Origin of the sequence: Agrobacterium sp. CCNWLW32, assembly GCF_037083425.1 — a bacterium.
GTDB lineage: Bacteria > Pseudomonadota > Alphaproteobacteria > Rhizobiales > Rhizobiaceae > Agrobacterium > Agrobacterium radiobacter.
Genome location: NZ_JBAOJM010000021.1, coordinates 1 through 48162, shown reverse-complemented (window position 1 = coordinate 48162; position 48162 = coordinate 1). Strand labels below are relative to the sequence as shown.

44 protein-coding genes and 7 pseudogenes are annotated in these 48162 nt (G+C 57.4%); 28 read left to right on the top strand and 23 right to left on the bottom strand.

The window, feature by feature from the left end:
* Positions 1–157: 157 nt before the first annotated feature.
* The 4 genes from V6R85_RS25040 to V6R85_RS25025 all read right to left on the bottom strand — a co-directional run bounded on the left by V6R85_RS25040 (position 158) and on the right by V6R85_RS25025 (position 4601).
* Complete coding sequence (locus V6R85_RS25040) at positions 158–946, bottom strand: SDR family oxidoreductase (RefSeq protein WP_060726654.1); 789 nt, start codon at positions 944–946, stop codon at positions 158–160.
* A 14-nt stretch (positions 947–960) separates the two neighbouring features.
* Complete coding sequence (locus V6R85_RS25035) at positions 961–2439, bottom strand: sugar ABC transporter ATP-binding protein (protein WP_087744378.1); 1479 nt, start codon at positions 2437–2439, stop codon at positions 961–963.
* 119 nt (positions 2440–2558) lie between these two features.
* The gene (locus V6R85_RS25030; RefSeq protein WP_060726652.1) at positions 2559–3488 is read right to left on the bottom strand and encodes a sugar ABC transporter substrate-binding protein; all 930 of its coding nucleotides are present in this window, start codon (positions 3486–3488) and stop codon (positions 2559–2561) included.
* 132 nt (positions 3489–3620) lie between these two features.
* Positions 3621–4601: an ABC transporter permease gene (locus V6R85_RS25025; protein ID WP_060726651.1), complete on the bottom strand. Its 981-nt coding sequence runs from the start codon at positions 4599–4601 to the stop codon at positions 3621–3623.
* A gap of 438 nt (positions 4602–5039) precedes the next feature.
* On the opposite strand from V6R85_RS25025, the gene V6R85_RS25020 reads away from it, so the two are divergent.
* From V6R85_RS25020 to V6R85_RS24995, 6 genes are all read left to right on the top strand, one after another.
* Positions 5040–5849, top strand: coding sequence for a transketolase (locus tag V6R85_RS25020; protein WP_087744380.1), 810 nt, complete (start codon positions 5040–5042; stop codon positions 5847–5849).
* The gene (locus tag V6R85_RS25015; protein WP_087744382.1) at positions 5849–6805 is read left to right on the top strand and encodes a transketolase family protein; all 957 of its coding nucleotides are present in this window, start codon (positions 5849–5851) and stop codon (positions 6803–6805) included. The genes V6R85_RS25020 and V6R85_RS25015 overlap by 1 nt, the downstream gene beginning before the upstream one ends.
* A 115-nt stretch (positions 6806–6920) precedes the next feature.
* Positions 6921–8390, top strand: coding sequence for an FGGY family carbohydrate kinase (locus V6R85_RS25010; RefSeq protein WP_336377333.1), 1470 nt, complete (start codon positions 6921–6923; stop codon positions 8388–8390).
* Between the two features lie 20 nt (positions 8391–8410).
* Complete coding sequence (locus V6R85_RS25005; RefSeq protein ID WP_060726648.1) at positions 8411–9370, top strand: sugar-binding transcriptional regulator; 960 nt, start codon at positions 8411–8413, stop codon at positions 9368–9370.
* A 24-nt stretch (positions 9371–9394) separates the two neighbouring features.
* Positions 9395–10180 (top strand): SDR family oxidoreductase, encoded by a 786-nt coding sequence (locus tag V6R85_RS25000; RefSeq protein WP_060726647.1) that lies wholly within the window; start codon positions 9395–9397, stop codon positions 10178–10180.
* 9 nt (positions 10181–10189) lie between these two features.
* Positions 10190–10444: a hypothetical protein gene (locus V6R85_RS24995; RefSeq protein WP_162686303.1), complete on the top strand. Its 255-nt coding sequence runs from the start codon at positions 10190–10192 to the stop codon at positions 10442–10444.
* Positions 10445–10624: 180 nt separating this feature from the next.
* On the opposite strand, the gene V6R85_RS24990 is transcribed toward V6R85_RS24995, so the two are convergent.
* Entirely contained in the window at positions 10625–11728 is a 1104-nt protein-coding gene (locus V6R85_RS24990) for a nucleotidyltransferase family protein (protein WP_060726646.1), read from the bottom strand.
* A 56-nt stretch (positions 11729–11784) separates the two neighbouring features.
* Here V6R85_RS24990 and V6R85_RS24985 point away from each other — a divergent pair.
* Positions 11785–12328, top strand: a pseudogene (locus tag V6R85_RS24985) (gamma-glutamyltransferase); the annotation flags it as partial.
* Positions 12329–12803: 475 nt separating this feature from the next.
* On the opposite strand, the gene V6R85_RS24975 reads toward V6R85_RS24985, so the two are convergent.
* The gene (locus V6R85_RS24975) at positions 12804–13733 is read right to left on the bottom strand and encodes a prohibitin family protein (protein ID WP_077998846.1); all 930 of its coding nucleotides are present in this window, start codon (positions 13731–13733) and stop codon (positions 12804–12806) included.
* A gap of 1246 nt (positions 13734–14979) precedes the next feature.
* Between V6R85_RS24975 and V6R85_RS24970 the strand changes: the two genes are divergently transcribed.
* Positions 14980–15945 (top strand): mechanosensitive ion channel family protein, encoded by a 966-nt coding sequence (locus tag V6R85_RS24970; protein ID WP_236760646.1) that lies wholly within the window; start codon positions 14980–14982, stop codon positions 15943–15945.
* 120 nt (positions 15946–16065) lie between these two features.
* Here V6R85_RS24970 and V6R85_RS24965 read toward each other — a convergent pair.
* A pseudogene (locus V6R85_RS24965) lies at positions 16066–16251 on the bottom strand (type II toxin-antitoxin system RelE/ParE family toxin); the annotation flags it as partial.
* Between the two features lie 27 nt (positions 16252–16278).
* Complete coding sequence (locus V6R85_RS24960; protein ID WP_112356401.1) at positions 16279–16656, bottom strand: hypothetical protein; 378 nt, start codon at positions 16654–16656, stop codon at positions 16279–16281.
* A 97-nt stretch (positions 16657–16753) separates the two neighbouring features.
* Here V6R85_RS24960 and V6R85_RS24955 point away from each other — a divergent pair, with 97 nt between their 5' ends.
* Both V6R85_RS24955 and V6R85_RS24950 read left to right on the top strand, forming a co-directional pair.
* Positions 16754–17050, top strand: coding sequence for a type II toxin-antitoxin system HigB family toxin (locus V6R85_RS24955; protein ID WP_060726613.1), 297 nt, complete (start codon positions 16754–16756; stop codon positions 17048–17050).
* Positions 17050–17445 carry a helix-turn-helix domain-containing protein gene (locus tag V6R85_RS24950; protein WP_087744390.1) on the top strand — a complete coding sequence of 132 codons (396 nt, stop codon included), beginning with the start codon at positions 17050–17052 and terminating at the stop codon, positions 17443–17445. The genes V6R85_RS24955 and V6R85_RS24950 overlap by 1 nt, the downstream gene beginning before the upstream one ends.
* A 582-nt stretch (positions 17446–18027) precedes the next feature.
* Here the strand turns inward: V6R85_RS24950 and V6R85_RS26090 are convergent.
* The 4 genes and pseudogenes from V6R85_RS26090 to V6R85_RS24935 all read right to left on the bottom strand — a co-directional run.
* Positions 18028–18294, bottom strand: coding sequence for a DUF982 domain-containing protein (locus V6R85_RS26090; RefSeq protein ID WP_060726611.1), 267 nt, complete (start codon positions 18292–18294; stop codon positions 18028–18030).
* 206 nt (positions 18295–18500) lie between these two features.
* Complete coding sequence (locus V6R85_RS24945; RefSeq protein ID WP_087744392.1) at positions 18501–18767, bottom strand: DUF1488 domain-containing protein; 267 nt, start codon at positions 18765–18767, stop codon at positions 18501–18503.
* A gap of 634 nt (positions 18768–19401) precedes the next feature.
* Complete coding sequence (locus V6R85_RS24940) at positions 19402–20475, bottom strand: AI-2E family transporter (protein ID WP_060726608.1); 1074 nt, start codon at positions 20473–20475, stop codon at positions 19402–19404.
* Positions 20476–20584: 109 nt separating this feature from the next.
* Positions 20585–21082 (bottom strand): annotated as a pseudogene (locus V6R85_RS24935) (transglutaminase-like domain-containing protein); the annotation flags it as partial.
* A gap of 613 nt (positions 21083–21695) precedes the next feature.
* Here V6R85_RS24935 and V6R85_RS24930 point away from each other — a divergent pair.
* The 3 genes from V6R85_RS24930 (at position 21696) to V6R85_RS24920 (ending at position 26971) form a co-directional block, all read left to right on the top strand.
* Positions 21696–25286, top strand: coding sequence for an autotransporter outer membrane beta-barrel domain-containing protein (locus V6R85_RS24930; protein WP_111785325.1), 3591 nt, complete (start codon positions 21696–21698; stop codon positions 25284–25286).
* Positions 25287–25381: 95 nt separating this feature from the next.
* On the top strand, positions 25382–25753 hold the full coding sequence (locus V6R85_RS24925; RefSeq protein ID WP_236761794.1) for a helix-turn-helix domain-containing protein: 372 nt from the start codon (positions 25382–25384) through the stop codon (positions 25751–25753).
* A 957-nt stretch (positions 25754–26710) separates the two neighbouring features.
* Positions 26711–26971 carry a hypothetical protein gene (locus V6R85_RS24920; protein WP_087744399.1) on the top strand — a complete coding sequence of 87 codons (261 nt, stop codon included), beginning with the start codon at positions 26711–26713 and terminating at the stop codon, positions 26969–26971.
* A 369-nt stretch (positions 26972–27340) separates the two neighbouring features.
* On the opposite strand, the gene V6R85_RS24915 is transcribed toward V6R85_RS24920, so the two are convergent.
* Positions 27341–27586 carry a hypothetical protein gene (locus V6R85_RS24915; protein ID WP_060726604.1) on the bottom strand — a complete coding sequence of 82 codons (246 nt, stop codon included), beginning with the start codon at positions 27584–27586 and terminating at the stop codon, positions 27341–27343.
* A complete protein-coding gene (locus tag V6R85_RS24910; protein ID WP_111785323.1) occupies positions 27586–27807 on the bottom strand; it encodes a hypothetical protein in 222 nt (73 codons plus the stop codon). Before V6R85_RS24910 ends, V6R85_RS24915 begins: the two co-directional genes overlap by 1 nt.
* Positions 27808–27979: 172 nt before the next feature.
* Between V6R85_RS24910 and V6R85_RS24905 the strand changes: the two genes are divergently transcribed.
* Both V6R85_RS24905 and V6R85_RS24900 read left to right on the top strand, forming a co-directional pair.
* Positions 27980–29629, top strand: a complete 1650-nt coding sequence (locus V6R85_RS24905; protein WP_111785333.1) for a tannase/feruloyl esterase family alpha/beta hydrolase — start codon at positions 27980–27982, stop codon at positions 29627–29629.
* Between the two features lie 49 nt (positions 29630–29678).
* A pseudogene (locus V6R85_RS24900) lies at positions 29679–30560 on the top strand (serine hydrolase domain-containing protein); the annotation flags it as partial.
* A 381-nt stretch (positions 30561–30941) separates the two neighbouring features.
* Here the strand turns inward: V6R85_RS24900 and V6R85_RS24895 are convergent.
* Positions 30942–31901, bottom strand: a complete 960-nt coding sequence (locus V6R85_RS24895) for a quinone oxidoreductase family protein (protein ID WP_060726594.1) — start codon at positions 31899–31901, stop codon at positions 30942–30944.
* A gap of 130 nt (positions 31902–32031) precedes the next feature.
* Here V6R85_RS24895 and V6R85_RS24890 point away from each other — a divergent pair, with 130 nt between their 5' ends.
* Positions 32032–32988: a LysR family transcriptional regulator gene (locus V6R85_RS24890; protein WP_087744404.1), complete on the top strand. Its 957-nt coding sequence runs from the start codon at positions 32032–32034 to the stop codon at positions 32986–32988.
* A 917-nt stretch (positions 32989–33905) separates the two neighbouring features.
* Here the strand turns inward: V6R85_RS24890 and V6R85_RS24885 are convergent.
* Positions 33906–34196 carry a hypothetical protein gene (locus tag V6R85_RS24885; RefSeq protein ID WP_060726592.1) on the bottom strand — a complete coding sequence of 97 codons (291 nt, stop codon included), beginning with the start codon at positions 34194–34196 and terminating at the stop codon, positions 33906–33908.
* A gap of 93 nt (positions 34197–34289) precedes the next feature.
* Positions 34290–34562 carry an usg protein gene (locus V6R85_RS24880; RefSeq protein WP_060726591.1) on the bottom strand — a complete coding sequence of 91 codons (273 nt, stop codon included), beginning with the start codon at positions 34560–34562 and terminating at the stop codon, positions 34290–34292.
* A 275-nt stretch (positions 34563–34837) separates the two neighbouring features.
* On the opposite strand from V6R85_RS24880, the gene groES reads away from it, so the two are divergent.
* The 3 genes from groES to V6R85_RS24865 all read left to right on the top strand — a co-directional run bounded on the left by groES (position 34838) and on the right by V6R85_RS24865 (position 37693).
* Positions 34838–35152 carry a co-chaperone GroES gene (groES, locus tag V6R85_RS24875; RefSeq protein WP_080865210.1) on the top strand — a complete coding sequence of 105 codons (315 nt, stop codon included), beginning with the start codon at positions 34838–34840 and terminating at the stop codon, positions 35150–35152.
* A 52-nt stretch (positions 35153–35204) separates the two neighbouring features.
* Positions 35205–36833, top strand: coding sequence for a chaperonin GroEL (groL, locus tag V6R85_RS24870; protein WP_080865211.1), 1629 nt, complete (start codon positions 35205–35207; stop codon positions 36831–36833).
* 269 nt (positions 36834–37102) lie between these two features.
* Positions 37103–37693, top strand: coding sequence for a hypothetical protein (locus tag V6R85_RS24865; RefSeq protein ID WP_087744407.1), 591 nt, complete (start codon positions 37103–37105; stop codon positions 37691–37693).
* 31 nt (positions 37694–37724) lie between these two features.
* Here the strand turns inward: V6R85_RS24865 and V6R85_RS24860 are convergent, their stop codons facing one another.
* On the bottom strand, positions 37725–38609 hold the full coding sequence (locus V6R85_RS24860) for a LysR family transcriptional regulator (protein WP_060726587.1): 885 nt from the start codon (positions 38607–38609) through the stop codon (positions 37725–37727).
* Between the two features lie 117 nt (positions 38610–38726).
* On the opposite strand from V6R85_RS24860, the gene V6R85_RS24855 reads away from it, so the two are divergent.
* The 4 genes from V6R85_RS24855 (at position 38727) to V6R85_RS24840 (ending at position 41103) form a co-directional block, all read left to right on the top strand.
* Complete coding sequence (locus V6R85_RS24855) at positions 38727–39188, top strand: VOC family protein (RefSeq protein ID WP_060726586.1); 462 nt, start codon at positions 38727–38729, stop codon at positions 39186–39188.
* Positions 39189–39249: 61 nt separating this feature from the next.
* Positions 39250–39915, top strand: a complete 666-nt coding sequence (locus V6R85_RS24850; RefSeq protein WP_060726585.1) for an SDR family NAD(P)-dependent oxidoreductase — start codon at positions 39250–39252, stop codon at positions 39913–39915.
* 1 nt (position 39916) lies between these two features.
* Positions 39917–40222: a putative quinol monooxygenase gene (locus V6R85_RS24845; protein ID WP_087744410.1), complete on the top strand. Its 306-nt coding sequence runs from the start codon at positions 39917–39919 to the stop codon at positions 40220–40222.
* A gap of 47 nt (positions 40223–40269) precedes the next feature.
* Positions 40270–41103, top strand: coding sequence for an oxidoreductase (locus V6R85_RS24840; protein ID WP_087744412.1), 834 nt, complete (start codon positions 40270–40272; stop codon positions 41101–41103).
* 153 nt (positions 41104–41256) lie between these two features.
* On the opposite strand, the gene V6R85_RS24835 is transcribed toward V6R85_RS24840, so the two are convergent.
* The gene (locus tag V6R85_RS24835; protein WP_111829609.1) at positions 41257–42171 is read right to left on the bottom strand and encodes a LysR family transcriptional regulator; all 915 of its coding nucleotides are present in this window, start codon (positions 42169–42171) and stop codon (positions 41257–41259) included.
* A 118-nt stretch (positions 42172–42289) separates the two neighbouring features.
* Here V6R85_RS24835 and V6R85_RS24830 point away from each other — a divergent pair, with 118 nt between their 5' ends.
* Both V6R85_RS24830 and V6R85_RS24825 read left to right on the top strand, forming a co-directional pair.
* Complete coding sequence (locus V6R85_RS24830; protein ID WP_087744414.1) at positions 42290–42826, top strand: hypothetical protein; 537 nt, start codon at positions 42290–42292, stop codon at positions 42824–42826.
* A 14-nt stretch (positions 42827–42840) separates the two neighbouring features.
* Complete coding sequence (locus tag V6R85_RS24825; RefSeq protein ID WP_111829610.1) at positions 42841–43827, top strand: NAD(P)H-quinone oxidoreductase; 987 nt, start codon at positions 42841–42843, stop codon at positions 43825–43827.
* A gap of 14 nt (positions 43828–43841) precedes the next feature.
* On the opposite strand, the pseudogene V6R85_RS24820 reads toward V6R85_RS24825, so the two are convergent.
* Positions 43842–44054 (bottom strand): annotated as a pseudogene (locus tag V6R85_RS24820) (damage-inducible mutagenesis protein); the annotation flags it as partial.
* 268 nt (positions 44055–44322) lie between these two features.
* On the opposite strand from V6R85_RS24820, the pseudogene ligD reads away from it, so the two are divergent.
* Both ligD and V6R85_RS24810 read left to right on the top strand, forming a co-directional pair.
* Positions 44323–45373, top strand: a pseudogene (gene ligD, locus V6R85_RS24815) (non-homologous end-joining DNA ligase).
* Between the two features lie 58 nt (positions 45374–45431).
* Entirely contained in the window at positions 45432–46205 is a 774-nt protein-coding gene (locus V6R85_RS24810; protein WP_087744416.1) for an SOS response-associated peptidase family protein, read from the top strand.
* A 284-nt stretch (positions 46206–46489) separates the two neighbouring features.
* Here the strand turns inward: V6R85_RS24810 and V6R85_RS24805 are convergent, their stop codons facing one another.
* The gene (locus tag V6R85_RS24805) at positions 46490–46831 is read right to left on the bottom strand and encodes a hypothetical protein (RefSeq protein WP_080865217.1); all 342 of its coding nucleotides are present in this window, start codon (positions 46829–46831) and stop codon (positions 46490–46492) included.
* A 290-nt stretch (positions 46832–47121) separates the two neighbouring features.
* Here V6R85_RS24805 and V6R85_RS24800 point away from each other — a divergent pair.
* A pseudogene (locus V6R85_RS24800) lies at positions 47122–47340 on the top strand (IS1096 element passenger TnpR family protein); the annotation flags it as partial.
* Between the two features lie 12 nt (positions 47341–47352).
* On the opposite strand, the gene vapC reads toward V6R85_RS24800, so the two are convergent.
* Positions 47353–47754, bottom strand: coding sequence for a type II toxin-antitoxin system tRNA(fMet)-specific endonuclease VapC (gene vapC, locus V6R85_RS24795; RefSeq protein WP_112978088.1), 402 nt, complete (start codon positions 47752–47754; stop codon positions 47353–47355).
* Complete coding sequence (gene vapB, locus V6R85_RS24790; RefSeq protein WP_060726577.1) at positions 47754–47984, bottom strand: type II toxin-antitoxin system VapB family antitoxin; 231 nt, start codon at positions 47982–47984, stop codon at positions 47754–47756. The genes vapC and vapB overlap by 1 nt, the downstream gene beginning before the upstream one ends.
* Positions 47985–48162 lie beyond the last annotated feature (178 nt).

Genomic DNA, 48162 nt, shown 5'->3' with positions numbered 1-48162 from the left:
CAAGGATCTCGTTTCTTACCTCAAGGGCGAGGTTGTCGAGGACGTGGTGCAGAAGCAGGTCGCCTGATCTGCGCTTCTTTGTTGTGAATACGAAAACGCCCGGTGCAAACCGGGCGTTTTTCATTCCGTGAGAGAACTCCAGCGCCGAGACCAAAACCTACCAGCAGCAGAAACCGCCATCCACCAGCAGGTCCACGCCCGTCACGAAGCTCGCCGCATCTGACAGCAAGAAGATCGCCGGGCCGACCATTTCATCCACGCCCGCCATGCGCTGCATCGGCGTCTGCTCTTCAAAGAGCTTGGTCTGGTGCACCATCTCCGGCCGCGTGTTCATCGGCGTCGCCGTGTAACCCGGCGAGATGGTATTGACGCGAATGCCGCGCCCCACCCACTCCATCGCCATGGATTTCGACATATGGATGACGCCCGCCTTCGAGGCGTTGTAATGGCACTGCATCAGCCCGCGATTGACAATGACGCCGGACATGGAAGCGATATTGACGATCGCGCCGCGGCCGTTCTTCAGCATGGCATTGGCTTCCGCCTGGCAGGACAGGAAAACGCCCTTCAGGTTGATATCCATCATCGTCTGGAACTGGCTTTCCTCCATCTCCTCGGCCGGATTGGCATTGGCGATACCGGCCGCATTGACGGCGAGCGAGAGCGCACCAAGCTCGGCTTCAGTGCGCGCAACCGCATCGGTCAGCGCCTGCTTGCTGGTGACGTCGGCAGCAATCTGGATCGACTTGCGTCCAGCCTTGGCGATGAAATCCGCCGTCTGCGCCAGACCATCATCGGTGCGGCGGTCGAGCAGCGCTACATTGGCGCCGGACTGGGCAAGGCCCATGGCGATCCGCTGGCCGATGCCGGAACCGGCACCGGTGACGAGCGCCACCTGCCCAGAAAGATCAAACAGTTTCGGCGCGTTGAGGGTGATGGTGGACATCTCTGTTTCCTTCTTCAGATGGTTGCCAGTTCCATGACCGAGACGTCGTTTGCTTCGTCGCGGCTGAGGATGCCGGCCTGTTTTCCCTGCGCCAGAACGAGAATGCGGTTCGAAACGCCCAGCACCTCTTCCAGATCGGAGCTGACGACGATGAGGGCCACGCCGCTCTTCGCCAGACCCACAATGATATCGTAAATACCTGCCCGCGCACCGACATCGATGCCGCGGGTCGGCTCATCAAGCACCACCACGCGCGGATTGCGGGCAAGCCATTTGGCAATGACCACCTTCTGCTGGTTGCCGCCGGAAAGATCCGAGGCCGGCTGTTCACTACGGCCCTTCACTCCGAATTTGGCGATGGCCTCTTTTGTGAAGGCGCGCTTGATACGCGGTGTGATCCAGCCGGTGCCGACGCGATCGAGATTGGCATAGATCAGATTTTCACCGATCTCGTGCTCCACCACCAGCCCCTGCAATTTGCGGTCTTCCGGCACCATGACGATGCCCTTGGCGATGGCATCAGCCGGGCTTTTCAGCGTCAGCACCTTGCCATCCAGCAGAACCTCACCAGCACTTGTCGGATCGGCACCGGAAATCGCACGCACCAACTCGGTGCGTCCCGCGCCGATCAGACCGGCAATGCCAAGGATTTCGCCGGCGCGAACGCCGAAGCTGATGTCGCGGAAGGCATTGGTCGCACTGGTCAGCCCCTTGACCTCCAGCACCACCTTGTCCTGCGGTTCAGGCAGCGCTGGGAACAAGCGCTCCAGCGAGCGGCCGACCATGCTTTCGACGATGGCGCGCACCGGCGTCGCGCTATCGGCAAATTCATGCACTCGCTCGCCGTCGCGCAATACGACGATGCGGTCGGTGATCTGTTTGATCTCTTCCATGCGGTGGGAAATATAGATGATGCCCACGCCCTCGGCGCGCAGCTTGCGCACCTGCTCGAACAGAGCCTGCGTCTCCGCGCCGCCAAGCGCCGCCGTCGGTTCGTCGAGGATCAGAAGCTTCGCGTCCAGCGCCAGAGCCTTGGCGATTTCGATCAGTTGCTGGTTGGCGGTCGAGAGACCGGCCACCTTGCGGGTTGCGGGAATGTGCAGGTTGAGGCGCGCCAATTGCTGTTGGGCCCGCCGCACCATTTGGGCACGGTCGACAACGCCGTTCTTCATCGGCCAGCGGCCAATGAAGACGTTTTCGGCAATGGAAAGCTCCGGCAGAAGCTTCAGCTCCTGGTGGATGAGAACGATGCCCTTGTCGATCGCCTCACGCGGCGACGACGGCGCATAGGGCTGGCCGCGCCATGCCATCGTACCCTCGGACGGCTCACGCGAACCGGCGATGATGCCTGATAGCGTGGACTTGCCCGCGCCGTTTTCACCCAGCAACGCCACCACTTCGCCGGCATGGACGTCGAGATCGACGTTTTTCAGAACCTCGAGCGGACCGTAACGTTTGCTGATGCCACGGAGCGAAAGAACCGGCTCGCGCATGACGGGACCTCCCAGGACACAATCGTGGCGAAGACGCACCACGGCTTTGCATCCGAAATTGCATAAAGACAAACTAATGAACGCCCCGCGCATCCGACCGGACGCGCGGGACAGCCGGATCAGGGATGGTTGGCGATGAAGCCTGCGACGTTTTCCTTGGTGGTCAGCGTCGCATCGGAGAGCTGCACGGCCGGAACCTTCTCGCCGCCGACGATCTTGACGGCCATCTCGACAGCCATGCGGCCCATCTTCTGGGTCTGCTGCGTCGCGGTCACGTCGAAGACGCCGTTCTTCAGCGCCTCAAGCGCTGCAGTATCGCCATCGAAGCCGCCGACAACGATCTTCTGCGAGGGGTTGGCAACCTTGATCGCCTGCGCCGCACCAAGCGCCAGACCGTCAGCCTGCGCAAAGACGATAGAGACATCAGGGTTAGCCTGCAGCAGGTTCTGCATGATCTGGAAGCCTTCGTCCTGGCTCCACATGTTGGACCACTGTTCGGCAACGACCTTCACGCCGGAATTGGCCTTGACCGATTCCATGCAGCCCTTGGTACGGTCGACTTCAGGCGTGGTGCCCTTCTGGCCGTGGATGATGACCATCTTGCCCGAGCCACCGGCCTGCTTGATGATGTAATCGCACACCGACTTAGCGGAAGCGACGGAATCGGTGGCGAGGAAGGTATCGCCTGGGGCGCCATCAGCATTACGGTCGATGTTGATGACGGGAACACCGGCGGCTTTCGCAAGCTTTACCGGAACGGTCGCGGCAGCGGCACCGGCCGGAATATAGATCAGCGCGTCGATGTTCTGGGTCAGCAGATCCTGGATCTGGTTGACCTGCGTCGGGCCATCGCCCTTGGCATCCACTGTGACGACGCTGATACCGCGCGTCTTGGCTTCGGCTTCGACGGCCTGCTTGATCTGGTTGAAGAAGTTCGCCTGCAGATTGGCGACGGCAAGGCCGATCTTCTTGACTTCAGCGGCGTTGGCGGAACCGAGCGACAGGGCGAGAAGGGCGGCGGATGTCAGCAGAATGCGTGAAAATTTCATGATTATTCCTCCATTTGTTGATTGTTGACCTTCGGGCAGATTAAACCTCCTCCCCTCCGGCCGTTTTTCACGCCTCCCATGCCGGGAGGGTCGTTTATTGCGCGGACGGCTCAACACCATCCGTAGGCAAATTCAGCTTCTGCGGCGACGCAAAGTTTCAGCGCCCACGGCCAGCACGATGACCACACCGATGATGACCTGCTGCAAAAAGGGAGAAACGTTGAGCAGATTGAGGCCATTGCGCAGCACGCCGATGATCAGCACGCCGATAAGGGTTCCGCCGATGCCGCCCGCACCACCTGAAAGCGAGGTTCCGCCGATGACGACCGCCGCAATCGTATCCAGCTCGTAACCGAAGCCGCTGGAGGGCTGCACCGAGTCGAGACGTGCCGCAAGAACGATGCCCGCGAGACCGGCCAGAACCGCGCAGGCGACATAAACGCAGATGGTGACCAGCGGCACGTTGATGCCGGCAAGACGCGCCACTTCCGGGTTGCCGCCAACAGCATAGACGGTGCGGCCCTCCGCGCGGAAGCGCAGGAAAGCCCAGGAAATCAGCACCACGACCAGCATCAAAAGCACGGTTGCGGTCAGCACGCCGAAATGGCGGTCGATCGCGAGCATCATGAACCAGTCAGGGAAACCGACGATCTGCTGGCCGTCCGTGATCATATTGGCAAGGCCGCGCGCCACAGACATCATGGCAAGCGTGGCGATAAAGGCCGGCACCCGGAAGGCGGTGACCAGAATGCCGACGACGAGACCGCAGGCGGCCGATGCAATCAGCGCCAGCACGATGGCCATGCCCATCGGCATGCCCGCGACATTGGCCGTCCAGCCCATGATCATCATCGAAAGCGCCAGAACTGAACCGACAGACAGATCGATACCGCCGAGCAGGATCACGAAGGTCATGCCAACGGCCATGATGCCGAGAACGGTGATCTGGTCGAGAATGTTGAGCCCGTTTCGAAGCGACAGGAAATTCTCGCTGGCGAAGGTCAAAAACACGCAGAGCAGCAGCAGGCCCAAAAGAGGCCCGGTCGCACCGCTCAGCCAGGCAAGCGGGCTCCTAGTGTGCGTGACACCCTCATTGCGTTCAAGCGCGGACATGGCTCCTCCCGATGACTGTCTTGCATTTTTTAAACCGATTAGAATAATTATTCATCATCGGTGAAAGATGCATAAGCCAGTTCCGAGAAGCTTGTCAATAGGCTTGGATAGCGAGATGGGCCCTGCGGAAGCTGCGATAACTGAGGCCCTCCACCTCCCCACCTCATTCCTGTGCCCGCCACAGAAATCCAGCCGACGCGCGTCTGCGCCGCGATAATAGCCCTTTCAGACCAGGAGCCCGGGCTGACTGGATTCCTGTGACGAGCACAGGAATGAGAGTGGCAGGTGCTCTTCACCATGAATGCGAATGCAGCGGCAAAAATAACCAGCACGGAACGAAACAAGAGAATCCGCAATTCCGGCTTGACAGAAACGCCATCTTTGCAATTATATAAATAGCTGTATAAATATTCACACGCATGTTTTGAAGAGGATTCCATGCAGTCCCAGGAGCTAGAGCGCATTGCGCGCCAGATTCGCCTTCGCGACGTACAGGCTGTTTTTGAAGCGGGTGCGGGCCACGTCGGCGGCGAAATGTCCGCCATCGACATCATGACGGCCCTTTATTTCCGCGTCCTGCGCATCTGGCCGGATGATCCGAAGAACCCTGCCCGCGACCGTTTCGTGCTGTCGAAAGGCCATACGGCCTGCGCGCTTTATGTGACGCTCGCCAAGCGCGGCTTCATCCCGGAAGAGGAAATCTCGACCTTTCTGCAGCCGAATTCGCGTCTCAACGGCCATCCGAACTGTAACAAGGTGCCGGGCGTCGAAACCAATACCGGCCCGCTCGGTCACGGGCTGCCGGTTGCCGTCGGCATGGCCAAGGCGGCCAAGCTTTCCGGTGCAGACTACCACACCTATGTGATGACCGGTGACGGCGAGATGCAGGAAGGCTCCAACTGGGAAGCCATCATGTCCGCCGCACAATTCGGCCTGAACAACCTGACGCTGGTCATCGACCACAACCGCTTCCAGCAGGGCGCAGCACTCTCGGATACCAATGATGTCGCGCCGCTTCGCCCGAAGCTCGAGGCTTTCGGCTGGGAAGTGAGTGAAATCAACGGCAACGCCATGGCGGAAGTCGTGCCGGCGCTGGAGCATCGCGGCAATCGCCCGCATTGCATCGTCGCCCACACCAACAAGGGTCACGGCATTTCCTTCATGCAGGACCGCGTCGACTGGCACCATAAGGTTCCGAGTAGGGAACAATATGAAATCGCCGTCAAAGAACTTTCGGAGGCATTGTGATGAACGCGCCCGTAACCGCCGCCAAGCTTTATGACTGCCGCGATGCCTTCGCCGAAACGCTGGAGGCGCTGGCCGCCGCAAACGACAAAGTCGTCGCCGTCTGCAACGATTCGGTCGGCTCTTCAAAGCTCGGCGGCTTCAAGTCCAAATTCCCCGAACGCCTCGTCAATGTCGGCATCGCCGAACAGAACATGGTCGGCGTCGGCGCCGGTCTCGCCAATGGCGGGCAATTGCCCTTCGTCTGCGGCGCATCATGCTTCCTCACTGGCCGCGCTCTGGAACAGATCAAGGCCGACCTTGCCTATTCCAACGCCAATGTGAAGCTCATCGGCATATCCTCCGGCATGGCCTATGGCGAACTGGGCCCGACGCACCACTCCATTGAGGATTTTGCCTGGACCCGCGTTCTGCCGAACCTGCCTGTCATCGCCCCCTGCGACCGCATCGAGACGGCCGCAGCCGTCAAATGGGCGGCGGACTATGCCGGTCCCTGCTTCCTGCGCCTGTCGCGTGTCGGCGTGCCGGATCTTCTGCCGGAAGGCCATGTCTTCGAACTCGGCCGCGCCAACCTGCTGCGCGAGGGTTCCGACCTGACGTTGATCGCCAATGGCACGCTGACCCACCGCATGGTAAAGGCCGCCGACATCCTGTTGACCCGTGGCATCAAGGCGCGGGCACTGAACATGGCGACCGTGCGCCCTATCGACGAGGCGGCTATCGTCACTGCCGCGAAGGAAACCGGCGCGATCCTGACGGCCGAGGAACATTCGATCTTCGGCGGCCTCGGCTCCGCCATCGCCGAAGTCGTGGTCGATCAGGCCCCCGTGCCCATGAAACGCCTCGGCGTTCCCGGCGTCTTTGCCCATACCGGTTCCGCCGAATGGCTGCTCGATGAATTCGGCATGGCACCCGTGGCAATAGCTGATGCGGCTGAAGCGTTGATCAAGAGAAAGTAAGTCTCCTCCCAGGGTCGTCGCGTGTCTTCGGATGCGCGGCGACACCCTTTTTGCAATATCGTCGTTTAATCACCGCAAGGCCGAAACGAAAAACTGCCGACGAAAGACTCCCATGATGCGCGCTATTCTTTCCATCGATCAGGGCACCACCAATTCCAAGGCCATTCTCGTCTCGGAAAGCGGAGAGTTGCTGGCGCGCGGCTCATCACCGGTCGGCATCGCCTATCCGCAGCCCGGCTGGGTGGAACAGGAGCCAAACCGCATCTGGGCCTCGGTCCGTGCGGCAATCTCGGCCTGCCTTGCCGCCTCGCCCTCTGACGTCAATGTCGCGGCCATCGCGATTTCCAACCAGCGCGAATCCGTGACCATCTGGGACGGCGAAACCGGCGAACCGCTCGGCCCGGTGCTCAGCTGGCAATGCCGCCGCACCGCACAGGATTGCGCCGAACTGATCGAAAATGGCCATTCCGGGCGCGTCATGGCGCTGACCGGCCTGCCGATCGATCCGATGTTCCCGGGCGCAAAAATGCGCTGGCTTCTGGAGCGCGCACCGAAGGGCCGCAGGCTTCGCCTCGGGACAATCGATAGCTGGCTCATCCATTGCTTCACCGGCGGCAAGGTGCATGCCTGCGACGCCTCCAATGCCGCCCGCAGCCAGCTGCTCGATCTCAACCGCCAGCTCTGGAGCGAGGAGCTTTGCGACCTCTTCCGCATCGATATCAACGCCCTGCCCGACCTGCGCGACAGCAGCGGCGAATTCGGCGTAACGCTCGGCGTTCCCGGCATCAAGGACGGCACGCCGATCCTCGCGGCAATAGGCGACAGCCACGCCGCCCTCTTCGGCCATGGCGCCTTCAACCCCGGCGACGGCAAGGTGACCTTCGGCACCGGCTCATCGGTCATGACGACCCTGCCGCATTTCATCGCGCCCGAACGTGGCATCACCACCACCGTTGCATGGCGACTAGGTGGCAAACCGACCTTCGCCTTTGAAGGCAATATTCTCGTTTCGGCCGCCTCCCTGCCCTGGATGACGGAGATTCTCGGCCTGCCCGATGTCGCCGCGCTGGTGGAACTTGCTGCCACCGCCGAGCCAAATGGCCCCGGTTTCGTACCGGCCTTCGTCGGCCTCGGCGCGCCCTATTGGGATACGAATGCGCGAGCGCTTTTCTCCCAGATCAATTTCAGCACCACCCGTGCCCAGATGGCCCGCGCCGTCACCGATTCCATCGCCTTTCAGGTCCATGACGTCTTCGCCGCCATGCGCGCGCAGTCGCTTTCCGGCTTCGGGCGGCTGTTCGTGGATGGCGGGCCGAGCCAGAACCGTTTCCTGATGCAATGCGTCGCAGACATGCTGGAACAACCGGTCATCCAGCGCGATGCGCCGGAAGCTTCCGCACTGGGTGCGGCTTATCTCGCCGGCCTCTCCCTCGGTTTCTGGAACGATCTCAAGACCGTCGCTGACCTTGCAAGCCAAGGCAACACCATCGCGCCTGCCAACAGCGAAAGCCGGCAGCAGCTCGGCATCTGGCGCGACGCGATTGCCCGCTCGACCTTGCCTGTAACCTCGGGTAATGGTGAATAAAAATTCACTCTGGAGGGCTTATGGGCAGGTTAAACGAACTTCGAATGATTTCCCGCGTAGCGCAGATGTATTTCAGCGAACAAAAGCGTCAGGCGGAAATCGCCCAGCATCTCAATCTTTCGCAGGCGACCGTCTCGCGTATGCTGAAGCGCGCCGAGGCAGAAGGCATCGTGCGCACCAGCATCATTCCACCGCCCGGCACCTATGGCGATCTGGAAGAACAGCTTCGCGACCGTTTCGACCTGCCGGAAGCCATCGTCGTCGATTGCAGCGAGGATCGTGACGGCGCCATCATGGCCCGTATTGGCGAGGCGGCGGCGCATTTCCTCGAGGTGACACTATCGCAGAACGAGATCATCGGCGTTTCCAGCTGGAGCCAGACGATCTTCAAGATGGTGGAAAACATCCACCCTCTTAAGGGCGCCAAGGCGCGTTATATCGTCCAGACGCTGGGCGGCATGGGCGACCCATCGGTACAGACGCACGCGACCCAGATCACCACGCGTCTGGCGCGGCTGACGGAGGCCGAACCGAAACTGCTGCCAGTGCCGGGGGTCGCAACCTCACGGGAAGCAAAGCTTCTGATGCTTGCCGATCCCTTCGTGCGCGAGACCATCGATCTCTTCGGGTCGATCACGCTCGCCGTCGTCGGTATTGGTGCAGTCGAGCCGTCTGAGCTTCTTGCGCGTTCCGGCAACATTTTTTCCGCCAAGGAACTTGCCGATCTCGCCCAGGCGGGTGCCGTGGGCGACATATCGCTCCGGTTCTTCGACAAGGAGGGAAAGCCGGTGAAGACGCCGCTCGACGACCGGGTCATCGGCCTGCCGCTCGAAAACCTCTCCAATGTCGACCGTGTCATTGCGCTGGCCGGCGGTTCGAAAAAGACCGAGGCAATTGCCGGAGCACTCAGAACCGGTGTGATTGACGTGCTCGTCACCGACAAATTCACCGCCGAACGACTGGTCGGCAAGGAAACATAGCCAAAATCCCATAAAGGAGGAGACATGAGGCGCTTTGAAGGTCAATCCGTATTCGTGACCGGAGGCAACAAGGGGATCGGTTACGGCATCGCCCGCCGTTTTGCTGAGGAAGGCGCAAAAGTCGCCATCGCCTCTGTCGACAAGGACACGCAGGATGCCGCCAAAAAACTTGCTGACGAGACCGGCGTCGCCACCCATGGCGTGATCCTCGATGTTCGGGACGCGGCAGCGGTACGCGAGGCCTATGGCGCCGCCGAAGAGGCGATCGGCCCGCTTTCCATCTCCGTCCAGAACGCCGGCGTCATCACCATTTCGAAGATCGAAGAGCTGACGCAGGAACAGTGGGATTTCAATCTCGACGTCAATACCAAGGGCGCGTTCCTCTGCTGCCAGGAGGCGATCCGCCGCTTCCGCGCAAGCGGCACCAGGGGCCGCCTCGTCAATACTGCGTCCGGTCAGGCGCGTCAGGGCTTCATTTACACCCCGCATTACGCCGCCTCGAAGTTCGGCGTCGTCGGCCTGACGCAAAGCCTTGCCAAGGAACTGGCACCGGAGGGCATCACCGTCAACGCCATTTGCCCCGGCATCATCCACACCGAAATGTGGGACTATAATGACCGTGTGTGGGGCCAGATGCTCGGCGATTACAAGCCCGGCGAACTGATGGCCGAATGGGTGCGCAACATTCCCATGCGCCGCGCCGGAACGCCTGCCGAAGTGGCGGCACTGGTCGCGTTTCTGACTTCCGAAGATGCGGCCTACATCACGGGCCAGACAATCAACGTCGATGGCGGGTTGATCATGTCGTAAGAGGCCTTGGTGAGTGCCAGTTTCGGAAACCTGGACATTCAACCGACTTCGCGCAATTCGAATTTCTTGCGCGGACTTTCGGATGGCCGTGATCGCCGGCTGGTCGACATCTGGCCGCGCGATCGTCAGCGTTTCACGTGCGTGATACAACAGTCTCGACCCATCGTACTTCAAGGCGCGCTTTCCGAAGAAGCCCTGCCTGGCTTCAAGAGCGCGGCAGAATTCCATACTCTAATCGACACGCTCTACCGGGGGTATATCTAAAAGCTGTAGCAGGCAACGAGGTCTTAACGACGTTGGGGCCGCGAGGTGTCCGCTGTCACGTGATCGTACGAATGGGCAAATTTCAAGTCGTCCACCTTGACGAGATTCGAACCCAAGCACCCGGCAGAATAACCATATCCAATTGATTTCCTTTGTTAGACTGGATATCCACGCTTCTTATTAAGCGTTCTTTTCCCGCAAGAGGACTCGGGACTTTTCTATTTCATCAGCCGGTAGAATGCCGAACGTGCGATGGACGGAAGGTTGATATTGCCTCTGGACGGCATCAACGCCCGCTGTGATCGCACTTCTCCAGGATGCGCCTCTGCCCCATGCTTCGCGAAGAGCATCTGCCAGATCGCGGCCAGCTCCGGTTTCCTGCAACGCCTCAAACAGCATTCCGGCCTGACGCAAGTCCTTTTCTTTCTTTGCCCTTCCACCGGCGTCATCTTGACGCCGACCGGCCACGATCAGTTTGTGAACGGCGAACCGTGATGGATCGGGCACCACGACCGAGACACCGGCACCATGCAGCAAGATCGTTCGCACCGGATCACGGATGAGGAAGTCCATATATCGCAGAGGTTCGGCAGACGCGCCGCCGAGAGCCGGCATTTGCGCCGGTTGATCCGCGTAATCTTCCGATCCCCGGTTTGTCGTCAGGAACTCTACTCGGTAACCGGTCGAGTTGCGGAAAGCATTGGAGCGAGGGGAACCAGAAACATGAGGTACGGCCCGGAATGACGGATCGATGGACTGAAGGAGAGCGACAATCGGCGGAATTGAATCTTCGACCTCGCTCGAGATCGCGTAATCTTGAGCCAGATCCGCGTCACCTGTCAGGATCGCAGCCATAGGCAGGCGGATACCGAGATGGGCCGCATAACATTGGAACGCGACTGTGCCGACGAGGACACCACGGAGCCGGAATAACCCAGCCGATGCCAACGTCTCAACAACTGTGCCTGTGAAGCGATCCGGAGCAATCAGACCCGCTTCGCGCGTCAGTGCCGCCACCATCTTTCGACGGTTCTGGTAATCATCCTTTTCGCCCCTGAAGGCTTGAACCCGGGTTGTGATTTCGTCATCATCAGCAGGGCCGACATAGCGCCGCTTTTGACCACCTTTGCCATCCGGTTGGTCGAAGTACCAGTATGAGCGATTGTCGACCTTGACCGAAACAAAGCGACCAGTGGGTGGGAAATCGGCCGACCACTGCGCATCAAAAGTCCGTTGCTGCAACTCCGCGACCATCGTTCGGAACATGAGGTCGATTTGCTTCATTTGAGGCGCCTTATAACATTTCCTCAAATCTAGTATAGTCAATCGATTTACGCAACTCCACAAGCCATTTTATCATTGTCGACAAGGATGGCAACGTGGTCTCGATGACGACGACGATCGAAAACGGGTTCGGTTCGCGTCTGATGACGAACGGTTTCCTGCTCAATAACGAGTTGACGGACTTCTCTTTCAAGACCCATGACGGCGGCCTGCCGGTCGCCAACCGCGTTGAGCCCGGCAAACGCCCACCCTCCTCGATGGCTCCGACTATCGTGATGAAGGATGGAAAGCCGCTGCTTGCAATTGGTTCACCCGGTGGCAGTCAGATCATTGGTTACGTGGCGCAGGCACTGATCGCCTATATTGACTGGGGCGTGCCGGTTGAAGCGATTGTCGCCCAGCCGCATCTCGTCAACCGGTTCGGCATTTATGACATAGAGGCCGGCACCAGTGCGGACGAACTGGTCGCCCCCTGAAGGCGATGGGTTACGAGGTAAAGGCGGGTGAGATGAACTCCGGTTTGCATGCTATCGAGATGACCCCCAGGGTTTGGCTGGCAGCGCCGATCCACGACGGGAAGGCGTAGCTGTAGGGGACTGAGCCTTTACGAAAATTGAAACTTCGCCAGTCCACACCCCCGAAGCATGGGGCAGAGTTCACCAACCTGTTCGGGTCGATACCCGTCCGCATACGGTGGCACCCGGACGCGTTGGACCATCGTAGTTGTCATCAAGGCCGTGCAAATTATCCTGGGCGGCACGATGCCATTACTGCTTCTTCGCATAGACGTCTGCGGCGCGACGACGGCCTACATCACATACCTGCACCGGGCGCGGGTCCCTAACGATCTTTGCCGGTAGGCGCAGAAGCGGGATCGGTGGCCTTTCAACGGCTCGGACCGTCTCACCGGGGGAACGATGATCGCACGGGCGCAGGAATATGCCGCACCCCAGCTGTCGGCGGCTGCCGCACGCGCGCCCGACTTCTTTGCCGGGAATCTTGTCGCCATTGGTAGCTCGCAGACCAGCGGGTGGTCGGCGCCCTCGGTAGACAGCGCCTCATGCTTGCGGTGCGGTCATTGGCCCTCGCTCTGCTCAACGTCCGGCAAACCGGGATTGCGCAGGTCGATCATCGGAAGCGCGCCATTCGGCAGCATCGTGGTCGGGAGCCGACCGTCCCATCTCTCGGCCTGGGTCAGGGAAACGAGTCCCGGGTTGTTGCGCAGGGCGTCGCCGCGCGCTTTGATGGCCAAAGCTTCAGCATCACCACGTAACCTGATTGCTTCAGCATCCGCCTGGGCCTGCAAACGTACCGCATCGGCTTGTGCCTGAGCGTCTGCACGGCGTGCATCGGCACTGGCATTGGCCTGGGTAACGGTGATCTCGGCCTGCACCTTTTCCCGCTCCGCATTCTGCCGCAGTTTCTGGACTTCCACCTCAGCCAGCATGCGCTGCTCAATGCTGGCCTCGTAGGAATCGGAGAAGTCGATATTCTCGATCTGTACGCTCTCGATGGTGACCGGCCCCTGAACACCCTCTTGAATCGCCATAGCAATTTCCTGATTGAGCCTGCCACGCTCCTGGATGGCGGTAACTGCGTTGAACCGTCCGAACACCGTCTTCGTCTCTTCGAACACCCGACGCTCAATCAGCCGCCCCAGCAGACCTGCCTCCGACCCGTACTGCTCGTAAACTGCAGCGACCCGATCAACTGGAATGCGGTAGTTCACTGACAGCTTAACGGTCGCCGGCTGCTGATCGCGACTATACGCTTCCATCGCGTCGTATACCGCTGCTTTCGACTGGACCGATATCCGTACGACGGTATCGATGACCGGCAGCTTGAATCCGAGCCCTGGCTCCGCGGTTCCGGCAATGGCCCCGTATCTCAAGATGACGCCGCGCTCCCCCTGGTCGATCGTATACCACGAACCGAAGACAATGCTCAGAATTGCGATCGCCACAATCCCGAAGATGATCGATGGAATGACGGGAAGTACTCGCACGTGAAACCTCAAATATTGGTGTGCCCGTCTTGCAAGAAAGTCGCCGGATCGCTTAGTGACGACCAATGGTGAACCTTGCCTCGTGGGCGGCACTTGTTGTCATGACGGGCCATCTCTGGCCTTTTACCTCTTGTGCGCCTTGTGCTGAATGATTGTGGTGTATGGGCATCCCCGAGGACCACAAGGCGAGTGTTTTGGATCGAGTTGACCCGCAGTGACGGCGATACCCGTTGCCGTTGTCGCGGTTAGATGGAAGATAACCAGGCAAGACAGACATTAAGTGTTTTTGTCAAGTTTTTCAGACTATAAATTCACTATCGTCTCATGCGGTGGGATTATGCGTAAAAAGGCCTACCGAAAAGCCAACCTGACCCATGCTGTAAAAACCTATCTCCTGATCTCGTCTTGATCATGAGCCTCGCCCACGCATGAGCGCCAATCTCCACGACTGTGCAGCGTTCCGTGAGAACAAAAGCCGGGTGCGTTCGGGAATGGGTGATGGAGCATTGTCAACCAATCGAATTGCTCTCGCCAAAATGAGGGCAGAGGTAATGAGCCGTCCTCTTCGTTCAGCTCTCGAGCCGAGTCAAACCTTCGACCTAAATAAACGTCAAGTATTTCGGGGACAAAATCAGCGGTATAGATTGCGCCAGCATGATCCGCGCCCCGACCGGCATTCGCGTGGCCGTCGGTCCAGACTTCTGCTTGATGCTGGCATTCGTCGCGACACAGACATCCTCAAGGCGATCGGTGTGGGAGCGAGGGCGTAATGCTGGGCCGCGCGCTGCGGGAGAGTACGGCGTCGCAAGCGTGATCACCATTCTCGAAAAGGAAGTCTCCATCAGCTTGGCGCTCGTGGGGAAGCTCTGCGAGAATTGAATTCTCTCGGCGCACCACCGGACAGCGGGAAGGCGGTCTTGGAAGACAGGTCCCGGAACCGTTCTCCCTGGTCAACACGAGGACGGTAGTAGCGGTGGGCCAGCAACACATGTCTAGAGGGCCCCCGCCCCTCCGAGCCGGCATCGGCCTCCAGGTACTGCAGCCCTCTGGTTTGTTTGCGATCTGCGGTCGCAACGATGTTGAGTGGAGGTTTCTAAGGCTACCATGAGCACCTGCACAGGTGCCCGCTACTCTATCTTCAATTGTTACCGACTATGGTTCTGTCGAGGCCGGAGCAACGTCGCGGCCGGCCTTATAAAACTCTTACGCCCGCGCTTGAAACGGAGCGAGGGCGTCGATATTCCTGTTGGCTCTCGCCTGGATAGCATTTGTGTGGGAAACGGACGTCAGCTTCCCTGGTCACGGTGTCCCGTTGGTACATGACGCTCTTAGTGGCGTCTTGAGGAGCGCACTTGTCCTTCTGGTTGCCGACGTTATCTGGCATCTCTCGAAAGCCGCCATAGAGCGACTGCTCGCCCGCCAAAGCATCTCTTCGCCTGCGCCCACAACTGATTGGGAGGGGGAGCATTTCACGCGGCTGCAAACATTGCTTCCAATCCTCCGGAATGTGCTCGCGGTCGCCATTCTTGTTGTTGCAAGCCTGACGATCCTTCGTCAGATCGGGGTCGACATCGGTCCACTCATCGCAGGAGCGGGCATTGTTGGAGTGGCGATCGGCTTTGGCTCACAAGCGTTGGTGCGGGATATCATAAGTGGCTTTTTCTATCTGATTGACGACGCTTTCCGGGTGGGAGAATACATTCAGGCAAAGGATTACCGGGGAACTGTCGAGGGGTTCAGCCTTCGCTCGGTAAAGTTAAGACATCACAGGGGTCCGATTTTCACTGTTCCTTTTGGCGAGTTGGGGGCAGTGGAAAACATGAGCCGTGATTGGTCCAAGACCAAGATACTTGTGACTGTCCCGTATGACACGGATCTGGAAAAAGTCCGCAAGATCGGTAAAGCGATCGGCCAGACGTTGCTCACTGATCCCGAATTGGGCCGCTTCTTTATTGAGCCGCTTAAGCTTAAGGGCGTCGAGGACTTTGCGGAGTACGGAATTGTAGTCAGCTTCGCGATGATCACCGTCCCAACCAGCCAGCAGAGCTTTATTCGACGTACGGCATATGCATCTCTTCGAAAATCGTTTCAGGAGAATGGCGTCACTTTCGCTCAACCTGTCGTCAACATCGCTGGTAAAGACCCGTCTGATCTTGCCGCCGCAACCTTGGAACATCAGCGGTCAACGGCATCAAACCAAGCCATCAAGTGACGGCATCAGTTGAGGCGATTGCTCTTGAAGGGAACAGAACTGGCGCGCCCCCTTTTTTGGCCACACGATAACAACTATTTGTCGGTCTTGCGCTCAGGTAATCCCGCCTCCGTCCAAACATCATTCGTTCAGACGATCAACCAAACTCTTCATGAGATCCATTCGTTCATGAAGAATCGCCACGACGAGGGCGGGCCATCCCTCTCGAGGCAGACAAAAGACGTAGTGGTGTTGGCATCGCACCATTCGTAACGCCGGATAAAGCGCGCTCATATCCTTGAAAGAACCTTTGCCCTCGGCAAGGGTTGTGAATCGCAGTTCAAAGGCCTTTGGCTAGTCGGTGCCAAGATGGCCGAATTGAAGGGCGCACGTTGATGCGCATACCCTTTCAAACGTGCCAACCGAGAATTGCGCCTTCAGATCAGCCGAGCTGTTCAATTGCAGCACCGGACTGCGGAAACCCGATTGCGGATTTTCGAAACCCTCGTACTCGGCGGCTGCATTGACAAAACCGGAGAAGGGTATGACGGAACCTGCATCGAGGGCAGCAAGTCCCGCGCAGAAGTGGAGTTTTTTACGATCTATAGAAAACTCATCGGCGGTGGCTTTGAAATCGTCACCGGCCGTTCCGATTTTTACGAGGCGCAGCGCGTTGCCGCTCACCTTTGCGGGCGGATTGACCCTCAAGATAGAATGTAAGATGAATTTCATGGTTGTACTGGAGATTCGGCGTCACCACAGGCCCCGGCTGTTCCCGTTTTGGGAATTTTCTCTTGTTCCCGTTTTGGGAATGTGATAGGTAGTCCCCATGCAGATCATCGCCAAGTCTACGTTGAAACAGTTTTGGGAGCTTCACTTTCAGGCCGAAACACCTCTGAAAACGTGGCATGCGATCGTCAGCAAGGCCGAATGGACCAGTCCGGCCGACGTGAAGGCAATATTTGGCGCGACAGTCGATTTTGTTTCCGACAATCGCATTATTTTCGACATTTCGGGCAACAAGTACCGGCTTATCGTCCACGTTGCCTACCCATACAAGCGAGTGCTGATTAAATTCATCGGCACGCACAAGGAATACGACCAGATCAACCCGGAGACAGTGTAATGGACAACATTCGCGCCATCAGAAGCGATGACGACCTCGCATGGGCCATTGCGGAGGTCAGCCAGTATTTCGACAATCCGCCCGATCCTCTCAGCACCGACGGCATGCGCTTCGATGTTCTTTCCGATCTGATCGGAGCATACGAAGACAAGCATTACCCCGTCGAGGCACCCGAACCGGTCGAGCTTATCAAGGCTCACATGGAGCTGACAGGACGTAGCCAAGGCGACCTCGCGACGCTGTTCGGATCCCGCTCCCGCGCATCCGAAGTGCTGAACAAGAAGCGCGCCCTGACCGTTGATATGATCCATCGGCTACACAAGGAATGGGGCATTCCTTCCGATTGTCTCGTTGAGCCCTATCACCTTGCAGCTCCGGAGCTTAAATACGCTTGACGGGTGGCCTCGTCTTAACCGATCGCCGACGTCGTGAGTGCTCCAACGGCGACCGGTGGTTCCTCGAACGCGTCCAATCGTGGGGCGAGGAAATCGTTGCCCACCGTGCCAATCCTGCCTCTGGCGGAAAGGAAACCAGGACGCCTGTCTCAGCTTTTCTTTACGTGAACGCCAATAGCCCGAACGCAGGGCGCTTTGCGAAGCTCTGCGAGAATTGAATCACCGCTCTCCGTCAACACGGGGACGGTAGTCCCGGTGGACCACAGCAACACATGTCTAGAGCCCCCCCGCCCCTCCGAGCCGGCATCGGCCTCCAGGTACTGCAGCCCTCTGGTCTGTTTGCGATCTGCGGTCGCAACGATGTTTGAGGAGGTTTCTCTCCTGTTGATGCGACCTGACGTTTTTCCGGGTGGCGTGGTCATGGGCGCCGTCGCAAACCGGTCGTCCGGGTGAAAGACAGGGCTTATCCAATTCGGAGAAGAAAACAGCTGGCGCGAACCGGATAGGCAGGAGACGCGCCTCGGTTGGCGACTGTGTGAACCGGTCTTTCATCTGCAGCATACGGTAAGTAAGCCGGCACAGCTATCTCGATCGCATGTCAGACTCGACGCAAGCGGCGAGGAAATCAGCGCGCATGTCCTCCGCCGTTATCTGGTTCCTGAGGGCAGCGTGGCATCGCCTTCTAGCCCGGCTATAGCAGGGACCATATTGATGGGTGATGTTTTCAGCGAGATAACGCAGCGCATCGCGAGGACCGCAAACCTGCACCTGCGGGCGACCCGCCAGCTCTATGGTCACTGGTAGATGCCAGAATGTGGAAAAGTCAACCGGGATTACCGTGGCCACCATTACCGGAGCCTGCCGGCGTTTCTGAGGAGGTCGATCTCCCTGGCGATCGGTCCCAGCAGTTTCCTCAGGCGATTTTCCTCCAACTTGTCGAGGCGAAATCGCAACGCAAACTCACTGACGTACCAGGTTTTTTCTTTTCCAGATCGACCGTTTTTACGGGTAGTAACAGGATTTTGCATGACGAGATCCTTTGGTAGGAACTGCATTCACCGGAAGTGTTTGAGATCAAGGGTGATCGTGCCGTTGCGTGTCACTGCATAGGCCGCCTTTGCGACCTTTAGAATTCGGGGGCGAAGCGCATCGAACGAAGCGAGATAATCGACCTCGCTGGCAGTTCGCTGGGATAACCCGCTGGCCAGCACTTCCGCGGATACATAAAACTGGACCGGAAACACACCATCATGTCCAAGGAAACGGACGCGCCTGTGTGCTTCATCGATGCTACGTGCCGAGTTTGGAAAAGAAAGGGGCATTAGCGATCTCCCCCATTCTGCCATATGTCGGCGGCTTCATTTTTCGATCGAGTTTCGGGCGGATGAAGGAGTGCAGGCGCTACAACTCGATGTTCCAGAGCAAACAGCAATGCTGTCCTTGTTCTATTCCCCTTCCGGAATTCCGAAATCAGGAAGACCATGGCTTGGCGTTTGGCGTCCGAACTGACCTCAACCGCAACTCCTCTAAAGCCTGCGGCTCTCAAGATATCTCTGAACATCGCTATGTGGACGGGGTCGGAGTATTCCGGTGACGGACTGGGAGACACGCCGTCCTCCTTTGTTGGGGCAGGGGAAAACCCCTCGGCGGCAGCGCCCGTGAAACGAGCTGTCCCTGTCAATACATGTCGTGCGTTATTTCTCAATTACAAGGCCGGAAAGCCTCTGTGGAAGCCTTGGGGCTGGGCCTGTGGTTAAGACGAGAGACTGGCGCCGGGCAATTCACCGTCGGGAAGCTTTCGATCACTGTCACACGCAGCGAAATCCGACTTTGTTCGCGACACCACAACCTGATAGAAGACCAGATGTCCGTACCGGCCGACGAGCGCAGGATCACCATTCTGCGTGGGGGCATTCCGTCTGCTTGGGACTGCGGTGAGGAGACCTTTTCAAAGCGTCAGACAGCGTTTGAATCCGTAGACTCGGGCTTCCTGGCGTTCTGCTGCTGTACGAAAAGCGACCAGGCTGCAATAAATAGCGCGGCAATCAGTGGGCCCACAACAAAACCGTTGATCCCGATCAGCGAGATACCACCGACCGTCGAGATCAAGATCAGATAATCCGGCAACCGCGTTTCCTTGCCGATCAGCTGCGGGCGCAAAAGATTGTCGATCAATCCAATGATAAGCACACCAACGAGAACAAGGATCAGCCCCTTCACCCAGGCGCCCGTGAGAAAAAGCCAAATCGCGGCAGGAACCCACACAAACGCAGTCCCGATGGCCGGGAGCATCGAGAGGAAAGTCATCATCACGCCCCATAACAGGGCGGCCTCTATGCCAAGAGCCCAGAATGCGATGCCACCGACGGTGCCTTGAATGAGCGCGATAATGACGTTGCCTTTGATAGTGGCACGCACAACGGCAGAGAAATTCTCAACAAATTGACGGGTGTAGTCGTCGCTCAGAGGTATAGCGCTGCGAACGGTCTCGCCGATTTGCGCGCCATCTCTGAATAGGAAGAAGAGAAGATAAAGCATAATGCCGAAGTTAATGAACAATTTCAGCGTATTCTGGCCGAAGTTGATAACGCTGCCCACAATGGATTGCCCGGTTTGCATGAAACCCGTAAATAACTTCTCACGCAGTTCAGCAAAACCGCCAAGCTTTACAGAGTTCAACCAGTTGTCGGCAAATTGCGGGAGCGCGTCCTGGATGCGAACGAGATATGCGCTGAGATCAATTTCGTTGCTGCTTATCCTTTGGTAAAGGCTTGTTCCTTCCCGAATGAGAGATCCCAGAATGAGCATTGCGGGCAGGATGACCAGGCAGATGCATAACAGCACTGTCAGGAGGGCGGCTATGCCGCCACGGCCGTTCAAAGTGCGCTCAAGGCGCCGATGGACGGGAAAGAAGATCGTTGCAAGAATCACCGCCCAAAGAACGGCACCATAATAGGGCAGGACAAGCCAAAGGAACGCGACTGTCACAAAGGCCAGCAGGACGTAGAAGCTCGTGCGTTGAATAGACATGTCTGCCTTTTTTGGGCTTGACCCCGCCTCTCGCTTCCACGCGACCGCCTGCAGGGTTGTCCGTCCGATGATAGCGCTGTCCAGTTACGAAGCCAACGCTAAACCGTCGTCATCCGGTGAGCTCCTCTGTAGCGACCTCGAACCGTTTCATGACTGCCGGCCCGAAAGCAGTAGACAAGTCGACGTCTGTGGCATCACGTCCTGTCGCCATCAATATGCGTCCGATGCGGGGCGTGTTGTGACGGGCATCGACCGTACACCAGCGGCCGCTGAAATAGACTTCGCACCAGGCGCTGAAATCCATCGGGTTGGGGTCTTTGGGCACGCCGATATCACCGAGATAACCGGTGCAATAGCGGGTCGGGATACTCATGCAGCGGCAGAGGGTGATGGCAAGATGCGCGAAATCGCGGCAGACGCCGGTCCTGTCATTGAACCCGCCGAAAGCCGTCCTCAGCGGATCGGCTTTCTCGTAGTTGAAGACAATACGGGAATGGACGAAATCGACGATCGCCTGAACACGGGGCCAGCCGAGTGGTGTAGCGGAGAAGTTTTTCCAGGCAAAGTCCGCCAACCGGTCGGTGTCGCAGTAGCGGCTGCCCAGCACCACTTCAAACGCACTGCCATCCAGAATTTCGTCTTTGAGAATTTTCTCGGCCAACATTTACTTCGAAGCCTGAACAGCTTCGCACCTCGCGTGCTCATCCGTCAAAAGGATGGTCCCTTCCGTGTCCATGGAAAGTTCCTCCATGTCGCGCACGTGGAATAAAGTGCCTTGGCATTGCGAAATTCCTGATATGTCGGCACAGGGGCTTCGACGCTAACGAATTTTCCAACTGCTGGTTCCCCGACATGGCCTATGCAGGATCCTTCTTGTCTTCTCCCGCTTGGCACCGGGGCACCTTTTTCAAGAACGCTGCAGGCAGTGCCGGCAATCTAGGATTATGCCCCCTGCTTGGCTGCTGGCCGCATATTGATGCAGGTACGCTAGGTAGCTCGATGGAAGGACGCGAGCCCCACTTGGCGTTTCAGCTGCGTCGTTTTCAAGTCTTTTAGCAATTACACAACCTCAAACTCACCATTGATTATATTTTAGTAATATATAGAACTCAATCATTGGAAACAACCATTGGGCGAAACTGATTCGGGGAAGATGGTTCCACCAAAAGCGTTCCTCAACCTCACTCGGGAGGAAATGTGAAGCAAAACGGGGGGCTTGAATGATCGCGCCTGCAGCATTTTTAGTGAATCAACCGTCTAACGGGGTTGAGAATTCCTTCAATAATTCTGACGAAAACCTGAGACGACGTAGCACGCTCATCCGCGGTGGCCGGGTGGGGAAGCATAAGGGGATCGCCGGCGGCGTAGCGCCTTGTGAAGCAGGTTTGGTGCTGTCGTTTACGACTTTGTCGGTTGCAGCAGCATTTGTATCCTTGCTCCTTTGGTCTTCGCCATCGTTGGCAGGTAGCTGCGATCCCTCAGGTCCTGGAACCTGGAGTTGTTCCGGTGCTGCTTCAGGCACCGCTAGCGATGCATCGGTGGCTATTTTGTCCCCTGCTCCAGTAACAATTGTCACGCAGCCCGGATTTGGTTTGTCCACCGCTGTTGAGGCCATACGTGTCGATACCCTCGGCGGGATCATCATAACGGACGTAAATGCCTCTTCTATCATGTCCTCTGGTGGGCAGGGCATTTTGGCGATCAATGATCTTTCAGGCGCGGTTGCAATTACCTCGAACGGTAGCATCACCGGTGCCGATGGTATCTATGTTAGCAATACCGGTACAGGTTCCACAACAGTCACATCCTCGGGCACGGTGACCGGGACAACTGGTGACGGTATCAATGTTACCAACGACGGCAGCGCAACCGACCTGACTGTTAACCAAACGGGCGGTGTGATTTCTGGCGCGAGCAACGGAATTTTTACGACACACTATGGAATTGGGACGACCACAATCGTTGTCGCCGGTGATGTGAACGGTGCAACCGAAAACGGTATATGGGCGCAAAATTTCGCTAACGCGACAGACATCACGATTACCCAGGCAGCCGGCAGCACGATAACCGGTTATACGCATGGCATCCGCGCCGATAATTGGGCTGCCGGCGCTGTGTCGATCACGACGGCCGGGATTATCAACCAGACCCAGACTGGCGCGGCTAATAACGACACCTATGGTATCTATGCCTACAATTCCATATCCGGGGCGGATATCACTCTCACCCAGACCGCAGGATCGATCTCGGGCAATTGGTATGCCATGTATGCCAATAATCAGGGTAGCGGCTCAACGACGATCATCAGTTCCGGCGATGTCACGGCAATCGAACGCGCTGGACTTTACGCTTACAACGCGGGCACAGCGCAGGACATCGTTGTAAACCAGACGGTAGGAACGGTCAAAGGCGGCACCTATGGCGTTTTCGCAGACAATGCGGGTATCGGTTCAACAACGGTTTCATTGTCCGGCGATGTGATCGCTTCCGGTGACTACGGTGTCTATTCGCGTAACAGCAGCAGTGCCACCGATCTAACTGTAAGACAGACCGCGGGTTCTATTGCTGGAAAAACCGGCATTCTGGCTTGGAATAGGGGTGCGGGCGTCTCGTTGGTCAGCGTAGGTGGCACGGTGAGTGGCGGCGCGGGCGCGGGTATCCAAACGATTGCAGCGAACGGCTCGACCGTCGATATTGCATCTTCCGCAACGGTCACGGCAACGTCCGGAATTGCCATTCGTGACGGCGGTGTCGGGGGTAACCCGATTGCTTCGGACACAATCGGGGGCGATGTCGCAGTTAACAGCGCTGGCACCGTAACCGGTGATGCGATCCTTGGCCTCGGTGATGACACCGTCAGTCTATCTGGTGGAACCTATACCGGCAATATTTACGGTGACGACAGAGACGACGCTCGAAGCGGCGACGGTATTGCCAACCATGAAGGCAACGATACGTTCATTTGGACGGCCGGCGGACTGGCTGGCGGCTTCTACGGTCAGGACGGTTCCGATGTGGCAGTGGTGAGAGCATCGACCTATGATGGTTCACAGGTGCTTGACGGCGGCGAAGATACCTCGATTGCCGATGGCATGATCGATACGCTTACGCTCAGGGATGTGACGGCGACGACGAATGGCGGCAAGATCGTCAATTGGGAAGTTGTCAATTTGGATGGCGCCAATCTGTCTATCGACGACGGCGCATGGCATGTCGGCGAGCCGGATGAAGCAACGACCGGTGTGTTCCTGAGCAGCGGTTCTACACTTGACGGCATGGCGTCGCTCGCCTTCGACGGCAATATGACGATTGATTCAACGTCCACTTTCGTCGGAACGGGCGGCGGAACCGGGGTCTATTCGTTCAGCGGCGATGCGGCCAATGCCGGAACCATCACCACGGTAGATGATGCTGTCGGCGATGTTATCATCATCGGTGGAAATTATAACGGCAATGGCGGACAGATGCTGTTCGATGTTGCTCTTGGTGACGACAACTCCAAGACGGATATGGTCATCGTCAATGGCGACACTTCTGGCACGACAAATGTCGGCGTCAACAATTTCGGTGGGACGGGTGCGCAGACCAGCGAAGGTATCCGTATCATCGAGGTGAACGGTGCTTCCAGCGGTTCTTTTTCGCTCATTGGCGATTACATGATTGGCGACAGGCAGGCGGTCGTAGCGGGTGCCTACGCCTATCAACTCTATCAGGGGGGCGCATCGACACCGAATGATGGTAACTGGTATTTGCGTTCGCAATTGACCAATCCGACAACGCCGACGGCACCGACCTCCCCGCTTTACCAGGCTGGTGTGTCGACCTATGAGGCATATCCCCAGGCATTGCTGGGTTTGAATGGCGCGCCAACGTTGCAGCAACGTGTCGGTAACCGTTTTTGGGCCGGCAATGGCGCTTCTAAACGCACATCTTATGCCGCTTCGGAAGACGCAAGCGCTGCAATCGAAGAAAGCGGTTTGTGGGGCCGCATCGAAGGTGCGCATAACAGCATCGAGCCGCGTTTTTCGACCTCAGGTGGCACCGATTACGATCAGAATGTCTTGAAGCTTCAGGCCGGCATTGATGGGCTGTTGACGGAAACGGAAAGCGGCAAACTCATTGGCGGGTTCACAATCCATTACGCCCATGGCAAAACCGATATCAAATCTGTTTACGGCGATGGTGAGATCGCCACGGACGGTTACGGTCTTGGCGGTACATTGACCTGGTATGGCGAGAATGGCTTCTACCTAGACGGTCTGGGCCAGATGACCTGGTATACGAGCGATCTCGACTCTGTCCTTGCCCATACGAACCTCAGCGACGACAATGACGGGTTTGGCTATACGCTGTCGGTAGAAGGCGGCAAGCGCATGGCCGTCGATCCAGCCTGGTCAGTCACACCGCAAGCCCAACTAGTGTATTCCAATGTCGATTTCGATGCGTTTACCGATGCATTCGGCGCCCGTGTCAGCCTCAACCGTGGAGAAAGCCTGCGAGGCCGTCTCGGTGTGACCCTTGACCATGAAAGCGCGTGGCAGAATGACAAGGGCTTGCTCAACCGCTCCCATGTGTACGGCATTGGCAATCTCTACTATGAGTTCCTTGAAGGGGCGAGGGTCGATGTCCAGGGCATGAGCTTCGCCAGCCGCAATGATCGTGTCTGGGGCGGCGTGGGGCTCGGGGGAACTTATAGCTGGGATGACGATAAGTACTCGATCTATGGTGAAGGTCTTGTCCAGACCAGCCTGAATGACTTTGGCGACAGTTATTCCGTCAAGGTACAAGTGGGCTTGCGCATGAAGTGGTAACAGGCTGACCTTATCGGTAAAACGCACTTCGTCATCCGGAAAAAATTACACGAGTGGGAACCACGTGTGTCCACAAGCGGTCGGTTGGCTAGTCAGTGGATATAGACATCACGCGCCGCAAGACCACTACCGTTTTTCAGTCATTGGGCGAACAACTGCTCGCAGCCCGCAAAAAGCGTGACCTGAGCCAACCGACACTCGCCGAGCGACTTGGCCGAAATCGTGCCCGCATATCGGAACTGGAACGTGACCTTGCCAACAATCGTTTGGGCAGGGACCGTCTGACTCTGTTTGCCGAACTCTGCGATACGCTTGATCTCGTCTCTGTGCTGATCCCGAAATCGCGCATGGAAAGCGTGCGCCTACTGGTCGATGACATACCCGCTCCAAGACATTCGATCGAGGCTCCGAGAGCTTTCGACGAGCTTTTCATCGATCTCGACGACGATGAGACAAAGGAAGGGTAATGGCGAAAGGATCGGACTATGATGGAGGTTGCGCAGGTCGTCGTCGCGATGAGGTCGGATGCGCGTCCTTCCAGTTGCGTGGTAAAGGCTGCAGCTTGACGAATGCGGAGCGCATGACATCAAATTCCGGACATAAATCGGCTGTTTGGCTTTCCGGGCTCAACATCGCCGCGGCTGAAATCGCTGAGCCGGGATGACGCAGGCGGAGGTTGAGCAACAGCGTCGGCAGGAGGCCCGGTCTGCGACGGGTTCAACCTGCCCGCTTTTCTTTTTCAATCCTCACTGTTCAATTCGAGCCGACGATCGAAGACGATAGATGCTGGCGGCCGCGATGCTTGGAGGACGAGACTAGGTTCGGCGCCCCAGAAGGGCTAGCGCGTCAACCATCATACGCTTCAAGATGAGTTTTCTGTTTCCCGGTGTGGCAAAGGCAGCTTCCGGGACAGCAACACCAGCACGCGAGGGATTGATGCGTTCAGAGGGTGGGATCGGAAGGGGCTCTTCGACGATGGCGGGGACAACGATGTGCGTGATCGTTGTTTCATCGGATTTAACCGAAACGGTGACCTGTGTTCCGGAGCGGAGACGGTCGCCCCCCGTTTGAGCGGCCTCTCGCTCATCCTGAGCTTCGACCAGCGATGTCTGCGTTACGAGAAAAAAAGGCATGTTTTTCCACGGAGTGTTTTGATTGAGGTCTCGTCTGCAAAGCGGCTTCGGTCAAGGTGCAGGACCATGTTTACGGTCGCCTCCGAAATAAAAAAGGCGCTCGACCCGCGAGGGGAGCGCCTTCTTTTGGATCCCGGGACAACATCAAACGCCGATGCGATTGCAGCCAGCAGAACATCGTCTCATCGGGAAGTGACGCACAGATATTGTTGACGAAGAGCAATTTCAAGTCGCGATCTGGATTACCCCCTGTTAGATTTTCCCGTCATTCTAAATGTCAGGCGAGGCAGTATGAGCACAGACCCCGAAACCCGCAGAGCCAACGCGCAGCGTGCGATTGATCGCGCGGCGGCGCGTGGTATGCCGATCGACAAGGATCCCGCTTTCGTTGCCCTGCTGGAGGAATGGATCCGGGGAGATATCGACATAAAGGCCATGCGCGAACGGTACCTTGATATAATCGCACTTCAAGCTGCCGAGCGGCGGGGCCTGCGCAAAAGCCGCCTCGGCATAAACCCCTCGGAATCGTCGGACGAGGCGAACGAAGAATAAAAAAATGGGCCTGCGGAAACCGCGGCCCATGAAGTGTGGAGATCTAAAACCTCCAGAGGGGAACAGCTGCTGCGACGGAACTGGGAGGTGACCGTCATGTGCATCAGCTGAAGGCGTTATGCCTGAATTTTGACCAACAGGAAAACATTTATTGTGCAACGCAGCTATGCAATCGCCGCGACGGTCTCGTCGTACAGATCTGCAGGCTGTTGGTGGCGTTGGTGAAGGAGAGTGTGGCAACGCCAGTAACGACAAGCGCTGCCGCGAAGAGCCAGTAGCCGGGCGCGTGTGCTGCCAACGCGCAGCCGAGGCCAAATACCGTGGTGCTGACGACCAGATTGCGGAATTCGATGCAGTTGCAACCGGCATTCAGGAATGGGCCGGTGATTGTCCCGACCGCGTGATCGACGACAGCAGGCCGTAGCCGGCGGCATCCGCATGGAAGATGCGCACGCCCATCTTCGAGACGAAGATCGGAAAATTCAGGTCGAAGGTGCCGATGAAGAACAGCATGAACAGGATCGCGACAAGATCGGGGCGGCCGCGGACATAGTGCAGGTCTTCGACGAAGTTGCCCTTGCCGCGGGGCGCCCGCATGTTCGGCCGCAGCAGCATCAGAGAAACCAGGAAGGATGCGCCATTGGCGAGAAAGCCCATGTGGTGCCAACAGTGGCGATCGCGACGCGCGAAACGGCCGAGCCGACCAGCTCCGCGACGAAGGTCTGGTGGACCAGCGCGTCGAGGGCGGCGGCGCTGCCGAACAGGAAGCCGAAGACATGCCAGAGCTGACTTCTCCGAGCGGACCAAAGCTGGGAAGTGGGATATTCTTTTTCCACGCAATGGCGGCAATCGCCAGCCCCGTCCCACTCAGCTTACAAAACCGCGGAACTCATGTGCACATCGCAATAATCCGTCCATTATTTGCATTTCACATTATGAAGTTCTTATAGCTAGTTTGAGCAAGGAAAAATGCTGCCGGACATAGGAGTGGCCGGCCGGGAGGAAATCATGTCATCTCTGCTTTGGGCTGCGTCACGCGGAGTGATGTCGATCCCGCTTGTCTATACTTTATTATCGCCGGCAATTGCGGCACCGCAGGAGGCGCAAGCGCTCTGCTCAGGCATGGCCAACAAGGAAATTGCCTTTTCCGCCATAACCCTCCCCACCACCGGCGCCAGGGTTTTGTCCGCGACATTAGTCGGCGCTGCCGATCCCGGAAATCAAAGCGGCGAATATTGCAAGGTGGTCGGGGAAACCAGACCGGTCGATCAGAATGCGCCCAGGATTATCTGGCAGGTCAACCTGCCAAGTGCGTGGAACGGCAAGATGCTCCAGTATGGCGGCGGCGGTTACAATGGTTCCCTGCCGCCAACATCCGAGAAGACGACATTGGGACTGGATACCGTGCCCACCCCCCTCGCCCGGGGTTATGTGACATTCGGAAGCGATTCAGGACATCAAGCCCCCAATGCAGATGATGCTTCCTTTGCCCGCAACGACGAAGCAATGCTCAATTACGGATATATGCACATCAAGAAAACGCTTGATGTGGCCAGGGTCCTCGTTGCTGAACGATATGACCAGCCGATAAAACGCGTTTATTTTCAGGGCGGCTCGACCGGCGGCCGCGAAGGATTGACAGCAGCGTCGCGCTGGCCGGAAGCCTATGATGGTATTCTCACAAATTACCCCACCGCCAACTTCGTCGGTCTGAGGCTCTGGGGAGCAGGACTTGCCCGTTCAGTCTATGACGACAATTCGGCCGGCTGGATACCGCCCGCACTTGTTGAAAAGATCGCCAGGGAAGCAATTAAATCCTGCGATGGGCTGGACGGGGCCGAAGACGGATTGATCAGCAACATGGATGGATGCCGCGCTCGATCCAACGCGTTGGTGGAAAGCCTCTCCTGCAAGGCCGAAAGCGCAGGAAGTTCCCACGAGTGCCTGACCAAGGCGCAAATTGAGCAAACGCTTGCGATCTATCACGACGGATACACGCTGCCATACAAGCTCGCAAACGGCATCGACACCTATCCCGGCTATAACAGCCTTGAGGGAATTATGATGCAGGTGGGATCGGAGCCAAACCTTCGCACTCCACCCGTCTCAGGGCCGAATGCACATCATTCCAGCCGATCCTTTGAATTTTTGCAGAATTTCGTTGCACGCGATCAGTCATTTGATCTTTTGTCTTTCGACATCCGTAATCCAGGTCGTTTCAAGGGCCGGATCGTCGAATTGTCAGAGGTGATCGGCGCGACCCGCACCGACTGGACCGCTTTCAGTGCTCGTGGCGGCAAGATCATATGGCTGCAGGGCAATGACGACCCAAGCGTGAGCCCGCTCGGCAATGCCCGGCTCTATGAGAGCATCATAGCCACGATGGGGCGCGAAAAAGCCCAAAAGTTCCTTCGTTTTTACCTTGTTCCCGGCCTTGCGCATGGCGGCGATCGCTTCTCTCCGACCTGGGACAATCTGACGGCGCTTGACAACTGGGTGGAAAATGCTGTGCCGCCTTCCGGCCCGGTCGTGGTGGATGCGACGAAATCCGCCACCAAGGGACGAACGAGACCGCTTTGCGAATATCCGAGTTGGCCGAAATATAAGGGCGAAGGCGATATGGCGCTGGCTTCGAGCTTCACCTGCGCGACCGAATAGGGTCCGCCTTCGGCCTCAAAAACAATCAACATCTATCGGGAGGGCAATTATGGCCATCGATATCAACCTGTCGCGTCGCTCTGTTCTTGCGGGCTCGACCCTTGCACTGGCAGGACTTGCTGCGGCAAGCGCCTCCGCAACAGACACACCCTCGCACGCACACCAGAAAACAACCGGCAAACCATGGAAGACGGCAATGGACATTCCGTCAGCCCGCTGGTCTCCGGCAAAGCTGGCGGATATGGAGGCGCAACTCTATCCAATGGCCACCACCTCGATGATGGTCGTGAGAAATGGCGAGATCGTCTACAAATACGGGAACCTGTCCGATGTGAACTACCTCGCCTCGGCCCGGAAAAGCGTGCTGTCGATGCTCTTCGGGAAATATGTGGCCGAAGGCAAGATCGACCTCGATATGTCTATCGGCGAGATTGGCATCGAAGAGGATGACGGACTGTTGCCGATCGAGAAGACCGCCAAAGTCAAGGACCTGCTGACCTCCAGCTCTGGGGTCTATCATGCTGCCGGTAGCCCTGGTGGCAATGACAACACGCCAGGGCGTGGAAAGACCGAACCCGGGTCGGTCTTCCTTTACAATAACTGGGATTTCAACGTTCTGGGTGCTATTTTCGAGAAGCGCACGGGCAAGAGCGTTTTCCAAGCCCTGCAGGAGGACCTGGCCGAGCCACTCGGGTTTGACGATTTCGACTTCAGCCGCCAGAGGATGATGGGATACGAAAATCAGTCGCGTTATCTCGCCTACCACCTTTTCCTGTCGGCACGTGACATGGCCCGGCTGGGACAACTCATGCTTCAGGGCGGAAAATGGGAAGGTAAGGTGATCGTTCCGGAGACCTGGATCGCCGAAAGCATAAAAGTACGCTTTACGCCTGAGCAGACAAAAAGCAAGGAAGGTCTGGGTTATGGTTATCTCTGGTGGATACCGACGTCCAGCACCCCCGCCTTTCGAAACGCCAACCTCGAAGCGAGCCGCAACCTGCCGTGCCGACAAGCCCGCAGCAGACGCTTTCAATAAACGCAATCGAAGGTCATCATCCAGTGCCTGCCATCATCCACCTTTTCGCTGTGGATGTTGAATCAGCCTCGCATTGCACCGTCACATCACAATTGATTCATTGATCGCTGGATTTGCTCTAGTAAGCCGCCAGCCGCCAAACGTGGCGGCGTGGAGTGGCTGAATGAGATCCTCCCGCTCCGATGAAGATTCAAGTTTTTGGGGCCGGATTTTATATCTGCACGTCCACCAGCCCCACCACTCCCGCACGGTCCGAAATGCCTGCCGCGGGAACCATTACGGCTCCATGATGACGCGTCCTAGTGGCTTCGCCCTCTCCGCAAAATCATGGGCGTCCCTGGCTTGGGAAAGGGGAAAGGCTCGTTCGACCCTGACCTCGATCTCGCGGTTCTCTAGCGCGACTAATAACTCGTCGATCGTCGAACGCATCCGGGGCCTTTCTAAAACTGGCCCCATGAAGACCCCGAGCAAAGTCTGATTTGACTGCATGGCTGGCCAAAGATCCACCAACAGGTTGCCACCGCCCGCATTCCCAACAAACACCAGACGGCTCTCCGGCGCCAGGATAGCAAGCGAAGAAGGCAAGGTGGCGCCAACAGGATCAATCACCAGATCGACACCGTTACCTTCAGTGATCTTCTGCACAGCTTGAATAAGGTCTTCAGAGGATCGGTCGATAACGTGATCAGCGCCAAGCGACGATATTGTTTCCAGACGCTTTCCCCCACTTGAGACGGCAATCACGGTTGCCCCGGCTCGAGCTGCGAGTTGTACTGCTGCGAGGCCAACTCCACCAGCGGCTCCCTGCACGAGAACCGTCTCATTGCGAAGGAGGCCGCCCCTGGCAAAAAGGCAATGATGAGCCGTTCCGAACGATATCGGCAATGCTGCCGCCGACGCTGCATCGACCCCAGAGGGTAGAAGCCACGTTCGGGTCGCAGGTACGGCCCAGAGTTCGGCATGTGAACCCTGCATGTCAAAGGCAGTAACTCTGTCTCCAACTTTGCGAGTCTTCACGTTTGCACCGGCTTCCACGATATGTCCGGAAGACGCATATCCGACAATCCACGAGCCGCTGGGAGGTTGTGTGAATCGACGATTCATTAAGTCTCCGCCCTCGATAGAAATCGCATCTATAGCGATGAGGACATCGTCCGGTCCCACTGTCGGGTCGGGAACGTCTCTATAGCTCAAAACATCAGGAGGTCCTGCTTGATCGTATACGGCCGCCTTCATCTCTCTTCTCCTGCCAAGTCTATCGCCCAATGCAACTACGAATCTGGAAGTTCGTCACCAAAGGATAGACGACCGGGCACATATTGATAAACTACTGCACTTCGAGCAGGCTTATAGAGGAGATCAATAAATGGATAGACTGATCCTTCGCGATCTGGCGGTTTTCGAAACCGTTGCACGCCGCGGAAGCTTCACGGACGCGGCATCCGAACTTGGAGTTAAGCAATCCACCCTCAGCTACACGATTAGCCAGCTCGAAAGAAAAGTTGGAGTTTCTCTTCTCGCAAGAACTACCCGAAGTGTGGCACCCACCAGTTCGGGGCGGCGCCTGCTGGAAATCCTGAGCCCGGCCATACGCGACCTCAGGGAGGAGTTGGTGAGATTGCAGGAAGCAAGAGAGACGGTGGCGGGCGTCATCCGATTGACGATGATTCCGGCCGCGTTTGAAAGCTTCGTCCGCCCCGCGCTACCAAGTTTTTGTCAGCGCTACCCTGATGTCGAGATCGAAATTTCTACAAATGAAGGCTTGGATGATATTGTGGCGGAAGGCTTCGATGGCGGGATCCGCTTTGGAACGCTTATCGATAAAGATATGGTCGCACTTCCATTGACCAAGTCGACCGCTGTCGTGATTGCAGGGTCTACATCTTACTTTGAGAGGTATCCAATCCCTCTAGTTCCAGAAGATCTAGCTGCCCATCGGATCGTGTCATATCGCTACAAGAGTTCATCGCGGCTGCTCCGGTGGCCATTGCAAAAGGGCCGGCAGAAGTTCGAGTTCAAAGCTGACCCTGCGTTGATCTTTGACGACGGAGCGGCGATTCGGTCAGCCGTGATAGACGGGATGGGTTTGGGCTTTCTGCTCCGCTCTCAAGTTCTCGGCGATCTCAAAGGCGGCAACCTTGTCGACGTTCTCACAGAATGGCTGACCGACCTGCCAGGCTTCAGTCTGTACTACCCGAGCCGACGAAGAACCTCGCCAGCTTTCCGCGCATTGATCGAGCATTTCAAGGAGGTCGGCAAAGTGAAGAGTTCTGAATTTCTTGCGCCCACCGCTAGGTCGTTCAGGGATGGTGAAGCCCTTTGAGCCGGGTGAGTGCTACCCATCGGTTTTCTAACCCGCAGATCAAAGCATTCGTGACGTTTCTGGCAACCCAGTTTCATGGGTTCTATCGTTTCCCCTACCGCGAGGAGGATTTCGATATGGGCGGAATCAAGCTGTCATGAGGCTATGGAAAGAATTGCTTGCGGTTCGTGAGATGCATGGCTTGCTCTTGACGGGACTTGAACCGCCGACCGAGCGAACGCGTAAGACTAAAGCTCTAGATTCAAAAAAGTAAATTTGGCTCGCGGCGCAGCATAACCGTCCTGCGTTTACCCCATTGTGCATACACCAGGACTAGATCACGCTAACCTCATGCCACGTGCCTCGCGTGCTGCACGTATCTGCTGGGTAATGTGCTCAGTCTTTTATGCGATAATCATTATCCTGCACCATAAGATACCATCAATACAGGATAATATATAGAATCTTCTGCATGGCTTGGCAACGACGATATATAATAGCATATCATGCGGGCTAACCATGCAGGATACTATATCAGCCTTACTGGTGCAGACTACCATATCGACGGGTACGAGTGAGATGTCGACCACGCACGGCTGTACGAGCTGCGAGGACGCAGTTGAAAAGCCAGCGACTGAATGTCAGCTTCTGCCTAACCCGGCTCTGCTGCAAAATTTTTGGAGCCGTAAAATCAGAGAAAAATATTCCTTCTCCTGATTGCGAGCGGCTTTGAACAACCGCCCGATAATGGTGAAGCGCGATTGCGGGGGCATTGCCAGGTTGTTTGAGCCGGTCATTTGGATTATCGGTCCGGCATGAAGATGCCTTGCTCACTACCCCGCTGAAGGGGTTTCGCTTTCCGCGTGAGATCTCGGCTATGCGGTGTGGGCGATTCAAGATCTGCTGCAAAATTTTACCGACTCCAATTTGCTCTATCGTCAATGCACTGATCGACTGAGAACGCGATGCGGGTACGCCGCCTTGAACTGCGAGATCATCGCGCAAGCTTGCTGCAATACCCGTTCAGTCGTTTCGGGATTGTCGCGTGCAAGTTCGTCGGCGTTTGTGCGGATCGCTTGTGCCATATTGGCCGACATCACAGCAAAACGGCCCTCACCGTAGACCAGCGCATCTTGCGAGGTGGTCTCAAGCCAACGAGCAAAATCGGTGATGATCTCCTCCCTCTCCGGGATACTGGCACTCTTGATGATCCTGATATTTTCTTCCATGTGGTCTCACTCCGTACAGACGTGGAAAGCGATCGGGCTCATCAAGCCCCGATCGCCGGGTGAGCTAGGAAGTGGAAAAGTCAGATTCAAGCCTTAATGCAGCCTGAATTCGCCATCGACACGCCGCCATTCGTTGGGCCCGATCAGGCGCTGATGGCTGTAGCGAACCGAATGCAGCGGCCCATCGAGGGACGCCCGCCAAAAATCCAGGAACTTGTGCATCTCGGGGAAAACGGGCGCGAGATCGTAATCCTGCCAGACATAGGTTTGTAGAACGGATTCAAAGTCTGGGATGCGATAGAGGATGTGGGCAGTCGTCAGTCCGTAGCCATTGAGCTGCCGCTCCAGGTCAGATGAGAATTGCATGCTTCATCTCCATTTCGTAACAAGGCGAAGGTGACGTAAATTTTGATCGGCATCAAGACAATTCCGCATTACCAGTTAAAATTACTTAGCGATTATAGCACGTTAGCAGCAGCGATCGCCGGGTGCTAATTTTTCCAAAACACCCTCTTGAAATCGAAAAATCCCGAAAATAAATCTTGCCCGCGAACGCTCGATTGAGGTTCGCACCCGTCCGGATTGGTCACCCGGTCCGGTAGGGGATTTTGCGTCATCTTTTTTGTCCAATGGAGGAAAACATGTCGTTCCAACCACTTCATGATCGTATTCTCGTCCGCCGGGTCGAATCCCAGGAAAAGACCAAGGGCGGCATCATCATTCCGGATACCGCCAAGGAAAAGCCTTCCGAGGGCGAGGTCGTCGCCGTCGGCACTGGCGCGCGCAACGAAGCCGGTCAGATCCAGGCGCTCGACGTCAAGGCCGGCGATCGCATCCTGTTCGGCAAATGGTCAGGCACCGAAATCAAGATCAACGGCGAAGACCTGTTGATCATGAAGGAAAGCGACGTCTTGGGCATTATCGAAGCCCAGGCCGAGCAAAAGCAGGCTGCGTAATCACGCACTGCCGCCCATCAGTCAAAAAGCTGCCTATTGAAGGAGTGAACAAATGGCTGCGAAAGAAGTCAAATTCAACACCGATGCGCGCGAGCGCATGCTGCGTGGGGTCGACGTGCTCGCCAATGCGGTAAAAGTAACGCTCGGTCCGAAGGGCCGCAATGTCGTCATCGACAAGTCGTTCGGCGCGCCACGCATCACCAAAGACGGCGTTTCGGTCGCCAAGGAAATCGAACTGGAAGACAAGTTCGAAAACATGGGCGCGCAGATGCTGCGCGAAGTGGCATCAAAGACCAATGATCTCGCCGGCGACGGTACCACCACTGCAACTGTCCTCGCCCAGGCAATCGTCAAGGAAGGCGCCAAGGCGGTTGCGTCGGGCATGAACCCGATGGACCTGAAGCGCGGCATCGATATGGCCGTGGATGCAGTCGTTAAAGAGCTGAAAGCCAACGCTCGCAAGATTACCAGCAATTCGGAGATCGCCCAAGTCGGCACCATCTCGGCCAACGGCGACGAAGAGATCGGCAAGTATCTGGCCGAAGCGATGGAAAAGGTCGGCAACGAAGGCGTGATCACCGTCGAAGAAGCAAAGACCGCCGAGACCGAACTGGAGGTCGTCGAAGGCATGCAGTTCGACCGTGGCTATCTCAGCCCGTACTTCGTCACCAATCAAGATAAAATGCGGGTCGAACTCGAAGAGCCGTATATCCTCGTCCATGAGAAAAAGCTCTCCAATCTCCAGGCAATGCTGCCGGTGCTGGAAGCGGTGGTGAAGTCCGGCAAGCCTCTGCTGATAATTGCTGAAGACGTCGAAGGCGAAGCGCTCGCGACCCTCGTCGTCAACAAGCTGCGTGGTGGCCTCAAGATTGCGGCGGTAAAGGCGCCAGGCTTCGGCGATCGCCGCAAGGCCATGCTCGAAGACATCGCTATCCTCACTGGTGGCACTGTGATCTCCGAAGACGTCGGCATAAAGCTGGAGAACGTCACGCTGAATATGCTCGGCCGCGCCAAGAAGGTGGCGATCGAAAAAGAAAACACGACGATCATTGACGGCGTCGGCTCCAAGGCCGAGATCGACGGACGTGTCGCGCAAATCCGCGCCCAGATTGACGAGACTACCTCCGACTACGACCGCGAGAAGCTGCAGGAACGCCTTGCCAAGCTCGCTGGCGGTGTTGCCGTCATTCGAGTGGGTGGCTCCACCGAAGTCGAGGTGAAGGAGAAGAAGGACCGCGTTGATGACGCCCTTCATGCAACCCGCGCAGCCGTCGAAGAAGGTATTCTGCCTGGCGGTGGCGTAGCCTTGCTACGTGCGGTTAAGTCGTTGGACGGCCTCCCGACTGCCAACGACGATCAGCGGGTCGGTATCGATATCGTCCGCCGCGCAATCGAGGCACCTGTGCGTCAAATCGCTGAAAATGCCGGCGCCGAAGGTTCGATTATCGTTGGCAAGCTCCGGGAAAAGAGCGAGCTGTCGTTCGGATGGAACGCGCAGACCGGCGAGTATGGTGATCTTTATGCTCAGGGGGTCATCGATCCGGCCAAGGTGGTTCGCACCGCCCTGCAGGATGCGGCCTCTGTTGCCGGCCTCCTGGTCACGACGGAAGCAATGATTGCCGAAAAGCCAAAGAAGGACGCCGCTCCCGCCCTGCCCGCTGGTCCAGGTATGGACTTCTAGGGTGAGCTGTGGCCTGCCCCATTCGTGGGGTGGGCCATTTTTGGGAGATAGGGAGTGCGAGTACCGATTTCGAAAGAAGATGTACGCTTGTGTGCGAGTGTCGTCATGGAGGTCGCGCGCGCTCAAGCACCCATCTCTATCAGCCGGAATCAGATTTCATTCTGAACAGCTACCTGTGCATTTCGTCAGATACTGCCTGGATAGAATGGTATCGGCGATCGTGGCGTGAGGAAAACCCGCCGGAACGACACTCGACAAGCAAGATCAAATTGCGTGACGTCATGCCGATCGACTTTCTGGATGGAGAAGAGGACAGGGTACTGCCGCCTGCCATTTCCGAAGCAAAAGTCAAACCCTATCTGTCGCGTTTGCAGGCGCTCGATGAGGCCGAGCGCATCTTCGAGATGTTCACCAACGCGGCTTGTGCCCTGGACAGGTCGGTTCCAAACGAGAACTTGGCCATGGCTGATCGGATCCGGTTTGGGCCCGAGCGTCCGTTTCAGGCCGCCCGCGAAGCATTTGCCCATATTGAAACTGATCTGGAGCGCTGGGAACAACAAATCGAAGCTGAGCGATCACAGCTGGCGCAAGCCGTTCTCGGTGTCAGACCTGGCGATATCGTTGCGTCACAGCAGAACGGAGCGCTCACGCGTATTTCAGCAGAGTCAATTTCGCTCTACTCTATCGAAAAACGCGTCACGTTTGTGGTTTCTGGCAGGCGATTCCGGAAAGACGGAACCCTCGGCAAGATAAGCGAGACCATGAGTTTTACCCTGGATCGTGCTGTCGGAGATGGCAAGCAGTCACCGGATAAGACTGCGAAACATCGTGGCGCTGTCGTGCGTCTCTTAGTCTCTTGACAGGAATCGAACCGTTGGTGCGCCAGTCCCTTCACACACGCAGCGCATCGATGACGGCGCGCAGGCCAGCCGACAGGTATTTTCGCGTCGGGTAATAGAGATAGAGCCAGTCCTCGGGCGCACTCCAGGATGCCAGGCATTCGATCATGCTGCCGTTCTGGACATAGGGACGCGCCCGTTCCTCCCAGACATAAGCCAGCCCCACGCCCGAAAGTGCTGCCTCGACCATCAGTTCATGGTCATCGAGCGAGAGAGACCCAGTCGGCTCGAATTCGATGATCTTGCCGGCGCGACTGAACTCCCAGGCGTATGGCTTGCCGCTTGGATAGATATTGCGGATGCAGACATGACGACGCAAATCTTCCGGGGTTTTAGGGAGCGGATGACGCTCGAAATAGCTTGTTGAGCCCACGACGGCAAACCGAAGCCGCGGTTTGATCTTCACAGCCGTCATGCCATCGCGCAGGCTTTCGCCGAGACGGATGCCGGCATCGAACCCCTCCTCCACAATGTCGACAAGCCGGTCGGTGGCGACGATTTCCAGCTGGAGTCCAGGATTTTTTGCGATGAGCGGACCAATGACCGATCGGAAAACGAACGGTGCGACCGAATTGGGCGCGTTGATGCGAACCTTGCCAAATGGCGTATCGCGAAACTGGTTCAACGCATCGAGCGCCGAGCCGATCTCGCCGAAGGCCGGCGACAGTTGCGCAAGCAACATCGCGCCGGCATCGGTCAGTGACACGCTTCGCGTCGTTCTATTGAGCAGGCGAATGCCGACGCGCGCCTCGAGATTGCCCACCGCATGGCTGATCGCTGAAGCCGTCACCCCGCGCTCTTCGCCGGCCCGGCGAAAGTTGCGGTGACGGGCGACCGCATCGAAGGCCGCGAGTTCCGAGAGATCCGTACTGCGCATTGTCAAACCTCACTCATCATTGAGAGGAAGATTATCTCTCTAATTCTCATTGCTGAAAAGGTCCAGATTTCTCCTCGCAAACCGGCGCTGGTGCCGGACCACACAGGAGACAAGACAATGGCCGACTTCATTCCTCCCGCCCACAACACTGCATCGCCCTTCGCCGACATGCGTGGCCATCACGTTGCGGTGCGCACGCCGGACCTTGAAACCGCCAAGCGCTGGTATGTCGAGAAGCTCGATTTCCGCGTCGTTGCAGAATGGGACTATGCCGACGAGCAGCTTGCCTATCTTGCACCTGCTACGGACGACCATTTCTATGTGGAAATCCTGGGCGGCGGCGATCCGTCGCCGAAAGATGTCCGCCCCTATACCGATCTCGGCGATAGCCTCAAATATGCCGGCTACCATCATTTTTGCCTGAATGTCGAAAGCGTCGATGCCACCGTCGAGGAGCTGCGGGCACGCGGCGTGACCATCGTCACCGAGCCGTTCGAGCTTCTGGCAATCAGCCGCCGCCTCGCCTTCTTCTGCGATCCCTACGGCAATCTGATCGAACTGGCCGAAGTCCTGCCGTAACCCTTTCCCACCCGTTTGGCCACCCCGCCATCGGGTGGCCAGCACATCAGGAGAACATTCCATGACGAACTCCATCATGATTATTGGCGCTGGCCCTGGCATCGGCCAGGCCGTTGCGGAAAAATTCAGTCGGGAAGGCTGGCATGTCGTGCTGACCGCGCGCAATGCCGACCGCCTGGCCGACCTGTCCGCCGCCCTTTCCGGGCAAGGTCTCCAGGTCTCCGCTCTGCAAGCCAATGCGACCGACCCGGCCGCACTGCGCAAGGCGATCGCCGAGGGTGACCGCATCACCGGCGGCCTGACGGCGATCCTTTTCAATGCGGCAGTCGTGCGCGAACAGGATCTGTTCAGCATGCGCGACGATGAGGTCACGGACGACCTTGCCATCAATGTCGCTGCCGGCCTTCACACGATCCGGGCATCCGTCGAGCTGTTCGGTGCGCGCGGCGGCACGATCCTGGTCACAGGTGGCGGCCTCGCCGTGTCCCCCCATGCCGGCTATGCCAGCCTCGGGCTTGGCAAGGCTGCGCTGCGAAATGTCGTCGAGGGCCTGGCTGGTCCTCTGGCCGAACGCGGCATCCACATCGCGGTGGCGACAATCGCCACGCTCGTCGGCCCCGGATCAACAGAAGCAAGAGAGGCCGCCGACACGATCTGGACGCTGGCAACGAACCCGACCGCAGGCTGGGAAGCCGTTTACCCCGCAGACGCCTTCAAAGGAGACTGACATGACCGAAACATTGACCTTGATTGCCAGACTGACGGCCAAACCGGACTGTGCCGCGATGCTTGGCGAAGCGTTGCAGGCTCTCGTCTCCCCGACCCGCGCCGAGGCGGGGTCGATCGACTATCACCTGCACCGCGACAGCGACGATCCCAGCATCTGGATTCTCTATGAGAACTGGCGATCACGCGCCGATCTCGATGCGCATTTTGAGCAGCCCTACACCAAAGCCGTCATGGCGCGCTTTCCGGACCTGCTGGCCCGCGAGATGGAACTTACATTCTGCACCATGACATCGCCGCGTCCCTGAGGCCCGGTCCAACACTTCCCCATCAATCCGACATCAAGGACACCCTCATGAAAATCTGGTTCATCACCGGCGCCTCGCGTGGCTTTGGCGCCCTCATCACCACACGCGCTCTTGCACAGGGCGACGCCGTCATCGCCACTGCCCGCAATCCAAGGGCGATCGCCCAGCGGTTCGGCGAGCACCCCAACCTGCTTCCGGTCGCCCTCGACGTGGCAGACGACAAACAGGCGACCGCAGCTGTGAAAGCCGCGATCGATCGCTTCAGCCGCATCGATATCCTGCTTAACAATGCCGGGTTTGGATTGATGGGCGCTGTCGAGGAGGCGACAATATCCGAAATAGAGGCTGTCTATCGCACCAATGTCTTCGGCCTCCTCAACGTGACGCGCGCCGTGCTGCCCTTCATGCGCCGGGCCCGCTCCGGCCGCATCCTGAATATTTCGTCGATCGGCGGTTATCGTGGTGCAGCAGGCTTCGGTGTCTATTCCTCGACCAAATTTGCCGTCGAGGGCTTAAGCGAAGCACTGCATGACGAACTCGCGCCACTTGGCATCCATGTCACCGTCGTCGAGCCGGGATATTTCCGCACGGATTTTCTCGACAGCTCTTCGTTGTCGGTCAGCGGCAACATCATCAGCGACTATGCAGAGACTGTCGGCAAGGTACGCACGATAGCGGCCGGTCTCAGCCATAACCAACCTGGTGATCCTCAAAAACTGGCAGAGGCACTGATCGCCTTCGCTGACGCTCCCAATCCGCCGGTGCGCCTGCCACTTGGTAGCGATACCGTCGCAGCGATCGAAAAGAAGCATGCACAGGACCGCGCCATCCTCTCCGAATGGCGCACCGTCTCGGTCTCGACCGACTTCGCCGTTGACTAATGACGATGCTCGTCTGGTTAAACTTCGTCCGATGGGAGGCCGCTTTCGGGCCTCCCATCGCCTTGAGCAGATTTGCACGCAAGGACCTGCCGTTATTGGTCGCGGCGTCGGCCAAAAACCTCTGCGAATTAGCGTTTCTCGCCTGTACGCCTCTCAGCTCCAGCGCGGTGGCGTCCCAATGTGATCTTTCAACGCTAGTGTGAATGCCTTGACCTTGGCAGATGGCACCTGAAGCGCGCGTAGAAGATAAATTCCGGTGGCCGCTTCATTCCATCTTTCGCCCGATAGCGGTAGGCGTACAAGATCACCCACCTTCACCGAAGGTCCCGATACCCAGCTCGGCAGGAACGCCACACCCATCCCCGCTAGTGCAGCCCCGTTCAGCGCTTCAAAATCATCGGACCGGAATACAACGCGCTCACACGCTTCCCCTGTCGGCGCGCCAAGAATGCTAGACCACTCAAGAAGATCGTTGCCATGGAGCTTGTCGAGAAGGCTATGATTGCGAAGCTCGTCTTCGCTTTCCGGCACGCCGTGATGCTCAACATAGGCGGGGCTTGCCACGAGTATCCGGTCGAGGGGTGCCAGTTTGGTTGCGATCAACGTGCTGTCGGGCAATTCCCCCATTCTCACCACCAGATCAAGTCGCTCCGCAACCGGGTCGGCCAGTCGTTCGGTCAAGTCCAGCTCAACATGCAAGCCTGGATATTGCCGTGCAAGCGATGCCAAGACAGGAATGACATACCGCTTTCCGAAGGTCGGGAAGCAGGCGATACGCAAAGTGCCACTGACCTCACTATCGAATGCCGTCACCTCGGCATGCGTATCGGCCAGATCGTCGAGCAGGCGCTGCGCACGCTCGAAGAGGTGACGGCCCGCGTCCGTTAATGACAGTGCCCGTGTCGAGCGGACAAGGAGAGGCACCCCCAGATCCTGCTCGAGCGCATCGATCTGTCGCACAACAGCCGAGGGAGTGACAGCCCGACGCCTGGACGCAGCTGAAAAGCTGCCGGCGCGGACGACGTCGACGTATACCGCCAGATGTTCAGCGAAGCGTGGATCCCTCATCTTTGCCTACGACGCAAAACCGTTCCGACCATTCAGTTGGTTATCATCCAAGGTCATCAGGAGCACATTCCTTCTCGTCAACGGGCAATTTTGCTCACCAAACAGAAGGAACACACCTATGGTCAAGATCCTTGATACAATTCTCTCACAATCCGCCTATTCCGCAGAGATGGACATTCCGCTCGAAAAGATCGACATTGCCGATTGGCTCTTCAACCTACCCGAAGCGGAATATCTTCGCTGCTGCCCGCCTGACCATATTGCCGCAGGCGTCACCTGGACTGATGACGGCCGTCGGATGTCGATCAATGTCGAGCAGATCGGCTCAGGCCTGGTGGTACAGCACTATGTGGCCGAAGCCGCCGAACCAACCTATTGCCGGATGAACTCGATCTCGGATGTCTTCACCGCCAGTGGCAGAACTCAGGTCAATGTCGTCTGGGAACTGATCGCTGAGAAAATCGATGACGGCAGGACCCGCTACACCAACAAGGTCACAGCGCATCCAACCGATGCGTTCATGAAGTTCATTGAAGACCATGGGGTCGCTTACGAAGATGCTGCAGCCGCCCGTCAGGCCGCAGGTGGTGACCACAACAGCCGCGAAACGCCACTGTTCGCTGCCAGCATCGCCCGGCGCGCGCTTTCGAAGTAAGGGAGGAACATGCGATGAAAGCGATCGTCTTTGATGAATTCGGAAGCTCGGATGTTCTACGGCTTGCCGAAGCACCCATGCCTGAAGTGCGTCCCGACGACCTTCTGGTGAAGGTTATGGCGGCAGGTGTCAATCGCGCCGACCTTCTTCAACGTGAAGGCGTCTATGGCTCGCAGAGTTACGGCGACAGTGACGTCCTCGGCCTCGAGGTCGCAGGAGAAGTGATGGATGCAGGAAACGCAGTAACCGGCTTTGCCGTTGGCGACCGTGTCATGGGGATCGTCGGTGGCGGCGCCTATGCCCAGTATGCGCGCCTCGACAGCGGAATGGCAACAGCCATCCCGGCCGGCATGTCGTTCACGGACGCAGCCGCAGTCATGGAGAGCTTTGTGACAGCTTGGGAGGCGCTGGCACATCTCGGGCGGGTCGCGGAGGGAGAGATTGTTCTCATCCATGCTGCTGCAGGCGGTATCGGATCGGCTGCTGTCCAACTTGCAAAAGCCGTCGGAGCCACAGTGCTGGCCACTGCATCCGGAAACAACGTCGAAAACGTACTCGCCCTCGGCGCGGATGCCGTCTTCGACTACAAGCGCGTTGACTTCGAGGCAGAGATCATCGACGTGACCGCCTCGCATGGTGCCGATCTGATCATCGACTTTGTCGGCGGGTCCTACCTCGCCCGCAACATCCGTAGTCTTGCGCCTGGTGGCCGGCTTGTCCAAGTCGGCCTGTTGGGCCGCGATGGCGATGCCATCATTCCTCTCGGGACTGTTCTTCACAATCATCTGCAACTGCTGGGCACAGTCATGAAATCCAGATCGCGCTCAGAAAAGAGAGCTATGATCTGCCGGTTCAGGGACGATGTGCTGCCAATGATGGGCAAAGAACTTCAGCCCGTTGTCGGGGCACTGTATCCGCTTTCAGCTACATCGGATGCCCATCGCCGGATGGAAGCCGGCGGAGTGTTCGGCAAAATCGTTCTTGGCGATTTTCATGAGTGATGCCGGAATGGTTCAACACAAAGGGCAGCAGCCGCGCCGTCAACGGTGCCCGAACCGCCGCCCGCAAACTCATGCAGCGCTCCATAGGCAAGACCCCCGCCAGGCAGGGTTGCATCGATCTTGGGAACGCCGAAGGAAAGCGTTCCGGCCCGTTTAGCGGACGTTCCTTCCATTGACGCGATGCTGTCGCGCAAGTCGCAGATCACCCTCTGGCGGGCAGCAGTCATCGTTCACGGCTCCCTTCAAGGTCGTGTTCAGAGGATCGACATCATGTCGTATGGGCTATTTGTTCATTGTTTGTTCTTATGGCGCACAAGAGTCAAGCGAGGAATATTATCCCAGCATTAGCGATTTTGAAGATTCGAAGCGTAATCAAGCGCGTACGGGAAAAAGAAATTTTGCGGGCCTCTTGGGTGATTGGGTTCGCCCGGTGGATAGCGGGGATGGAGTGAAGACGTCACAATGTTCTTAAGATTTTTGTGCTGAACTCTCCCAATGACGAAGCCACCGAGATCAAAGCCGCTCCTTCGTGATACCGAAGCTCCGCTACGGTCAAAGCCGCGTCGGAAGCGCAATCCCGCACAGCCACAGCTGCTGTTTGATCCGATGCCCGATCGCGTCGAGCCGGCGCTCGCCCAATTGAAGGCGCGTCCTCCACAAGGCGACCAATGGAGCTGGGAGCTGAAATGGGATGGCTATCGCCTGGCTATCCATATCGAGCCGACAGGGGTCCGCATCCTCACGCGTGGTGGCCATGACTGGACGCACCGGTTTCCGGCGATCGAGCAGGCTGCCCGGGCGCTTGGGCCCGGCAACGATGATCATTGATGGCGAGGCGGTTGTGCTTGACGATGAAGGGCGGCCGGATTTCGGGCTGCTGCAGAAATCGTTGGGTGCGTCTGGAAAGACGGCTGGCAACCGAGCTTCGGACGCCATCCTCTACGCGTTCGATCTTATTTATCTCGACGGCCATGACCTGCGCAACGTGGAGTACCGTTCGCGCCGGCATCTTCTCGAGGATACGCTGAAGGGGCACGACGGCGCGATCCGCCTTTCGGAAACCATTGACGCCGATCCCGCGATCCTGCTGGAACACGTTGGCAGCCTTGGCCTCGAGGGCATCGTCGGCAAGCAACTGGATCAACCCTATCGTTCCGGCCGGACCGGCGATTGGGTGAAGATCAAGTGCGTTGAGAGCGAAGCCTTTATGATCGTGGGATACGAGTCGACGGCATCGTCTGCTGGCTTCGCCTCGCTGGTTCTTGCTGCCTATCGTGGCGACGAACTCGTTCACGTCGGGAGCGTCGGCACGGGCTTCACGCAAGCCGAGATGATCAGGCTGCGCAAGATGCTGGACAAGCTGCGCTGGAAGCGGAAGCAGCCGCCTGTTGCCAATGCCGAAAAGGCGGACATCGTCTGGGTCGCGCCGACTTTGATTGCCGAGATCGAGTTTCGGGCCTGGACGGCCGACGGCAAGCTACGCCATTCTTCCTATAAGGGCTTGCGGGAACGGCAAGACAATGCCGATGTTTACAAGCTCGACTAGCGACGCAGGCGGAACTCACCACACAACTGCATTCGGTCGCAACGGAGGAATTGCTGCCATGTGCAATCTATATCGGATGGAAGACAAGGACTGGGTCTCCAAATGGGCTCAGGACGCCGAAAGCCTGATCAACCTGATGCCAGCCTATCAGATGAACCCCGACCAAATGGGGCCGATCGTCCGCAACACGGCGGAAGGCAAGAAGCAGCTTGTGCATGCGCGATGGGATCTGCCCTCCCCTCGTTTCGTCTTGGAGAAAGCAGCCAAAGGCAAAGCCGAGAAGCTCGCGGCCAAGGGCAAGCCATTTGATCTCGAGGAGCTGATCCGCATGGAGGCCGACCGCGGCACGACAAACGTGCGCAAGCTCAATTTCCCGCACTGGACGCGATGGTTCGGCGTGGAGCATCGTTGCCTCGTCCCTGTCACCAGCTTTGCCGAGCCGGATCCGGCGAGCAAACAGGATGGTGGCATTGTGCCCAATGCCTGGTTTGCCCGCGATGAGGCAAAATCGCTGATGTTCTTTGCCGGCATCCATGTGCCGCAATGGCAAAGCGTCCGGAAGGTTCGAGACGGGCTCACGACCGACGATCTCTATGGTTTTCTGACCACGGATCCCAACGATCTCGTGAAGCCAATCCACGACAAGGCCATGCCTGTCCTTCTGCTGACGAAGAAAGAGACGGAAACCTGGATGCGGGCGTCATGGGAAAAGCCCAAGGGACTGGCCCGTCGGTTACCGAATGATGCGCTGATCATCTCGTCCCGCGAACCGTACGGATCCACCATCGTGTCCAAATCCGGAAAGCCGGTGGAACAGGGCAGTCTGCTTTGACGCCTGAAAACAAAGCTTGAAACAATCAAAAAACGAAAAAGCCTGCCGCGGGAGGAGGTGCGACAGGCTTTCCGAAATGATGAACAACGGCTGGGAGGAGGAGTGCCGCTGTTCCGTCAGGCGCCCCTTGGGAGGAGGAGGAGTGGGTCGCCCGATAATACGAAGCTTTGCGGGAGGAGGTGCATCGCTTCGACGATCTGAAAATAGCAGAAGCTGCCTCGATCGCCAGCGTTCAGATCGCAGCGCAGCCATGCGTATATTGCAATGCAACATGAAGCGCGTGCTTATTCTCTTGCCACCTTCAGACAAGCGACGCGTCCTCGGCAAAGTGGTTCGAAACCGAGAACGAATTGAATAACCTTGGTGGAGGACATTTCGCATGGCTTCAGGATCGCACCCGGCCCAGCCAGTCGATAGAGATTGAAGCTGACGATCTCCGTTCCGCCGTGCTCCTCGCCATAAAGCCAGGCCCGTTTGCCATCCTGCGACCGCTTGACTGTCACGCCCCATGGTCGACCGCTAAAACTTCCGTCGACATAGCCGTCCGGCAATCTGCCAAGCGCGTCTTCGAACATCGCCAGAACAGGGGACGGCGTTTCGCCGACGTCGTTCATGGTTCCAGGCATTCGTCACAGATCCCGCAGCCATCGTCATCCATGCTCGAGGCTGGCCGCAGCTTTAGACAACAAGGGCAGGTCCTTGCATCCGAAGCGCATGTCTCTTCGCGGTCGGGCGGAAAAATTTCTATATAGAACTCCGACAGCATGTCGGCCCCGCGTTGATCCATGGTAATGTTCCAGTTCTGGCTTACGCCAGAGATAGTGTGCACGGACGGCTGCACAAGCGGCAGATGGTTGTCAGGGACAAGCCAATCGTACACATTGACGGTCTTCCCGCTACCGTGTTCATTCGTGGAATGTTTAAAGCCGCAAACGCTGTGCAGATCAGGGTTTCCATCGACGAGCTTGACCCGGAGGTCTGGCGTCAATTAGTCCTGCCGGTGCACTGGAACCTGGAGCATCTGCATCTTAGTATTCAGGCTGCCTTCAAATGGTGGAATTATCATCTTTATGAATTCCGCATCGGCGGCCTGCGCGACCCGGCAGTTGAATGCTTACGAAAATCCGGCGGTGATCAATATTTGAAGCTAAACAGTCCAGTCTTCCACTCGTAATCCGGGTACGCGATCAAATTCACGGCGATTATTGGTAACCACAATCAGTCCGCGCGAGCGCGCGTGCCCAGCAATCAGCTGATCATATGGACCGATCGGAGCTCCACTGCGCGCCAGTTCGACTCGCAATTGACCGGTATGGCTTGCTGCCAATTCATCGTATGAGAGCACCTCGAGACGCGCTGCGAAGCCTTCCACAACGGAAAGGTTCTTTTCTGGACTGGCTGACTTTTCCGCTCCGTAAATTAATTCCATTAGGCTGACCGAGCTGATGCAAAGCTGATCATGTGAGCGATTGAATGCATCGCGCACTTGCTGAGGTCGATTCTTGATCGTAAAAATACAGATGTTGGTGTCCAGCATATACTTCAGCATTAGAATGCATCGCGCTCCTGCGAAGCAGCCTGCTCACGCTCAATCATAAAGTCGGATGTCGCCTCCGCTCCTTCAAACCAACTGTCCCAGATCTCACCGACTGGTGCAATGATGCGAGTGCGTCCCACCGCAACGATATCGACACGCTTTACGTCATCGGGCAAAGCGACCGCCTTTGGCAAACGTATTGCCTGGCTCCGATTGCTCTGGAATACTGCACCCTGCTCCATATGCATGCCTCCGAATTGCATCGATAACGACGTAGCCCATATAGTTCTTCGCTTGGGATATGTCAATGGGATATACAGCATAGGTCTTAGGCACATGCGATTGACCTGCCACTGCGAATTTCCTCCAGATTGGATTAGAGTCCGGCCCATTAAAGGACGGACGAATGAAGAAGCAGAG

Excerpts from the sequence above, each read along its gene's own strand:
- V6R85_RS24990 (WP_060726646.1), bottom strand. The coding sequence starts at position 11,728 with ATGAAGCAAATCGACCTCATGTTCCGAACGATGGTCGCGGAGTTGCAG.
- V6R85_RS24950 (WP_087744390.1), top strand. The coding sequence starts at position 17,050 with ATGGACAACATTCGCGCCATCAGAAGCGATGACGACCTCGCATGGGCC.
- V6R85_RS25040 (WP_060726654.1), bottom strand. The coding sequence starts at position 946 with ATGTCCACCATCACCCTCAACGCGCCGAAACTGTTTGATCTTTCTGGG.
- V6R85_RS24845 (WP_087744410.1), top strand. The coding sequence starts at position 39,917 with ATGACCGAAACATTGACCTTGATTGCCAGACTGACGGCCAAACCGGAC.
- V6R85_RS24890 (WP_087744404.1), top strand. The coding sequence starts at position 32,032 with ATGGATAGACTGATCCTTCGCGATCTGGCGGTTTTCGAAACCGTTGCA.
- V6R85_RS24805 (WP_080865217.1), bottom strand. The coding sequence starts at position 46,831 with ATGCCTGGAACCATGAACGACGTCGGCGAAACGCCGTCCCCTGTTCTG.
- V6R85_RS24855 (WP_060726586.1), top strand. The coding sequence starts at position 38,727 with ATGGCCGACTTCATTCCTCCCGCCCACAACACTGCATCGCCCTTCGCC.
- V6R85_RS24895 (WP_060726594.1), bottom strand. The coding sequence starts at position 31,901 with ATGAAGGCGGCCGTATACGATCAAGCAGGACCTCCTGATGTTTTGAGC.
- V6R85_RS25020 (WP_087744380.1), top strand. The coding sequence starts at position 5,040 with ATGCAGTCCCAGGAGCTAGAGCGCATTGCGCGCCAGATTCGCCTTCGC.
- V6R85_RS26090 (WP_060726611.1), bottom strand. The coding sequence starts at position 18,294 with ATGGTGGCCACGGTAATCCCGGTTGACTTTTCCACATTCTGGCATCTA.
- V6R85_RS24930 (WP_111785325.1), top strand. The coding sequence starts at position 21,696 with ATGATCGCGCCTGCAGCATTTTTAGTGAATCAACCGTCTAACGGGGTT.
- V6R85_RS24860 (WP_060726587.1), bottom strand. The coding sequence starts at position 38,609 with ATGCGCAGTACGGATCTCTCGGAACTCGCGGCCTTCGATGCGGTCGCC.
- V6R85_RS25000 (WP_060726647.1), top strand. The coding sequence starts at position 9,395 with ATGAGGCGCTTTGAAGGTCAATCCGTATTCGTGACCGGAGGCAACAAG.
- groES (WP_080865210.1), top strand. The coding sequence starts at position 34,838 with ATGTCGTTCCAACCACTTCATGATCGTATTCTCGTCCGCCGGGTCGAA.
- V6R85_RS25035 (WP_087744378.1), bottom strand. The coding sequence starts at position 2,439 with ATGCGCGAGCCGGTTCTTTCGCTCCGTGGCATCAGCAAACGTTACGGT.
- V6R85_RS24835 (WP_111829609.1), bottom strand. The coding sequence starts at position 42,171 with ATGAGGGATCCACGCTTCGCTGAACATCTGGCGGTATACGTCGACGTC.
- V6R85_RS24885 (WP_060726592.1), bottom strand. The coding sequence starts at position 34,196 with ATGGAAGAAAATATCAGGATCATCAAGAGTGCCAGTATCCCGGAGAGG.
- V6R85_RS24945 (WP_087744392.1), bottom strand. The coding sequence starts at position 18,767 with ATGCCCCTTTCTTTTCCAAACTCGGCACGTAGCATCGATGAAGCACAC.
- V6R85_RS25015 (WP_087744382.1), top strand. The coding sequence starts at position 5,849 with ATGAACGCGCCCGTAACCGCCGCCAAGCTTTATGACTGCCGCGATGCC.
- V6R85_RS25025 (WP_060726651.1), bottom strand. The coding sequence starts at position 4,601 with ATGTCCGCGCTTGAACGCAATGAGGGTGTCACGCACACTAGGAGCCCG.
- V6R85_RS24920 (WP_087744399.1), top strand. The coding sequence starts at position 26,711 with ATGAGCACAGACCCCGAAACCCGCAGAGCCAACGCGCAGCGTGCGATT.
- V6R85_RS24880 (WP_060726591.1), bottom strand. The coding sequence starts at position 34,562 with ATGCAATTCTCATCTGACCTGGAGCGGCAGCTCAATGGCTACGGACTG.
- V6R85_RS24915 (WP_060726604.1), bottom strand. The coding sequence starts at position 27,586 with ATGCTGCTGCGGCCGAACATGCGGGCGCCCCGCGGCAAGGGCAACTTC.
- groL (WP_080865211.1), top strand. The coding sequence starts at position 35,205 with ATGGCTGCGAAAGAAGTCAAATTCAACACCGATGCGCGCGAGCGCATG.
- V6R85_RS24960 (WP_112356401.1), bottom strand. The coding sequence starts at position 16,656 with ATGAAATTCATCTTACATTCTATCTTGAGGGTCAATCCGCCCGCAAAG.
- V6R85_RS25005 (WP_060726648.1), top strand. The coding sequence starts at position 8,411 with ATGGGCAGGTTAAACGAACTTCGAATGATTTCCCGCGTAGCGCAGATG.
- V6R85_RS24905 (WP_111785333.1), top strand. The coding sequence starts at position 27,980 with ATGTCATCTCTGCTTTGGGCTGCGTCACGCGGAGTGATGTCGATCCCG.
- V6R85_RS24840 (WP_087744412.1), top strand. The coding sequence starts at position 40,270 with ATGAAAATCTGGTTCATCACCGGCGCCTCGCGTGGCTTTGGCGCCCTC.
- V6R85_RS24955 (WP_060726613.1), top strand. The coding sequence starts at position 16,754 with ATGCAGATCATCGCCAAGTCTACGTTGAAACAGTTTTGGGAGCTTCAC.
- V6R85_RS25010 (WP_336377333.1), top strand. The coding sequence starts at position 6,921 with ATGCGCGCTATTCTTTCCATCGATCAGGGCACCACCAATTCCAAGGCC.
- V6R85_RS24825 (WP_111829610.1), top strand. The coding sequence starts at position 42,841 with ATGAAAGCGATCGTCTTTGATGAATTCGGAAGCTCGGATGTTCTACGG.
- vapC (WP_112978088.1), bottom strand. The coding sequence starts at position 47,754 with ATGCTGAAGTATATGCTGGACACCAACATCTGTATTTTTACGATCAAG.
- V6R85_RS25030 (WP_060726652.1), bottom strand. The coding sequence starts at position 3,488 with ATGAAATTTTCACGCATTCTGCTGACATCCGCCGCCCTTCTCGCCCTG.
- V6R85_RS24830 (WP_087744414.1), top strand. The coding sequence starts at position 42,290 with ATGGTCAAGATCCTTGATACAATTCTCTCACAATCCGCCTATTCCGCA.
- V6R85_RS24850 (WP_060726585.1), top strand. The coding sequence starts at position 39,250 with ATGACGAACTCCATCATGATTATTGGCGCTGGCCCTGGCATCGGCCAG.
- V6R85_RS24940 (WP_060726608.1), bottom strand. The coding sequence starts at position 20,475 with ATGTCTATTCAACGCACGAGCTTCTACGTCCTGCTGGCCTTTGTGACA.
- V6R85_RS24810 (WP_087744416.1), top strand. The coding sequence starts at position 45,432 with ATGTGCAATCTATATCGGATGGAAGACAAGGACTGGGTCTCCAAATGG.
- vapB (WP_060726577.1), bottom strand. The coding sequence starts at position 47,984 with ATGGAGCAGGGTGCAGTATTCCAGAGCAATCGGAGCCAGGCAATACGT.